The sequence below is a fragment of the Metabacillus arenae genome, from assembly GCF_014773385.1.
Lineage (GTDB): Bacteria > Bacillota > Bacilli > Bacillales > Bacillaceae > Metabacillus_D > Metabacillus_D arenae.
Genome location: NZ_JACXAI010000012.1, coordinates 1 through 57,671, shown reverse-complemented (window position 1 = coordinate 57,671; position 57,671 = coordinate 1). Strand labels below are relative to the sequence as shown.

At 36.9% G+C, this 57,671-nt stretch carries 57 protein-coding genes, 1 pseudogene and 2 riboswitches (1 of these 60 running past the window's edge); of the genes and pseudogenes, 18 read left to right on the top strand and 40 right to left on the bottom strand.

The features are described 5' to 3' along the window. The 4 genes in view from IC621_RS11130 to IC621_RS11115 are tightly spaced (at most 14 nt apart) and all read right to left on the bottom strand, a layout consistent with a single transcriptional unit that may run on beyond the window. Positions 1 to 153, bottom strand: the 5' portion of a protein-coding gene (locus IC621_RS11130; RefSeq protein WP_191158426.1) for a (2Fe-2S)-binding protein. 579 nt of this gene lie to the left of the window's left edge; the window shows 153 of its 732 coding nt (coding positions 1–153); the start codon lies at positions 151 to 153; the stop codon falls past the left edge of the window. Then, positions 146 to 964 carry an ABC transporter ATP-binding protein gene (locus IC621_RS11125; RefSeq protein ID WP_191158379.1) on the bottom strand — a complete coding sequence of 273 codons (819 nt, stop codon included), beginning with the start codon at positions 962 to 964 and terminating at the stop codon, positions 146 to 148. The genes IC621_RS11130 and IC621_RS11125 overlap by 8 nt, the downstream gene beginning before the upstream one ends. Positions 965 to 978: 14 nt before the next feature. Beyond that, on the bottom strand, positions 979 to 2,034 hold the full coding sequence (locus IC621_RS11120) for a FecCD family ABC transporter permease (RefSeq protein ID WP_191158378.1): 1,056 nt from the start codon (positions 2,032 to 2,034) through the stop codon (positions 979 to 981). Next, on the bottom strand, positions 2,031 to 3,035 hold the full coding sequence (locus IC621_RS11115; protein WP_191158377.1) for a FecCD family ABC transporter permease: 1,005 nt from the start codon (positions 3,033 to 3,035) through the stop codon (positions 2,031 to 2,033). The genes IC621_RS11120 and IC621_RS11115 overlap by 4 nt, the downstream gene beginning before the upstream one ends. A gap of 145 nt (positions 3,036 to 3,180) precedes the next feature. Here IC621_RS11115 and IC621_RS11110 point away from each other — a divergent pair, with 145 nt between their 5' ends. Beyond that, positions 3,181 to 4,197 (top strand): ABC transporter substrate-binding protein, encoded by a 1,017-nt coding sequence (locus IC621_RS11110; protein ID WP_191158376.1) that lies wholly within the window; start codon positions 3,181 to 3,183, stop codon positions 4,195 to 4,197. Between the two features lie 807 nt (positions 4,198 to 5,004). Here the strand turns inward: IC621_RS11110 and IC621_RS11105 are convergent. The 5 genes from IC621_RS11105 to phaR all read right to left on the bottom strand — a co-directional run bounded on the left by IC621_RS11105 (position 5,005) and on the right by phaR (position 9,100). After that, positions 5,005 to 6,192, bottom strand: coding sequence for an acetyl-CoA C-acetyltransferase (locus tag IC621_RS11105; RefSeq protein WP_191158375.1), 1,188 nt, complete (start codon positions 6,190 to 6,192; stop codon positions 5,005 to 5,007). Between the two features lie 226 nt (positions 6,193 to 6,418). Beyond that, positions 6,419 to 6,673 (bottom strand): hypothetical protein, encoded by a 255-nt coding sequence (locus tag IC621_RS11100; RefSeq protein ID WP_191158374.1) that lies wholly within the window; start codon positions 6,671 to 6,673, stop codon positions 6,419 to 6,421. 47 nt (positions 6,674 to 6,720) lie between these two features. Beyond that, complete coding sequence (gene phaC / locus IC621_RS11095) at positions 6,721 to 7,773, bottom strand: class III poly(R)-hydroxyalkanoic acid synthase subunit PhaC (protein ID WP_396653004.1); 1,053 nt, start codon at positions 7,771 to 7,773, stop codon at positions 6,721 to 6,723. A 75-nt stretch (positions 7,774 to 7,848) separates the two neighbouring features. Next, positions 7,849 to 8,592 (bottom strand): acetoacetyl-CoA reductase, encoded by a 744-nt coding sequence (gene phbB, locus IC621_RS11090; protein ID WP_191158372.1) that lies wholly within the window; start codon positions 8,590 to 8,592, stop codon positions 7,849 to 7,851. Positions 8,593 to 8,650: 58 nt separating this feature from the next. Continuing rightward, a complete protein-coding gene (gene phaR, locus IC621_RS11085; RefSeq protein WP_191158371.1) occupies positions 8,651 to 9,100 on the bottom strand; it encodes a polyhydroxyalkanoic acid synthase subunit PhaR in 450 nt (149 codons plus the stop codon). 327 nt (positions 9,101 to 9,427) lie between these two features. On the opposite strand from phaR, the gene phaQ reads away from it, so the two are divergent. The 3 genes from phaQ to fabG all read left to right on the top strand — a co-directional run bounded on the left by phaQ (position 9,428) and on the right by fabG (position 11,354). Next, positions 9,428 to 9,844, top strand: coding sequence for a poly-beta-hydroxybutyrate-responsive repressor (gene phaQ / locus IC621_RS11080; RefSeq protein WP_396653003.1), 417 nt, complete (start codon positions 9,428 to 9,430; stop codon positions 9,842 to 9,844). Positions 9,845 to 9,906: 62 nt separating this feature from the next. Then, the gene (locus IC621_RS11075) at positions 9,907 to 10,458 is read left to right on the top strand and encodes a hypothetical protein (protein WP_191158369.1); all 552 of its coding nucleotides are present in this window, start codon (positions 9,907 to 9,909) and stop codon (positions 10,456 to 10,458) included. A gap of 158 nt (positions 10,459 to 10,616) precedes the next feature. Further along, a complete protein-coding gene (gene fabG / locus IC621_RS11070; protein ID WP_191158368.1) occupies positions 10,617 to 11,354 on the top strand; it encodes a 3-oxoacyl-[acyl-carrier-protein] reductase in 738 nt (245 codons plus the stop codon). A gap of 50 nt (positions 11,355 to 11,404) precedes the next feature. Here fabG and IC621_RS11065 read toward each other — a convergent pair whose 3' ends face one another. Continuing rightward, complete coding sequence (locus IC621_RS11065) at positions 11,405 to 12,337, bottom strand: extracellular catalytic domain type 1 short-chain-length polyhydroxyalkanoate depolymerase (RefSeq protein ID WP_191158367.1); 933 nt, start codon at positions 12,335 to 12,337, stop codon at positions 11,405 to 11,407. Between the two features lie 523 nt (positions 12,338 to 12,860). On the opposite strand from IC621_RS11065, the gene IC621_RS11060 reads away from it, so the two are divergent. Further along, positions 12,861 to 13,586, top strand: coding sequence for a ZIP family metal transporter (locus IC621_RS11060; RefSeq protein WP_191158366.1), 726 nt, complete (start codon positions 12,861 to 12,863; stop codon positions 13,584 to 13,586). Between the two features lie 359 nt (positions 13,587 to 13,945). Here IC621_RS11060 and IC621_RS11055 read toward each other — a convergent pair whose 3' ends face one another. The 12 genes from IC621_RS11055 to IC621_RS11000 form a co-directional block, all read right to left on the bottom strand. Beyond that, complete coding sequence (locus IC621_RS11055) at positions 13,946 to 14,356, bottom strand: GTP-binding protein (protein WP_318153031.1); 411 nt, start codon at positions 14,354 to 14,356, stop codon at positions 13,946 to 13,948. A gap of 174 nt (positions 14,357 to 14,530) precedes the next feature. Beyond that, positions 14,531 to 15,436, bottom strand: a complete 906-nt coding sequence (folE2, locus tag IC621_RS11050) for a GTP cyclohydrolase FolE2 (RefSeq protein WP_191158364.1) — start codon at positions 15,434 to 15,436, stop codon at positions 14,531 to 14,533. 276 nt (positions 15,437 to 15,712) lie between these two features. Beyond that, positions 15,713 to 16,069 carry a hypothetical protein gene (locus IC621_RS11045; RefSeq protein ID WP_191158363.1) on the bottom strand — a complete coding sequence of 119 codons (357 nt, stop codon included), beginning with the start codon at positions 16,067 to 16,069 and terminating at the stop codon, positions 15,713 to 15,715. Between the two features lie 151 nt (positions 16,070 to 16,220). Then, the gene (gene rpsN, locus IC621_RS11040; RefSeq protein WP_191158362.1) at positions 16,221 to 16,490 is read right to left on the bottom strand and encodes a 30S ribosomal protein S14; all 270 of its coding nucleotides are present in this window, start codon (positions 16,488 to 16,490) and stop codon (positions 16,221 to 16,223) included. A 120-nt stretch (positions 16,491 to 16,610) separates the two neighbouring features. Next, the gene (locus IC621_RS11035) at positions 16,611 to 16,865 is read right to left on the bottom strand and encodes a type B 50S ribosomal protein L31 (protein ID WP_191158361.1); all 255 of its coding nucleotides are present in this window, start codon (positions 16,863 to 16,865) and stop codon (positions 16,611 to 16,613) included. Positions 16,866 to 17,103: 238 nt separating this feature from the next. Beyond that, the gene (locus IC621_RS11030; protein ID WP_191158360.1) at positions 17,104 to 18,273 is read right to left on the bottom strand and encodes an NAD(P)-binding domain-containing protein; all 1,170 of its coding nucleotides are present in this window, start codon (positions 18,271 to 18,273) and stop codon (positions 17,104 to 17,106) included. Positions 18,274 to 18,344: 71 nt separating this feature from the next. Further along, complete coding sequence (gene rpmG, locus IC621_RS11025; protein WP_191158359.1) at positions 18,345 to 18,494, bottom strand: 50S ribosomal protein L33; 150 nt, start codon at positions 18,492 to 18,494, stop codon at positions 18,345 to 18,347. A 456-nt stretch (positions 18,495 to 18,950) separates the two neighbouring features. Then, the gene (locus tag IC621_RS11020; protein WP_191158358.1) at positions 18,951 to 20,276 is read right to left on the bottom strand and encodes a TrkH family potassium uptake protein; all 1,326 of its coding nucleotides are present in this window, start codon (positions 20,274 to 20,276) and stop codon (positions 18,951 to 18,953) included. A gap of 6 nt (positions 20,277 to 20,282) precedes the next feature. Continuing rightward, positions 20,283 to 20,942, bottom strand: a complete 660-nt coding sequence (locus IC621_RS11015) for a potassium channel family protein (protein WP_224752463.1) — start codon at positions 20,940 to 20,942, stop codon at positions 20,283 to 20,285. Between the two features lie 103 nt (positions 20,943 to 21,045). Continuing rightward, a riboswitch (cyclic di-AMP (ydaO/yuaA leader) is annotated at positions 21,046 to 21,223 on the bottom strand. A 472-nt stretch (positions 21,224 to 21,695) separates the two neighbouring features. After that, on the bottom strand, positions 21,696 to 22,940 hold the full coding sequence (locus IC621_RS11010) for a dicarboxylate/amino acid:cation symporter (protein WP_191158356.1): 1,245 nt from the start codon (positions 22,938 to 22,940) through the stop codon (positions 21,696 to 21,698). A gap of 159 nt (positions 22,941 to 23,099) precedes the next feature. Next, positions 23,100 to 23,246: riboswitch (cyclic di-AMP (ydaO/yuaA leader) on the bottom strand. A gap of 221 nt (positions 23,247 to 23,467) precedes the next feature. Next, the gene (locus tag IC621_RS11005) at positions 23,468 to 25,267 is read right to left on the bottom strand and encodes a M3 family oligoendopeptidase (RefSeq protein ID WP_191158355.1); all 1,800 of its coding nucleotides are present in this window, start codon (positions 25,265 to 25,267) and stop codon (positions 23,468 to 23,470) included. Positions 25,268 to 25,575: 308 nt separating this feature from the next. Then, entirely contained in the window at positions 25,576 to 26,742 is a 1,167-nt protein-coding gene (locus tag IC621_RS11000) for a D-alanyl-D-alanine carboxypeptidase family protein (protein WP_318153030.1), read from the bottom strand. Between the two features lie 282 nt (positions 26,743 to 27,024). On the opposite strand from IC621_RS11000, the gene IC621_RS10995 reads away from it, so the two are divergent. The 3 genes from IC621_RS10995 to IC621_RS10985 are packed head-to-tail and all read left to right on the top strand — an operon-like array spanning position 27,025 to position 28,250. After that, positions 27,025 to 27,588, top strand: a complete 564-nt coding sequence (locus IC621_RS10995) for a TetR/AcrR family transcriptional regulator (RefSeq protein ID WP_191158353.1) — start codon at positions 27,025 to 27,027, stop codon at positions 27,586 to 27,588. Between the two features lie 12 nt (positions 27,589 to 27,600). After that, positions 27,601 to 27,939, top strand: a complete 339-nt coding sequence (locus IC621_RS10990; RefSeq protein WP_191158352.1) for a DMT family transporter — start codon at positions 27,601 to 27,603, stop codon at positions 27,937 to 27,939. Beyond that, complete coding sequence (locus IC621_RS10985; RefSeq protein ID WP_191158351.1) at positions 27,936 to 28,250, top strand: DMT family transporter; 315 nt, start codon at positions 27,936 to 27,938, stop codon at positions 28,248 to 28,250. Before IC621_RS10990 ends, IC621_RS10985 begins: the two co-directional genes overlap by 4 nt. Positions 28,251 to 28,341: 91 nt before the next feature. Here the strand turns inward: IC621_RS10985 and IC621_RS10980 are convergent. From IC621_RS10980 to IC621_RS10965, 4 genes and pseudogenes are all read right to left on the bottom strand, one after another. Further along, a pseudogene (locus IC621_RS10980) lies at positions 28,342 to 28,482 on the bottom strand (four-helix bundle copper-binding protein); the annotation flags it as partial. A 17-nt stretch (positions 28,483 to 28,499) separates the two neighbouring features. Further along, positions 28,500 to 28,988, bottom strand: a complete 489-nt coding sequence (locus IC621_RS10975; protein ID WP_191158349.1) for a hypothetical protein — start codon at positions 28,986 to 28,988, stop codon at positions 28,500 to 28,502. Continuing rightward, complete coding sequence (locus IC621_RS10970) at positions 28,981 to 29,493, bottom strand: RNA polymerase sigma factor (protein ID WP_191158348.1); 513 nt, start codon at positions 29,491 to 29,493, stop codon at positions 28,981 to 28,983. The genes IC621_RS10975 and IC621_RS10970 overlap by 8 nt, the downstream gene beginning before the upstream one ends. A gap of 374 nt (positions 29,494 to 29,867) precedes the next feature. After that, positions 29,868 to 30,368, bottom strand: coding sequence for a DUF3995 domain-containing protein (locus IC621_RS10965; RefSeq protein ID WP_191158347.1), 501 nt, complete (start codon positions 30,366 to 30,368; stop codon positions 29,868 to 29,870). A gap of 471 nt (positions 30,369 to 30,839) precedes the next feature. On the opposite strand from IC621_RS10965, the gene IC621_RS10960 reads away from it, so the two are divergent. Beyond that, entirely contained in the window at positions 30,840 to 31,685 is an 846-nt protein-coding gene (locus IC621_RS10960) for an SDR family oxidoreductase (RefSeq protein ID WP_191158346.1), read from the top strand. Between the two features lie 157 nt (positions 31,686 to 31,842). Here the strand turns inward: IC621_RS10960 and IC621_RS10955 are convergent, their stop codons facing one another. Further along, positions 31,843 to 32,091 carry a TetR-like C-terminal domain-containing protein gene (locus IC621_RS10955; RefSeq protein ID WP_191158345.1) on the bottom strand — a complete coding sequence of 83 codons (249 nt, stop codon included), beginning with the start codon at positions 32,089 to 32,091 and terminating at the stop codon, positions 31,843 to 31,845. Positions 32,092 to 32,131: 40 nt separating this feature from the next. Further along, a complete protein-coding gene (locus IC621_RS10950; protein ID WP_191158344.1) occupies positions 32,132 to 33,577 on the bottom strand; it encodes a UDP-N-acetylmuramoyl-L-alanyl-D-glutamate--2,6-diaminopimelate ligase in 1,446 nt (481 codons plus the stop codon). 253 nt (positions 33,578 to 33,830) lie between these two features. Between IC621_RS10950 and IC621_RS10945 the strand changes: the two genes are divergently transcribed. Then, positions 33,831 to 34,580, top strand: a complete 750-nt coding sequence (locus IC621_RS10945; RefSeq protein WP_191158343.1) for a MerR family transcriptional regulator — start codon at positions 33,831 to 33,833, stop codon at positions 34,578 to 34,580. A gap of 332 nt (positions 34,581 to 34,912) precedes the next feature. Next, positions 34,913 to 35,791 (top strand): AraC family transcriptional regulator, encoded by an 879-nt coding sequence (locus IC621_RS10940; protein WP_191158342.1) that lies wholly within the window; start codon positions 34,913 to 34,915, stop codon positions 35,789 to 35,791. Positions 35,792 to 36,009: 218 nt separating this feature from the next. Here the strand turns inward: IC621_RS10940 and fumC are convergent, their stop codons facing one another. Beyond that, positions 36,010 to 37,398 (bottom strand): class II fumarate hydratase, encoded by a 1,389-nt coding sequence (gene fumC / locus IC621_RS10935; RefSeq protein ID WP_191158341.1) that lies wholly within the window; start codon positions 37,396 to 37,398, stop codon positions 36,010 to 36,012. Between the two features lie 422 nt (positions 37,399 to 37,820). On the opposite strand from fumC, the gene IC621_RS10930 reads away from it, so the two are divergent. From IC621_RS10930 to IC621_RS10915, 4 genes are all read left to right on the top strand, one after another. Next, on the top strand, positions 37,821 to 38,816 hold the full coding sequence (locus IC621_RS10930; protein ID WP_191158340.1) for a DUF4003 family protein: 996 nt from the start codon (positions 37,821 to 37,823) through the stop codon (positions 38,814 to 38,816). Positions 38,817 to 38,959: 143 nt separating this feature from the next. After that, positions 38,960 to 39,235 (top strand): hypothetical protein, encoded by a 276-nt coding sequence (locus IC621_RS10925; protein WP_191158339.1) that lies wholly within the window; start codon positions 38,960 to 38,962, stop codon positions 39,233 to 39,235. 73 nt (positions 39,236 to 39,308) lie between these two features. Beyond that, positions 39,309 to 39,827, top strand: coding sequence for an RNA polymerase sigma factor (locus tag IC621_RS10920; RefSeq protein WP_191158338.1), 519 nt, complete (start codon positions 39,309 to 39,311; stop codon positions 39,825 to 39,827). Beyond that, a complete protein-coding gene (locus IC621_RS10915; protein WP_191158337.1) occupies positions 39,827 to 40,708 on the top strand; it encodes a hypothetical protein in 882 nt (293 codons plus the stop codon). Before IC621_RS10920 ends, IC621_RS10915 begins: the two co-directional genes overlap by 1 nt. A 155-nt stretch (positions 40,709 to 40,863) precedes the next feature. Here the strand turns inward: IC621_RS10915 and IC621_RS10910 are convergent, their stop codons facing one another. From IC621_RS10910 to IC621_RS10885, 6 genes are all read right to left on the bottom strand, one after another. After that, positions 40,864 to 41,418 (bottom strand): peptidoglycan-binding domain-containing protein, encoded by a 555-nt coding sequence (locus IC621_RS10910; protein ID WP_224752461.1) that lies wholly within the window; start codon positions 41,416 to 41,418, stop codon positions 40,864 to 40,866. Positions 41,419 to 41,548: 130 nt separating this feature from the next. Then, complete coding sequence (locus tag IC621_RS10905; protein WP_224752460.1) at positions 41,549 to 42,019, bottom strand: GNAT family N-acetyltransferase; 471 nt, start codon at positions 42,017 to 42,019, stop codon at positions 41,549 to 41,551. Positions 42,020 to 42,465: 446 nt separating this feature from the next. Beyond that, the gene (locus tag IC621_RS10900; protein WP_191158336.1) at positions 42,466 to 43,434 is read right to left on the bottom strand and encodes a sugar phosphate isomerase/epimerase family protein; all 969 of its coding nucleotides are present in this window, start codon (positions 43,432 to 43,434) and stop codon (positions 42,466 to 42,468) included. Positions 43,435 to 43,450: 16 nt separating this feature from the next. Beyond that, positions 43,451 to 44,473 carry a Gfo/Idh/MocA family protein gene (locus IC621_RS10895; RefSeq protein ID WP_191158335.1) on the bottom strand — a complete coding sequence of 341 codons (1,023 nt, stop codon included), beginning with the start codon at positions 44,471 to 44,473 and terminating at the stop codon, positions 43,451 to 43,453. A gap of 18 nt (positions 44,474 to 44,491) precedes the next feature. Continuing rightward, the gene (locus tag IC621_RS10890; protein ID WP_191158334.1) at positions 44,492 to 45,517 is read right to left on the bottom strand and encodes a Gfo/Idh/MocA family protein; all 1,026 of its coding nucleotides are present in this window, start codon (positions 45,515 to 45,517) and stop codon (positions 44,492 to 44,494) included. Between the two features lie 22 nt (positions 45,518 to 45,539). Next, positions 45,540 to 46,262, bottom strand: coding sequence for a ThuA domain-containing protein (locus IC621_RS10885; RefSeq protein WP_191158333.1), 723 nt, complete (start codon positions 46,260 to 46,262; stop codon positions 45,540 to 45,542). A gap of 326 nt (positions 46,263 to 46,588) precedes the next feature. On the opposite strand from IC621_RS10885, the gene IC621_RS10880 reads away from it, so the two are divergent. Further along, the gene (locus IC621_RS10880; RefSeq protein ID WP_224752459.1) at positions 46,589 to 47,041 is read left to right on the top strand and encodes a divergent PAP2 family protein; all 453 of its coding nucleotides are present in this window, start codon (positions 46,589 to 46,591) and stop codon (positions 47,039 to 47,041) included. A gap of 122 nt (positions 47,042 to 47,163) precedes the next feature. Here IC621_RS10880 and IC621_RS10875 read toward each other — a convergent pair whose 3' ends face one another. Continuing rightward, entirely contained in the window at positions 47,164 to 48,252 is a 1,089-nt protein-coding gene (locus IC621_RS10875) for a hypothetical protein (protein ID WP_191158332.1), read from the bottom strand. 85 nt (positions 48,253 to 48,337) lie between these two features. On the opposite strand from IC621_RS10875, the gene cls reads away from it, so the two are divergent. Beyond that, positions 48,338 to 49,837, top strand: coding sequence for a cardiolipin synthase (cls, locus tag IC621_RS10870; RefSeq protein ID WP_191158331.1), 1,500 nt, complete (start codon positions 48,338 to 48,340; stop codon positions 49,835 to 49,837). 396 nt (positions 49,838 to 50,233) lie between these two features. On the opposite strand, the gene comJ is transcribed toward cls, so the two are convergent. The 4 genes from comJ to IC621_RS10850 form a co-directional block, all read right to left on the bottom strand. Continuing rightward, positions 50,234 to 50,641, bottom strand: coding sequence for a competence protein ComJ (gene comJ / locus IC621_RS10865; protein ID WP_191158330.1), 408 nt, complete (start codon positions 50,639 to 50,641; stop codon positions 50,234 to 50,236). 299 nt (positions 50,642 to 50,940) lie between these two features. Continuing rightward, a complete protein-coding gene (locus IC621_RS10860; protein WP_191158329.1) occupies positions 50,941 to 51,372 on the bottom strand; it encodes a NucA/NucB deoxyribonuclease domain-containing protein in 432 nt (143 codons plus the stop codon). A 506-nt stretch (positions 51,373 to 51,878) separates the two neighbouring features. Continuing rightward, positions 51,879 to 53,189 carry an O-antigen ligase family protein gene (locus IC621_RS10855; RefSeq protein WP_191158328.1) on the bottom strand — a complete coding sequence of 437 codons (1,311 nt, stop codon included), beginning with the start codon at positions 53,187 to 53,189 and terminating at the stop codon, positions 51,879 to 51,881. 715 nt (positions 53,190 to 53,904) lie between these two features. Then, entirely contained in the window at positions 53,905 to 55,455 is a 1,551-nt protein-coding gene (locus IC621_RS10850) for a bifunctional metallophosphatase/5'-nucleotidase (RefSeq protein WP_191158327.1), read from the bottom strand. Positions 55,456 to 55,823: 368 nt separating this feature from the next. Here IC621_RS10850 and IC621_RS10845 point away from each other — a divergent pair, with 368 nt between their 5' ends. After that, complete coding sequence (locus IC621_RS10845; RefSeq protein WP_191158326.1) at positions 55,824 to 56,756, top strand: LCP family protein; 933 nt, start codon at positions 55,824 to 55,826, stop codon at positions 56,754 to 56,756. Positions 56,757 to 57,671: the final 915 nt, after the last annotated feature.

The following is a 57,671-nucleotide window of genomic DNA, read 5'->3' as shown; positions in this document are numbered from 1 at the left end:
ATTCATTCTTGATCCTGCTTTTTGCAGGTACTCAATCAGTTGTTGTTTATCATAGAGCTGATCCAGCTGTATGGACAAGGAAGAAGAAGTTTGACTGGTTGTAAGTCGAAACTTTTCTAAATCTGCCAATTCTCCGTTTGAAAGTTCATGCATGTTGCAGCCCTGCTTCTTTTATAATACATCTCCCTTTACCATGCGGAATACATAGCGGTGTTCCGAACAATGGGTCTGTCGTGACTTCACAATTCATTTGGAAAACATTTTGCACCAATGAACAGCTGATTACTTCTTCTGGACGGCCTTGAGCAAAGATTTTCTTATCTTTTATAGCAACTAAATGGTGAGCGTAACGGCACGCTAGATTTAGATCGTGGAGAACCATGACAATTGTTCGGTTTTCTTTTTCATTCAATTCAAATAGGAGATCTAGAATTTCAATCTGATGAGTCATATCAAGGTAAGTCGTTGGTTCATCAAGCAAAATTATCTCTGTATCCTGTGCTAACGTCATGGCTATCCAAGCCCTTTGGCGCTGACCACCGGAAAGAGAGTCGACAGGTCTTTCCTTGAATTCACTCATACCAGTGGCATCAAGAGCATCGATTACCGCTTTTTCATCAGCAGAAGACCATTGTTTCAACCAGTTTTGATGAGGATATCTTCCTTGCTTTACAAGTTGTAAAACAGTCAACCCTTCTGGTGCTGCAGGCCCTTGAGGCAAGATTGCCAGCTGTTTTGCCACATCTTTCGTCGATTGCTTAGCAATCGATTTCCCTTCAAGTAAAACTGATCCCTCTTCCGGCTTTAATAATCTGGCCAATGATCTGAGGAGTGTAGACTTACCACAGCCATTACTGCCGATAAAAACGCTTATTTCCCCTTTTGGAATCTCTAAATCTAGCTCATCAATGATAATTGTTTCACCATATGACAATGTTAATGCCTGAGTCTCAATTGCGCTCATGATTGTCGCCCCTTTTAAGAATTTCTAGTTTTATATAATAAATATATAAAGTATGGTGCTCCGATCGCTGCAGTAAATACACCGGCCGGAATCTCCAATGGTGCAAATAATGTTCTGCCAATCAAATCTGCCAGCATGATTAGCAGCCCGCCAATTAAGGCTGATACAGGAAGCAAGGCTCCGAAAGAAGAACCGACCAGCCTTCTGGCAATGTGAGGTGCGATTAACCCCACAAACCCTATGCCTCCTGCAAAAGCAACGGCACTACCTGTTAAAGCGGTACTGAGAAGCAGCAATAAAAAACGGTTTCTTTGTACAGAACTTCCAACACCTTTTGCAATTTCATCTCCGAGTTCCTGAATGTTAATGCCGCGTGCTGATACAAAACTGATTAATACCAAAACCATTGTTACTGGTGCTAAAATACGAACCTGTTCCCAATTTGCTCCATATACTGATCCAGTAATCCATACATTTGCTTCAGAGGCACGATAAATTGGTCCTTGGATCATGAGAAAGGTTGTAACAGATTGAGCAAGCATGCTCATTCCGATTCCTATTAAAACAAGGCGAAATGATGATGCTCCTTTTTTCCAAGAGAGAAAGTAAACAATAAATCCAATCAAAGTAGCTCCTGCAAATGCGGCGACAGGAAGAAAATGGATACTAATTGTTAATGAATGATTTTGATCGCTGAATAAAGCAAAGAACCCGACAACTGCAATAGATGCTCCCCCTGTAATTCCGATAATATCAGGGGAAGCAAGCGGATTTCTAATTAAACCTTGGAGAATACCTCCGGAAATGGCTAAACAAATACCTGCTAATAAAGCAATTAGTATTCTAGGCATTCTGAAAGATTGAACGACAAGCAAATCCATCTCTTCCCCATACCCTAACAGGGTCATGAACACTTGAAGGGGATTTAACATGACATCTCCAATACCAGCACTTGTTAGTAAAAGTAGTAATGTCAATAAGGCAAGGGCGGTTATAACGGTTGCTGCCTTTTTATCGAGCAGTATCGAAAAAAAGTTTTTTCCAAGTCTAAGCGGCTGATATTTTTTCATGACGTTCCGAACCCCCTGCGTGCGATGTAGATGAAGAATGGCGTTCCAATAAACGCTGTCATCACTCCCACTGGGACTTCTTTAGGCATGATAATATAACGGGCTCCAATGTCTGCAGCAATCAATAATATACCACCAAGAAGTGCACTATAAGGCAAGATCCATCTATGATCTGTTCCTACCAAATATCTTGCAAAGTGCGGAATTACAATTCCTATAAAACCAATTGGCCCAGCAATAGAAACTGCGCTGCCGGCGAGAAGAATAATAACAAGCGCAGTTACCAGTTTAACAGTTCCTGTTTTTTGTCCAAGACCCTTGGCAATATCCTCTCCCATTGTTAAAACATTAATTTTCGGGGCCAAAATTAAACTCCCAATTATTCCAACAGTAACGTAGGGTAAAACGGCATATAACATTTCCATCTTTCTGCCTTGAACTGAGCCTGAAAGCCAAAATAATACTTGTTCCAGTGCCGCTTCATTAACTGCTAGAAAACCTTGAGTAAGCGAGGAAAACAAAGCTGCCATTGCGGCGCCAGCCAAAGTCAGCTTTACCGGAGTCAGCCCTTCCCTGCCGATTGAACCAACAAAATACACAGTAAAAGCTGCCGTAGCAGCTCCAAAGAACGCAATCCATGTAAAAGCATGTAATGAACTAATTTGAAAGGCTGCAACCGCAACAACAACGAAAAAGCCTGATCCTGCATTAATACCAAAAACACTTGGTGATGCCAGCGGATTTTTCGTTAAAGCTTGCATTAGGGCTCCTGCAATGGCTAGGCACGCACCTACAACAGCCGCAATGACAGCTCTTGGTAAACGGACAGTTTGTAAGATAAGATGTTCATTCGATCCATTAAAAGCAGTAAATGCTTCATAAGCCATCTGCCAGGATGTATTTGTATATCCATAAACAATACTTGCACAAATTCCAAATAATAATAGTAAGACACTTATAAATAGAACGAGTATTTTCGCAACGCCTGATTTTAACAACATGTTTCCTGCTCCCTAATGACTGCTTTTCAAGTAAACTATCATCATTGTATCAAAATACATTGAGTTTGAAAATCATTTTCAATTAATTGTTGACAATTCTCCAGTAACATTCTATTATCAATTTGTAATTGAAAATCATTATCAAATGGGGGTAACAGAATTGAAAACTACATACAAGAAGAATTGGATTGTTTATATCACCTTATTGATAGTATTTGCGGTTTTAACTGCATGCGGTAACAATGAGGCGCAAAAAAATTCTGAATCTTCAAAGGATAACAATAAAGCTTCCGAAGCATATACTGTTGAACATGCAATGGGTAAAACGGAAATTCCAGGAAAACCTGAAAAAGTCGTCATTTTAACAAATGAAGGAACAGAAGCACTCTTAGCTATGGATGTAAAACCTGTCGGAGCCGTTCAATCATGGCTTGGAGACCCATGGTATGAACATATTGCCCAAGACATGGAGGGTGTTGAAAACGTCGGGCTAGAGTCTGAACCAAGCTTAGAAAAAATCGCGGCATTAAAACCTGATTTAATTATTGGAACGAAAATTCGCCATGAAAAAATCTACGAAAAATTAAGTACAATTGCTCCAACAGTATACTCCGAAACACTTCGCGGAGACTGGAAAGAAAACTTTAAATTATATGCTGAAGCGATAGACAAAGAAGAAAAAGGGAAAGAAGTTTTAGATCAATTTGATGGACGAATAGCAGAGCTTAAAGAAAAACTAGGTGAAAAAACAAATCAAGAAGTTTCTGTTGTTCGATTCATGGCCGGAACAACTAGAATTTATTACACAGACTCTTTTTCCGGTGTTATTTTTGAGGAGTTAGGATTTAAACGTCCTGAGCACCAAGAAAAGTTCTTCACTGCTGATAACAACCTTGGAAAGCTTGCTGCAGAGGTTGGAAAAGAAGCAATCCCTGAGATGGATGGAGATGTTCTTTTCTATTTTACTTACGCACCAAATGGGGATAAAGAAGCCATCTCCACACTAGAATCGTGGACTAGTGATCCTCTCTGGAATAACCTAAGTGCAGTTAAAGAAGGCAATGCACATGAAGTAAGCGATGCGACCTGGAATACTGCCGGCGGTGTTAAAGCTGCTAACATAATGCTAGATGACATTGAGAAAATCTTTTTAGGACAATAATACACATCAATCTTATAGTAAAGAAGCCGGTCGAAATAGTTCTCGACTGGCTTCTTTATTTAGGCTTTTTTCCTATTATTTGTTGCTTTATGCGTATGAAAGAGGTGTATAACAAGCAATCAGTATTTCGCCGATTGCTTCAAGCCCCGCCTCTTACTTTTCACTTCAAAAGACCCAACTTTTATTGATACTATCGTTCTTTTTTCAAAAGCAACAAAGTTTCCGAATACAGTCTTTATTTATATATGTATTTCATGCAAACAATGCTTGGATTATTGCTCCCTTATTTCTTCTTTGCTGATTTACATTGATAAATAGTTGTGAGATCCTATTCTATTTCCTTTTATTCCACCCGAAAAGGTGGTTACTGAAACTTATACCAGTAAACAAGTTTGTGAATGATATATTTAGGATATGGAAAAATAGGAAGTGGAAACTGATTGGAGGAGTTGGAACGGGATGCTTCAGGCAACATGATAGGGAGCTTTTTCACATTACTCCCCTTCAAGGTTAATTTCCAGACATGGAGTGCGTATAGTTTAAAAAGACTTAATTAAAGTGAGCCTTTCATTATACCAAGAAGCGCAAGGCACTAGTCCTTAGGTGGGAATGCACTCGGTCCTCCCCCGGCATGAAGCCGGATATTGGGATTGTGACCCGTAATGTTACGGCTAGACGCTCCAATATGACTACGAGACACGTGCTTTGATAGATTTATTGAACTTGAATATAAAATAGCTTAGACTCCCGTGTTACATATGATACACGTCAGAGCCTAAGCAAATTTATTTTTCTATGAAACTTTGTTTATGAGCGCTCAATCACTGTTGCCACACCTTGGCCGCCGCCAATGCACAATGTCGCTAACCCGTAACGTTCATCTCTTCGCTTTAATTCATGCAGAAGTGTAACCAAAATTCGCGCACCGCTTGCACCGATCGGGTGTCCTAATGCAATTGCTCCACCATTCACATTTAAAATCTCATCATCAAAATTCAACTCTTTACCAACTGATACCGACTGTGCTGCAAAAGCTTCGTTTGCTTCGATAAGGTTTATATCTTCAATAGATAGCCCAGCTTTTTCCAATGCTTTTTTCGTAGCTGGAACCGGTCCAATTCCCATTATGCTTGGATCAACACCTGCACTTGCATTCGCACGAATTGTTGCAATCGGTTCAAGGCCCAATTCATCCGCTTTTTGCTTGCTCATAACAACAACTGCTGCAGCTCCATCATTAATACCTGAAGCATTACCTGCCGTTACAATTCCGTCTTTCTTGAAGGCTGGTCGTAATCCTGCAAGTTTTTCAGCAGTTGTCCCCGCTCTAGGAAACTCATCCTTCGCAAAAACAATTGGTTCTCCTTTTCGCTGCGGAATTTCAACCGGAACAATTTCATCTTCAAACCGGCCGGCTTCAATTGCTGCAACCGCATTTTGTTGGCTTCGGGCTGCAAATTGGTCAAGCTCTTCCCTTGTCAGCTCATATTGTTCACAAAGATTTTCTGCTGTAATTCCCATATGATAATCGTTAAATGCACACCATAAGCCATCGTGAACCATGCTATCGACTGCTTTCTGATCTCCCATGCGGAATCCAGAACGAGCTTCTTTTAATAAGTATGGCGCCTGACTCATATTCTCCATACCGCCTGCGACAATAATGTCAGCATCACCAACTAAAATTGACTGTACTGCAAGGTGAACCGCTTTCAAACCAGACCCGCAGACTTTATTAATGGTCAACGCTGGTACTTCTTTTGGTATATTTGCTTGAATCGAGGCTTGTCGAGCAGGGTTTTGGCCTAATCCAGCTTGAAGGACATTTCCCATAATAACCTCACTTACTTGCTCTGGGCTAATTCCAGCCTTTTCTAAAGCCGATTTTATTACTAGAGCACCTAGCTTTGTTGCTGAAATATCTTTTAAACTTCCACTAAAATTTCCAATTGGTGTCCGAACTGCACTTACAATGACTACTTCTTGTTGTAACAATTCTTTCCTCTCCTTTAGCTAAACTCATTTTAATATCAGCACATAATGTAAGACTTTTTGAGGTTAATCATATAGAAATCGAAATAAAAGGATTACATTTTCACAGGCTAGAGCGGGAAGCTTAATAAACTTAGCTGCCAGTTACGAAGGAATATTGTCTCTTTGATCTTGATGCTCCTATTCCCGCCCCATAGAATATCTCTAATATCAACTAAAAATAATCCGTTTAATCTGAACCGGTAATAAATAGATCTTCCTTTATTTTAAATAAAACCGTATTTGGTGTTACATTTTGATTTTCATTAACTTCCAGAGACGCAATTAAACCACTTATCCCTACGGTAATTTCATTTACAGTACCATTCTTTTCTCTTATTAAAAACAGCTTTTCCCATTCATATATACGGGACGTTTCATTTACTAAAATATTTTCAACTTTCCCAAAGCAAGGACTGTAAATTGGTAGTATTGACTCTCTCATCTTACCCTCCTGGAAAATTAATGAACTTTCAGAATGTCATCCAACAACTACATAGATCGTTTTTCCAGCCAGTCTCCAACAGTTGGATAGGTTAGTTTTACGGCTTTAGATCCGAATGTAACGGACACATGACCAGTAGGCAATGAAACATACTCTTTATCTTTACTTGAGATGACGTCCATGAGTGCTTCTACTTGATGCGGTTGGGCAATATGATCTCTTTCAGCTGATAAGTTAAGTACATTTGCCGTAATGTTTTCTAAGTTGACTTTGCGGCCGCGTATGACAAGCTCTCCTTTAATAAGCTTATTATTTTGGTAGAAATCTCTGATCCACTGACGATACGCTTCACCTGGGAATGGAACTCCGTCAGATACCCATTTTTGCATCAACTTCCAGTTTCTCACAAACTTCTCGTTGTCGGCTCGATCAACAAGACTAACATAAGGCCCATAAAAATTTGTTGTCGGCTTTAACATTTTGTTTCCGAAATCAATCATTTCAGGCGGGATGAGACCAAGTGTTTCGACAACATTGTCAATATCAAAGTATCGCTCATCAAGAAATGAGCCATATAAGCCTGTTTCTTCAAAATCAAATGGACTTGTCATAAAAATTAAGTTGCGAACTGGTAATTCCGAGTGAAGAGCAGCAAAAATCGATGTCAACGTACCGCCCATGCAATAGCCAAGGATTGACACATTGTCTGAATTGGATGTCCGCAATACTTTACGAACCGCACGTGGTATATAGTCCAAAATATAGTCATCCAGCTTCATCTTTTTGTCTTCATAACCTGGTGTGCCCCAATCTAGGAGATATACGTCAAATCCACGGTTAACCAAGTATTCTACTAAACTATCTCCTTTTGTTAAATCTAAAATATATGGTTTATTAATAAGCGCATAAACTAAAAGCAGAGGCACATTGAATTTTTTTGGCTGATCGGATACATACCGGTATAGCTTCGCCTTGTTTTTTGTCCAAATGACTTCTTTTGGTGTAAGACCAACTTCCGGATCTGGATCGGATGTCACCACTTCCATTGCCCTTGTTAAACGGGAATATGATTGCTGGAACTCATTAGGAACCGTTTCCATAAGCTGTTTCCATTCTCTTGAATCTGTTATACTCATGACGTTCACACCTTCCTACTTTCGATTGAAAATAAGGTATTACATATAAAGTCCGCCGTTTATATTTAACTGCTGACCTGTGATATATTCACCATCTTTGCATAGGAAAACAACTCCACGGGCAATTTCATCCGGGTTGCCTAAACGGCGTGCTGGGATTTTGGCAATAATTTTTTCACGGACATTTTCTGGAATTTCTCTGACCATCTCTGTGTCAATAAACCCTGGGCAAATCGCGTTAACGGTTACATTGCTTTTAGCAAGTTCCAGTGCAAGTGACTTTGTGTAACCAATCATTCCTGCTTTTGCTGCAGCATAGTTTGTCTGTCCAAAGCCTCCAGCCTGTCCGATAATAGAAGAAATGTTGATGATACGGCCTGCATCTGATTCAAGAAGGTGAGGCAATGCAGCGGAAATAGTATTGTAAACGCTGTTTAAATTGACATCAATTACTTTTCTCCAGTCCTCTTCATTGAGCTTTTTGAAAGTTGAGTCCCGTGTAATTCCTGCATTATTGACAACGATATCTATTCTGCCGAATTGTTGAACAGCTTCTTCTACTAATTTCTGAGAGTCTTCTATTTTTGAAACGTCTGCCTGCACCGCATATACTTCGCGTCCCTCAGCTTTAAGATCTGTCGTAAGCTTTTCAGCTGTTCCTTTGCTGGAGTTATAGTTTATTACGACTTTCACACCGTTTTTTGCCAATTCCTTTGTAATTGCTTGCCCAATTCCTTTTGCCCCGCCTGTTACAATTGCTACTTTGTTGTTTAATTCTGCCATCAAGATGCACTCCTTATATGTATTTTTATTGTTGAAACCAAGTTGAAAAAATATTTATTTATTGTTTCGCAGCTGGTTCTTTGGCATTAACTGCATTTTTTTGTTCATTTAATAAGGTAAGGATTTCATTAAGTTTACTGTCTAAATTTTTTATATCATTTTTTACTCGCGTCATTTCCCGTTTCAGTTCTGCCTGGTTTACTTGATTTACGCTCTTTTCTTCAATCAATTCTTCTAAATCATCAACTTTTGAGTCGACATTTACGACAAGAGACGCGATGTTTGAAAGGTCATTTCGAGTGGGTAAATTCATCTGTGTCAAATAACTTTCTGCTGTTTCATTCAACATTTTCTTGGTCAGGAGATTAATTTCCAAAACTTTCCCCATCCACTCAGAAAAATATTCTTCCTTCATGTTTTCATCCAATATGTTACTCCAATAGGATTCGGATTGGTTATAAATGTCTTTCCACATTTCCATAGGGTTAAAGCTTTTTTGCTGATTCATTATTTCCTCTCCTTCCAATAATTATATTTATTACATAAATCTATGTTAGTTGATAAAAGCAGAGTAAACAAGTTCATATTTCTGAATTTTATGTGAACTTTGAAAATTTTGTGTAAATTTTTAAATACAAGATTGTAAAGATCATTTCCAAAAACACAACATCCCTTGTGATAACCCGATGTTGCTGCAATAATAAGGTGAATCTTCACAGAGAAATTTGAAATAAATTTGTTTAATTCAATAGATGTTTCAGTTTGACAAATAAAACATATAGGTGTAAATTACACTTATAGATATTTAACAAATTTGTGGGTGGTTCATATGTCTATGAAAAAGAGTACTAATGACTCAAAGTCAGATGAAATGGTAAAGAACAATACTCCGAAAAACTTAATGATACCTGTGCTCCTGTTGAGTCTCCGCGGCTGGAACTTGCATGGTTATAAACTTATTCAACAGTTGACCCAATTTGGCTTTTCTTCAATTGACCAAGGAAATGTTTATCGAACACTGAGACAATTGGAAAAAGATAAAATGGTAAAGTCGGAATGGGATACATCAACAGGAGGACCGGCAAAAAGGATCTACTCTTTAACCGATGCCGGCGAGGCTTATTTAAATGCATGGGCGGGTTCACTTGAGCAATACCAATCGATTCTAAATCGTTTCTTTACTATGTATACGGATATGTTCATGCCTGGTTCATTAACAACTGGAGATAAAGAAGAAGAAAAAGAGGAATAGTGACTCTGCAGGATTCCTGCAATCACAATAAATTATTAAAAGAATTCAAGGAGGTTTTTTAAATGGCTACAAAAAAAATAATCCCAACTGACGATCAGAATGCATATCAATTTATTGATTCTTTTTGGGACAGTTGGAAAAGCGGATTGAATTTCGTTTATGATACTCAAAAAGAAGTGGAAAATCTTACTCTCCAAGTATTCGACCAACAAAAAGAAGCATGGGAAAAAGCAGTTGGCAATATGGACAGAATCGAGGAAGAACAAAAGAAATTAATAAAAGAAATTCGCCAAAATGTTTCACAGAACATTCAAAATGTTCACGGTGAAGAGTCCAGCAAATCATTTGAACAGTCAAATGAGCGTCTTGAAGAGGTAATCAGCCGTGTTCAACAATTAACAGCAACACCTTATAAAGCAAGCTTTAATGTACTAAGTCAGTCACAACAGCACTATCAAGAATCTATTAAAACGTTTATCAACCAGCAACAAAAAAATCGTGAAGAACTAAAACCTTTGCTGGAAGACTTTTTAAACCAAGTTAAAACAACACAAAAAGGTGTTTTCAATGCCTTTGAAAATAATACAAAATCTGGATTAAGCATTTTTAATTAAGAGCAGCGAGAATTCGCTGTTCTTTTTTTGAAATCTCTTAAATATTAGATAATAAAAGGCTGTATAGAATGGTTGGAAATAAAAATTAAAACATAGCTTCCTCTAGAATCCTATTTATCTATTGATAGCCTTTAAATCGATAAAAAGAGGTGGAAATTTTGAAATTAGCCGATAAAGTTGCTTTAATAACTGGTGGAGCAAAAGGAATTGGAAAAGAAACAGCTCGAAGATTTTTGCAGGAAGGTGCCAAAGTCGTCATATGTGATCGTGATAAGGATGCTGGTATGACTGTTTTAAAAGAGCTAGGTGAAAAAGATCGGGTTGAATTTTTTGAAGTAGATGTTACAAATACTTTTCAGATAGAAGATGTCATTCAATCATCGATAAATACTCATAATAGAATAGATATATTAATTAACAATGCAGGAATAACAATTGATGGTTTCCTTACAAAGATGAATGAAACTGATTGGGAAAAGGTCATTGCCGTCAACTTATCAGGTGTCTTTAAATTCACGAAGGCTGTTATACCAATTATGATGGAAAAGGGCTCAGGAGTCATTATCAATGCTTCTTCTGTAGTAGGATTATACGGGAATATTGGCCAAACCAATTATGCTGCAACAAAAGCTGGAGTAATTGGTCTTACCAAAAGTTGGGCAAAAGAATTTGGACCAAAAGGCATTCGGGTAAATGCAATAGCTCCGGGCTTCATCGAAACAGATATGACATCATCAGTACCTAAAAAGATCCTGGATATAATGAAAGAAAAGACCCCTCTCAAAAAACTGGGTAAACCTGAAGATATTGCCTCTGCGTACTTATTTTTAGCCTCAGAAGATGCGAATTATATAAATGGAGCAATTTTAAGCGTCGATGGCGGATTAGTTGTTTAAAACAGCCTTTTTCATTTTTAGGAAGTTGTAAATATAAAAATAACTTCATTCTAATGATGTTTTGTTAAGAATCCCCATAATATAGATGAGGCATCTGGGCCAAGAGGATCCGTATAAGAACCATTTGAACTGCCACCAGACCATGTATGGCCCATTCGGTCAATCATCCAAAGTTCCATTAAAGAAATTTCATCTTTCCCATTGTAAATATGTTGCGTATAACTTCGTCCATTCATAATACCCGTTTGCTGCAAAGCAGGTGTAACATCTGCTTTGCCTTGGCCTCCTTCTACAAGAAAATTGGTTTGAGTCCATTGTATAATAACGTGCTGTCCGTTTATTGGGTGTACAGTGGTATCACTGGTACCGTGAAAAACAATAACAGGCATTTTTCTTTTAAATCTCCCCATTTCATTAAAAGCCTTCACCCCACACATATATGGATCAGCAGTACCTTGAATCATGACTTCCTTTGCAGTTTGTGCCGTTGGATCAGCTAGGATAAATACATCTGCAGCTTCATAAGGTAATCCTGAACATATTCCAATTCCATTAAATACATCAGGATAGGTTACTCCAAGAATGGAAGCCATAGCTCCTCCCGCAGATAAACCAGCTGCATACACCATATTTGGAGTAATATTATAATTTTTTTTGACATCATCAATCATCCCTTTAATGACCTGGGGCTGGCCTCCCAAACGATGATGATTATAATCTAAAAACCAGTTCCAGCATCCATCTAGATTATATTGAGCAGGATTAAAAGGGTTAAACAAGCGGTTCATCTCCGGGTAAAGGACGATAAAGTTTTCTTGTTCAGCAAGTTGATTCATTTTTGTTCCTTCCGCAAAATCAACCGGGTTTTGCTTGCAGCCATGCAGCATGACCAGCAAAGGGACATCATTTCCCACCTTATACTGGCTCGGTACATAAAGTTTATACTTATAGCCCCCGTAAGTATTTACCGAGAAGCTACCCATAACATCACATCCTTTTAAAGCTAAGAGCGCTCCAGCAAAAGTGATCTCGTAATTTTAATAAAAGTGTAAACTCCTATAAATAAGCGGCCGATGGAGTTGAGAATACGACAGTAATTTTAGCGGGGCTTTGCTTCATGTTTGGCTTACTAATATGATCTTTTATACCCCTAAAAAAACCTTTTAAGCATAATAGAGCGCTTTCAATTTAATGTATGCGTAAAAGGTATAATGAGAACATATCCAAGCTGCTATTGCTGGCCTAATAATTTCTAAAAAATGGATGATGCGGAAAAGATTATTTTGGGATTTCGTAATTATGTTATTCAAATTCCGATTTAAAGTGATACTTCCTTTAATAGGAGTTTCGACAAATAAGTGATGACTTAAAACATCGTTCTCACTTTTCTCGCAATTTTTCCTGCTTTCTTTATGAGCAAAGCGCAGTGTTAAATAAGTTTGTGAATGATATTTTTAGGATATGGAAAAATAGGAAGTGGAAACTGATTGGAGGAGTTGGAACAGGATGCTTCAGGCAACATTGTGGGGAGCTTTTGCCGGCTCATCCATTTTGCTGGGTGCCTTATTAGGTATTTTTAAGGATATCCCCAGAAAAATAACAGCAGCAATTATGTCCTTTGGAACAGGTATATTGCTTGGTGCTGCTGCGTTTGAGCTTTTGGATGAGGCCTTACATAATGGCGGAATGACCGCTACTTCATTCGGATTTATATGTGGTGCTCTTTTATTTACAATTTCAGAATTGATTATTACTAAAGGCGGGGGCCATCATCGAAAACGATCAACAATGAATCCTGATAATCACTCAGGCCTTTCTATCTTTATCGGAACTGTGATTGATGCGATTCCTGAATCGATTATTATCGGAGTCAGTCTGCTTGACCAAGGTTCTGTAAGTTACTTAATGGTAATCGCAGTCTTTATTAGCAATTTTCCTGAAGGGTTATCCAGCTCTGTTGGTTTGATCAAAGATGGCTATTCTAAAAAGAAAATAATCATCATGTGGTTCATCGTTGTTCTCCTGGCATCACTCAGTTCATTACTTGGTTTCTCATTATTAAGTAACGCCTCTTCGATGGTCATTTCTTTTATTGGAGCTTTTGCAGCAGGAGGAATTGTCGCAATGGTTTCAAGCACGATGATGCCGGAAGCATTTGAAGAAGGAGGAGCGATTGTCGGGTTTACAGCTTCAATCGGATTGTTATGTTCTCTTATTCTTTCTTCTCTATAATCGGCTGACAATAGCAATTTGTCAGCCTTTTTTTAGTTATATAAAAGACATTTCGTGTCCAGAGTAGTCGGTCGGACAGGAACTCCTTTCCGGACAGGCGCAACCGTTTTATTAAAAGCCAATATATTTTATTAATGAGTTGATAAAAGAGAAGAATTATATAATGTTACACATTATATAAGGAAAAAAAGAAGGATAGATAAAACTTGCTTTATCTATCCTTCTTTTTTCTACATATGACCCCATTTACTACAACAACATTAAGGTTTACTACGATAAAACAAGAAAAATTTGTTCCTTTAAATTTACCGAAATCTTCGGATCAACAAAAACAGCGCCCTTATGTTGACACAACGAATTTACTCCTCCAAGAGGCGACGTGTTTTGCTTTTTTCACGATGTGTTAGTGCAAAAAAGTGTGGTGCTGAGATAACTGTTGTCACAAGCCTTAACTCAATGCCTGCAATTATAGAAGCGTTTGTTATGCCTTCGATGAACTCAAGTGGATTGGCAATCCCTATTGACTCAATGACAATTACATCTGGTTGAACTTGGCGGTAAATATTTAACAAAGTAGAACTTAAATCCTCTCGTATGGTAGAACAGAAACACCTGTTTAACATTTCTATCACCGGCACATCATCATCCACAAGAAGACCATCCAGATTTACATCTCCTATCTCATTCATGATGACAGCTGGTCGTTTCCCATGCATCTTAAGGTCTTTCAACATACGTGTTAATAAAGTCGTTTTTCCACTGCCAAAAATCCCGAAAGGACATATACAGGTATCATTTTCAATTTATTTTCCCCCTATTTTCATGCAGTAGTACTAGGGTAACTGACCTCCCTGGAAATGATGTACAAGTGACGATAACTTTTCATTGATCACTCAATTCTCTCAATAGATTTTCCTTCACTCTAAAAAATAATAGTAAAAACTTTATTTATTGGTTTTATCGAATGTTACAGAGGCATAGGCATCATGAAGATGGATAGATTCTTCATTACGACATTCCACAGTAAATGATTGAATAAATGGTGCTTCATAAAGATCTGAAGCCACAAGTCGAACCATGTCCTCGACAAAGCGAGGATTTTCATAAGCTTTTTCAGTCACTATTTTTTCATCGGGACGTTTTAAAATTGGGTGAATTACGGCACTGGCGTTTGATTGAGCCGCCTGTAAAAGTACAGCTTTCCAGTCAACAGATTCATCATAATCCTCAGTTAACAACGCAGTCATTTTAATGTAAGCCCGTTGATTATGAGCGCTATACTCACTAATTTCCTTCGAACAAGGACATAAGGTGGTTACAGTACAGGTTAATTCAACCGTTCTTTCTACGGTCTTTCCATGTTGATAAGATAACAAAATTCTTGCATCAGCATTGTTCAATCCTACAAGAGAAGACACAGGTGCTGACTGTTCGTAAAACCAGGGAAAACTCACTTCAAGCTTTGCATCTTTTTGACCTAAACGTTCTGATAATTCTTTAACAAAATCGTATAGTTGCGAAAAGGTTAAGGTAAATCCTTGCTTGCGATACAACTCCAATTGTTCGGTAAAACGACTCATATTTGTCCCCTTTACATCGTGAGGTATAGTAGAAGTTAAGGTAAAGGTAGCGATGGTAGATTGAGTTATTGGCTCTAATGTTGAGATAACGGAAACAGGAGTTTTGACGTTTGTAATACCAACGGCATCGAGTTCAAACAAAAAATCTTCTTTCATATTTTGTAAATCGGACATGTTTTCTTTTTCGCTCGGCTTCGTTTTTAATCCAGGTTCTATGGAACCAAACAACTTTAATCGTTCATTCTTTGGGGGAAGTTTAAAATTCTTCATGCAGTATACTCCTTTACAGTCAGTAACGTAACTAGTAAATTATAAAATGGAATCATTACGATTTATTCATTTTACTCTAACCTAAATAAATAAACAAATAAACTTAACTAACTAAATTAATCCTTTTCTACTCGTTCACACAATGGCTGTTATATCACCCGAATTTCTAATATTACTTCTCTTATTTAAGAATACGACCCTTATACGTAAAAGCGCGCTACCCTTTTTCAAGGATAGCGCCCGATTCTTGAATAAAGTTACTACATAATTCAAAATCTATGTTAAAACAAGGAAATACTGTTTGTTCATAATTGTCTCAAATTGATTACCATGTACTTGTTCTGTGTAATCAATCCACTTATAATTCTTTATTCTACTTTCTAGTTTTTCGTTTATTTCATCTTCAATTTCGTGCATCAATTTAACTATTTCATCTAACGACATATTAAAGCGATTGGCTGCCTGAAGGTGGGGTAATTGCTCTTTAAGAAGGGCTAAAAATTGCTCCTTCGTTTCGGATTGCTGTGCTAAACTATCTTCAATACCTTCAATAAATTGATAAAGCTTTCTTTTATTCCTTGGTAGAGAAGCCACAATATTCCTCACAAAAACCTCCATCATTTTATCATTCATTACAAACGACCATCTCTCCCTTATTGTTCAAAATCATTTATACACATGTTTGGGCTGGCCTTTCTAAATTTTCTTTCAAATGGCATTCTTAACATAAATTAAGCAGGAACTTGTAAGCACTACACTCACGATGTTCCTGTCGTTCCACTCCTTACCAGCTGGCTTTTTTAACTCCAGGGATCTGCCCCTTATGTGCTAATTCACGAAAAGTGATACGAGACATCTTAAACTTTCTTAAGTATCCTCTAGGTCTCCCAGTAACTTGGCAACGGTTATGAAGTCTAGAAGGTGCTGAGTCACGAGGAAGCTTACTTAATGCAGCATAATCCCCTTTTTCTTTTAGTTCTCTTCTTAAATCCGCATATTTTTCTACCATTTTTTGTCTCTTGAGCTCTTTTACAACTTTGGATTTCTTTGCCACTAATGTTTGCCTCCTAAATGTTCTTAAATAATCAAACGAATACACTTTAAAGATCCGACTCTTTAAAGTTACAAGACCATGTTAACTGTCTTTTTCTACTATCCCGATTACAAGAATGGATTATTTCTTTTCTCTCATATTATATTTTTGAAGGAAGCGATCCACTCTACCACCTTTATCTGCAAATTTCTGCTTTCCTGTGTAAAATGGGTGTGTATCAGAGCTGATCTCTACCTTAATTAGTTGATAAGTATTTCCGTCTTCCCAAATGATGGTTTCATTAGATTTTTTGGTAGAACCCGTTAAGAACTTATAGCCACTGTTTATGTCCATAAATACTACTTTCTCATAGTTTGGATGTATGTTTGGTTTCATGCTATCACCTCAGGATAAAATTTTTCTTATTTAATGATAATCAAAATCATTACGTTTTGCAAATAAAATTTCAACTTAAAAGAGATAGCATGGAATTAGTTATGGTGCATAATATTCCCTAATTCGGATTCTGAGTCAATTTTAGGATGCATGAATTTTTGCAGGCTCTTTTTAGGTATATTTAATGAACCTTTTAAACAACATCTTTAGTAAAACAGCTTGATACTTAGGATACTAATTATAAGGAGCTGACAATCTTATGGGCGGCTGTTCTTGCTCCCGATATATTTCGAGCTGTAGGTCCTACTTCTAATTCTGCAAGGGCTCCTACTACATAAAGATTCCCCCCCCATTTTAGGTTTTTCGAGACAATTGGGAAACCACATTTAGAACATAAAAGCATTTCATTTTTGATAACTGACTGAAGCCAGGTTAGAAATTCCATATTCGATTCAAACCCAGTAGCGAGAAGAATTTGTGAAGTCTCTATTTTTTCTTTAGAATTTTTAAGGTTTAATTGGAGTGTTGATTCGCCGAATTTTGAACAACTTTCAATTTCTCCTTTTATTACTTTTAGTTTATTTTTCTGGATTAATCGAGATAACTCAAGTGAAAGCTCTTTGGGAAAAGACCCACGATACCTTGCATTAGTAATCGTACTTCTTCTTATGTTATAATTTTTGATTTTAGAAAAAGAGTTCATATTTTTAGGTCCAAGCCAGCCTGGATCACTGTCAAAATCGTGGATACGAAAAGGGTGTCTTGTTACTAATACCACCTGATCGTGTTTTTTGCTAAGTTTTATGGAAAGATGGGCGGCTGTAATACCAGCTCCTACAATAACTAAAGGTTGATTTTCAACAAATGTTTCAGGCACTTCCTTTTCGAAAATATGGTAGATGAGGTGAGGATGCATTTTCTTTACTTCCTTCGACCAAGTTGGGTAGTTTAATGCCTCTGTGAATCCAGATGCAATTGCAACGTATTTAGTATGAAACCAAGAGTTTTCTTCGGTTTTAATCCACCACCCGTTAGCTTTTCTTTCTAAATGAGAAACTCTCCCCCTATGCCACGATCGTTTCAGGTCAATTTCACGAAAGATAGAATCACAATGTTCATGAAAGAGTGAAAGTGAAGGTCTTTTATAGTAACCGTAAAAAGGCTGAGAGAAATCTGCTTCTCTGGCAAATTTTTGCAGGCTAAACGGCGCTAAATCAAGATGGTGAACAGAGGGAGAACGTAAAAATTTCATTTCAATCCTTTCTGTATTTCGTTTCCACTGTGATATTGGTTCCTCATGTGGATCTATGATCATAAGATTATCAGCCGAAACATTTCCACTTTTAATCAATGAAACAGCAAGAGTACATCCTTGAATGCCTCCGCCAATGATAATCCATTCGTACACGTCTTTATCAGCTCTTTTCTTTAATGGAGTAAAAAAAGCACTCACGTTAGTTATGAATGCTTCACGATTACTTATTTTGTTTCCCTATGAAGGGTTTTTCTTTTTAAACGAGGTGAATATTTCATTATTTCTAAACGATCTGGGTTATTTCGTTTGTTTTTTGTTGTGATATAATTACGATCTCCAGTTTCAGTACAAGCTAGCGTAATTTTTACACGCATTTATAATCACTCCCTAAATTTAAATCGTAACAATTACTATTAATACTTAAATATTAGTTGTTTTTATTAGAATTGTCAACTCAAAGCGTAAAGATTACGATTTAAACATTATATTAGTCCATGTGTATGTTTAAAAAATATTTTACCGCGACTTTTCATTCATAGAAAATAATTACACTAAAGGATTTTTGTGGTAGTTAATGATGTTTTTAAAGGTCTTATAAAATAAAAAAGTACACCACTATATATAAGTGATGAACTTAATTTCATTATAATGTGTGACATTAAAGACAACTCTGTACTACCACATTATGAATATACATCCACTTGACATTAATTTTACAGAGTAGTTCGCAGTTCATATGTTAAGCCGTCAAAAAGGTTTGTAAACAACCTTTTTGACGGCTCTCCCGGATCCTTGTCTTCGAAAAGCCAGCTCCCTACGCTTTTCAGAGATCAACCAGTTAATAAATCTTCTTGCGGATAACGTATTTTTTCTTTCTTTGGTTTGGAGAGTGAGAACATAAGTGTCAGGGGACCAAGTTTCCCCACAAACATCATAAATATAATCAGTTGTTTTCCTAAATCGGTTAGGTCTGCCGTTATTCCCATGGATAATCCAACTGTGCCAAATGCACTGATGACTTCAAATAGAACTTTAGTAAAGGAATGCTTCTCTACAATATTTAGTATAAAAACGATCAAGACGATGAAGACAATCGAAACAGTAGTGATTGCCAGAGATTTTATTATGGAGACATGGCTAATGGACCTTTTAGCTATTGTAATCTCACTCTTTCCTCTAATGAATGCAATGGCTGCCAGCACAATCACTAAAGCAGTCGTTAATTTAATACCGCCTCCAGTTGAAGCACTACCTGCTCCAATGAACATTAATATCATTATTAAAAAGAGACTCGATTCATACATACTGCCGATATCAACAGAATTGAAGCCTGCCGTTCTAGGGGTAACAGCCTGAAAATAGGATGCCCAAAGCTTACTCGGCAGATCAAGCGGTCCAATTGTATTTGGATTTGAATATTCCAATACAAAAATAACGAGCATAGCAAAAATATTTATTGCAAGTGTACCTACAAGCATCATTTTTGAGTGAAGGGAAAGCTTTTTAAATTTCCGCTTTGCTATGATATCAGCTAAAACCGTAAAACCTATTCCTCCAATAATAAATAAAAAAGTAATCGCTATATTTATAACGGGATTTCCTACGTAGCCCATAATATAGTCAGAAAACAATGAAAAGCCTGCATTATTAAAGGCGGAAACAGCATGAAACATGCTAATGTACATCCCTTTTCCCCATCCAAATTCAGGCACCCATTGAGTAGCTAAAAAAAGCATTCCAATAAACTCAATCGTAAATGAAAAAATAAATAAATTTTTGACAAGTTTAATTACGCCCCCTAAGGAGGTCTGATTAAGTGCGTGCTGCATGATTAATCGTTCTTTTATGCCAATTTTTCTTCCAAGCATGATATATATCAGAACTGCAAAAGACATAATACCAAGCCCGCCCAATTGAATTAGGATAATGATCGTAACCTGACCAAACACGGTAAATGCAGTTCCAGTATCCACAACTGAAAGGCCTGTTACAGTCATGGCGGATGTTGATGTAAATAAGGCATCAACCCAACTAATCGGTTCCGTCGTTGCAATTGGAAGTTTTAAAGCTATTGTTCCTAAACTAATAAAAAAAGCAAAAACTAATATAAGCAATTGAGAAGGGTTAAGAGAAATAAACCTTTTGTTTACCTTCAAGGATAATTAGACCCCCTCTTCCTCAAAACGTTCGATATCCCGATTCTCACCAATTACAATAAGAATGTCACCTTTTTGAACTAAATCGGCTGCCGCTGGTGACACAATAATATTTCCGTTTCTTTCAAGCCCGACAATGTTACACCCGTATTTTGCACGGATATCTAAATCAGCTAATGTGGAATTAGCAATTTTATTTGTAGCCACAATTTCTACTATACTGTGTCTGTTTGACAGTTCTATATAGTCAATCATCTTATCAGAAACAATATGGTGGGCAATTCTTTTGGCCATGTCTCTTTCTGGATGAATGACCCTGTCCACATCGATTCGATCTAATACCTTTTGATGATGATCATTCTGAGCCTTTGCCCAAACCTTCGGAACTCCAATTTCTTTTAACAATAATGATGTTAGAATGCTTGCCTCAATATCATCTCCAAAGGAGACAAACGCATGGTCCACATTCCGGACACCTAGCTGCTTCAATGTATTCTCATCAATGGCATTAGCTTTTACCGCATGTGTCGCATACTTTGCGAATTCGTTTACCTTTTCCTCATTTTTATCAACCGCAAGAACCTCAATACCCATTTCGTGAAACTCTTTTACAAGACTTCCGCCAAATCGTCCTAAACCAAATACTGCGAATAGTTTTTTTCTCATGATTAGTCCTTCTTTCTCTTCCATCCAATAGTAGTTAGCTTATACAAAAACGCACAAAAAAACACAAAGGCACAAAGACCCTTGTGTGTACTGACACAAGTGTTTCGCCTCCCTTACCGCTTACGAGGTTAGCTGTCGGATTCGGGTTAGAGAGTACCCTACATTCTAGAGAAGAGAGGCCGTATGTTCTGCCTCTGCTTGTTTCTAGAACGATTAACCCCAAGTGGCAAATGCCACAAAATTGGTTCCCCCGCTCTTAAAAGATTAAGCGTGTTCGTAGTTATTATGAGAGTATCTTACTCCCGCAGAAGATAAAGAGTAAAGGATTAATTTTTATCAAATTCGGCTTAAAATGACTAAAAACAGCCATGAAAGCGATATCAATTAAATTATTCTTACTCTATCTTTTATTTTTGTTATATTTCATCTAATAATTATTTCTTTCATTAAGAAAAACACAACATAAATCATCTACACCTTTTTCGTCTTTTCATCTGCCACAATTTGAATATCTGAGTTACAGATAAAATAGGAAGGAAAATTAATATCGATTCGCTGAATCTCTATAAAAGTATCTTTAAAACTAATTGCAACGGATTGAAAATAGGAAAACCGTTTAAGAAAGATGAACTAGACCTCGAATCGATGGCGCTCGAAGCTTAAAGGAAAAAAAGGTTCACAATGCTTATCAATTAATCCTTTATTATATAAAAAAACACTGCCCCTAATTGAGACAGTGTTCATTCCATTTACTTATAGAGATTGGCTGACATTTGTTGAAGCGGGAGGCGAATACTTTCTTTCTGACTCTCCAACAAATACTGCACAAGCTGCATCCCCTGTAATATTTACTGCTGTACGCGTCATATCAAGTAAACGGTCAATTCCGATAATTAAGGCAATACCTTCTACAGGTAACCCAACTGAGTTTAATACCATTGCCAGCATAATTAACCCTACGCCTGGTACACCAGCTGTTCCTACACTTGCTAAAACAGCAGTCACAACAACTGTTATCATTTCAGGGAGGGATAAGCCTTGATTGTATACTTGGGCAATAAAGATTGTTGCGACACCTTGCATTATGGCGGTTCCGTCCATGTTAATAGTGGCGCCTAAAGGCTGAACGAAACTACTTACCTGTTTAGGTACATTTAATTCCTTTTGTGCTGTCTCCATTGAAACTGGTAAAACAGCACTGCTGCTTGATGTACTAAATGCCACACTCATGGCAGGGAAGAACTTCTTAAAGAAAAAGATTGGATTCATTTTACCTAAGAAATAGACTGCTGAACCATATACAACAGAGGCATGGATTAACAAGGCAAGTACTATAACAATCATATAAAGTCCCATGGCCATAATGGCATCTATACCTTGGCTCCCAACAGCAGTAGCAATTAATCCAAATGCGCCATACGGTGCAAATCTCATAATAAGTCTCACTAAATACATCATAAGTTCATTTCCCTGCTCCATTACCTTTAATAAAGTTGACGCTTTTTCACCAAGCATAGAAATTCCGAATCCTACAAAAATAGAAAATGCAATAATTTGCAGCATATTTCCCTCTACCATTGCTTGAATCGGATTAGCAGGAATAATATTTATAAAGGTTTCAACGACAGAAGGTGCTTTTTCTGCTTCATATTCTGCTCCTGATAAATCAAATGTACCAATATTACCTGGTTGAATAGCTAATGATAAAACTAGACCAATGATAATGGCAATTGTTGTTGTTACAATAAAGAAAGATATTGTCTTAATCCCCATTCTCCCAAGCTTCTTCGGATCACCTAGACCAGCAACCCCCAAGGCTATTGAAAAGAAAACAATTGGTACAACCAACATTTTGATTAAATTAAGAAATATCGTTCCTAACGGGCCAAATAAAAAAGTATCTAATGTTTTGAATAAATCAGGCGATGTCATGTTTAAAACTAAACCTACTACAGCACCCGCTATTAAGCCGATAACAATCTTTGTTGTAAGTTTCATATAAAACCTCCTCATTTCTTGTTGAAGATTAATAAATGACTTTTGAAGCTTATTTCTTCCCTATACCCCGAACAAGCTGGTAAACAAACCTTTTCAAGACAAAAAAACCCCCGAGAGAACTCGCGGTCTAGTGGTCATTTTATAAATATGACATCCACTGATGACTCTCTCCTATGCTTACGAGGTTAGCTGTCGGGTTCGGAAGAAGAGATCTCCTACCTAATAAAAGGATACACCCCTAGTACACCATGTGTACGGGTTGGGTCCCCCGCTCCCAGGACTTCTGGGATTATGCGTATATTATTTTTAAAAACTTATATTACTATATTATATTGTTATACAGCTTGTTTCAATCCTCAAAATTTGGCTTTTCTTTATCCTTTGGGTGAAAAACGGACATAAAACCTATTATAATAGGATTTTACCAAATTCAAAGATTATTTTTTTGATGCCCCCTCAGATAGAAGGTTCACTTTATCTATCTTTTATCCTTCAAAAACAACATTCAATTTAAAATGAACCTTTCCTTATGATTCTTCGGTCAATGTAAGAAACTCATCTACATCTGAAACAGCCAGTTTTACTGCATTATCCCAGAAGTCACGTTCTGTCAGGTCAACACCAAGGTGTTTCATTGCTAACTCTTCCACTTTCATTGAACCGGTGTCTTTTAAGAGGGCAATATACTTGGTTTCAAATTCTCCGCCTTCTTCTAGTGCTTTAGCATAGATACCGAGCGAGAACAGGTATCCGAAGGTGTAAGGGAAATTATAAAATGGCACGCCTGTAATATAAAAATGAAGCTTAGACCCCCAAAATTCTGGGTGATAATCTGATAACGCGTCACAATAGGCTTCTTTTTGGGCATTTTCCATTAATTCATTTAATCGTTCAGTACTGACCAAGCCATTCTTTCGTTCTTCGTAAAATGCCGTTTCAAAAAGGAAACGCGCATGAATGTTCATTAATAAGGCGACACTGCGCTGTAATTTGTCTTCAATTAACGCGAGCCGTTCTTCTTTGTTATTTGCAAATTTTACTGATGCATCCGCAACAATCATTTCTGCAAAGGTTGAAGCTGTCTCTGCAACATTCATTGCATACCTTTGGTTCATTGGGTGAACATCTCTCATTGCATGCTGATGAAAAGCATGGCCAAGCTCATGAGCTAATGTTGAAACGTTTGATGGAGTCCCAGAGAATGTCATAAAAATACGGGATTGTTCACTTTCAGGAAAGCTTGTGCAGAATCCTCCTGGACGCTTATTCGGTCGATCTTCAGCTTCAATCCATCGTTCTTTAAACGCTCTTTCCGTAAAAGAAGGTAATTCTTTTCCAAATCGACCGAACTGTTCTAAAATGAACTCTGCTCCTTCTTGATACGTAACAGTACTCTCTGTTTTCCCCAGTGGAGCATCAAGATCATACCAGCTCAGCTGATCAAGCCCAAGAAGATCAGCTTTTCGATTTAGATAGTCGACAAACGGTTGTTTATTCTCACTAATGACCTGCCACATCGTCTCAAGAGTCTTTTTATCCATTCGATTATATGTCAGCGGTTCAAATAAAATATCATCCCATCCTCTTGCTTTATACACATTTAACCGATAGCCGCTTAAATGATTTAATGTATGAGTAAGCAAGTCAGACTCGTTCCTCCAAGCGGTTTCCCAACTTTCAAAAACTTGTTTTCGAATACTGCGGTCAGCACTTGAAAATTTGTTAAACGCCTGACCAACTGATAATTCTTTTGTTTCTCCATTTTCTGCAAGCGGTATTTTTATTTTGGCAACGATCTTATCATAAAGGTGACTCCAGCCGTGATAACCATCCACTGATAACGATTGAATTAAGACTTCTTGTTGTACTTCCAGCTTTGATTTTGATCGTTCTCTTATTTCGTTTAACACAAACGAAATATCACTTAGTCTCTCACTCTCTAATAGTAGTTTCCACACAATTTCACTAATGCTAGCAAAGAACTCTTCTAAAGTGGTTATTGCCATTTGAAATTGTGCAGATAGACTTGTCAATTTCCCTTGCAGCAGCCCTGCTTTTTTATCCGTTGTATCCTGAGCTTGCAGGCATGAAATAAAGGCGCCTGCTTGGCGAATCTTTTTTGCAAGCTTTGTAAATTGGTCGATTATAGAAGCGACCTCGCCTATTTCATTCGGTGATTGCGGAGTTCCAAGCAGATGAATACTTTTTTTAAATTGGTTTATTTCTGTTACTAATAAAATAAGATCCTGTTCAAGCTCTTTTGAGTCACTTCCATTACTATAAATTACCTCTAAATCCCAGACCGGTTCATATGTAGAAGCTTTCAATCAATAACCCCCTTGCGTCAAAAATGTACTTGCTTCTTAATTATAGTTCATTCAAGAAATTTTTTACAATTCCCATGATAAAAAACCCCTTTTACAAAAAGCCTTATAGGGGTTTTACTATTATTATTTAGTCTTATGCTCTCAATCTTTAGAGGGCATAAAAGAGGCTGCCTGCTCAGTCGTATTGGTTCAAAAACTATTATCATACTCCAAGATTTTCTAGGATGATAAAACACTTTATCAAAGTGAACTTTTCCACATTTAGGGATTTTTCAAGCCTTCAGCTTCTATAATGAAGGCTGTTTTCCTTACAACTTTCTAATTTGTAAAAAGAAATATCCAGCTACTATACTAAAAATTCCAAAGGAAAGTAAAATTAATAGTTTTAAATGACCCTCAAGTAAAGAAGGCTGCCTAGATTCCTCAGCAGATTTACTTAGCATTTTTTGCTGAGCTATTGCTTGCTGATTTGGCTCAAGATGTTTTGAAGCAATCAACTCTTCTTCGTCATTTCTCAAAGTTAATTCACCTGAGGGTGATACAGCAGGATTCACTTCCTCTCCGATCCGCTTCGTATAATAAAGGGGTTCATCTAGCGTATACTCATGATTTTGGGAATCTTCAAATATAGTACCCTCTTTTATTTTTCCTGTTTCAAAAGAAGCAAATCCATAATCCAGCAAACTAGTTGTATCACTATATGTTGCCTGATCTGTCGGGGCATTCATCGTGACGACTATTAAATTAAGGTTCTCCCTCGAAGCAGATGTTACTAGAGTGAAGCCAGCTTGGTCCACAAAACCGTTCTTACCGCCGGTAATTCCTTTATAAGAATGATTACGAACTAATTTATGATGATTAAAGATGGTGGTGTCCCAGCTTTCACCTTGCCATTTTAATTTCGTTGTTTTAAATATATCTCTGAATGTTTCATTTTCCATTGCATATCGAGTAATTTTTGCCATGTCTTTAGCAGTTGTCATATGCATTTCATTATAAAGCCCATGAGGATTTTGAAACGTTGTGTCCTGAATGCCAGTTTCTTCTGCCAGATAGGCATTTAAATCTTTGGAAAACTCTTTGATACTTCCACTCAGGTGCTCAGCTATCGCGACACCTGCATCATTCCCTGAATTAATCATTAAGCCTTGAACAAGCTTTTTTAAGGGGACCTGCTCTCCTTCTTCAAGATAGACCCGTGTCCCCTCAACATTTCTTGCCTTTTCACTAATCGTCACCATATCACTAAGATTTCCATTTTCAATCGCATAGATAGCTGTTGCAATCTTTGTAATGCTTGCTGGGTACATTTTTTGTTCACTGTTTTTTTCGTATAAAACCTGTCCAGATTGCGCATCTACTAAGACAGCTGCTTCACTTTGTATGGAAGGCTTGTTTCCTGCAGCCTTAATAGTATGTAGAGGAGCTGCAATAAGTAACAAAATTGTAAAGAATATAAATGGTGAATATTTCACGTTAACTCTCACCTGCTGTCAATTAATTTAATTGGTAATTTATATGAAAAATAAGCAAAAGGCTTTTTTATCCTTCATTAGAGTACCAATTGACTGTAGTTCTTTGCAATGTAATGAGTTTCCAGTTCTAAGTGATTGAAACAATATAATAGTTAGTTGAAGTAGTCATAACCCAAGTGATGTCCTTGCCTTTTAAGAAAAATCATTCCAGGTTTTTCACCCTTTTTTTTTTCGAAAAAAAGAGTTATACTTATAACTGACGAACGTAAGGAAGGTGGAAAAATGACAGCAAATTCAATAAAAGAAGCGGCGATTCGACATTTTGCTGACACCGGTTATGAGGGAACAGCTCTTTCTGCGATAGCCTTGGATGTGGGAATAAAAAAGCAATCAATCTATTCCCATTTTAAGAATAAGGATGAACTGTTTTTAGAATCTTATTTTGAAATATTAAATGATGAAAAAGATTTTATTCTTTCCTATTTTCAAAAACAAAAGGGCCATCCAATTGACGAAATGATGTTTTATTTTTTATTTGATATAAAGAACCGATTTTTTAACGATTCGAAAATTAAGTTTATTTTTCGAACAGGATTTCTCCCGCCAGCACATCTGCATGATAAGGTCATGAATGCCTTTTATTGTTATTTAGATGAATTAGAAAAGATATTTATCGATTTGTTCGCTGACTTATCTAATTTGAAAGTAGATAAAAATGAGGCTGCTATCGCGTTTTTAGGGTTGCTGGATTCTCTTCTAATAGAACTTGTCTACAGTGGAGAAGAACGATTTCAGCGCAGACTAAATTCCAGCTGGCCTATTTACTGGAGTGGAATTACAAGTTAGGAGTGAGAAAAGATGGATAAAAGCTGGAATATAGTGTTTATTGCAGCAATTTTTGAAGTTTTCTGGGTAACGGGTTTAAAATACGCTGGGGATTGGTTGACCTGGACAGGGACAATTATCGCCATTATTGTTAGTTTTTATCTTTTAATTAGAGCTACCAAAACATTACCTGTAAGTACAGTTTATGCAGTTTTCGCTGGACTCGGGGCAACAGGAACAGTTTTTACCGAAATCATCTTTTTCAATGAGCCGTTGAAATGGATGAAGATATTCTTAATTCTTATTTTGATAGGCGGCGTTATTGGCTTAAAAGCAGCTTCTAAAGGAAAAAAAGGGGAGGCAGCACCATGAACTGGATATTTTTAATAGCAGCTGGGTTGTTCGAGGTTGTCGGTGTGACAGCAATGAATCGCATTCACCGTGATAAATCTCTCTCTTCTTATCTCTTATTAGCAGGTGGATTTGGTCTTAGCTTTTTGTTTTTGTCCTTAGCAATGCTGGGGATTTCAATGGGGACTGCGTATTCGATTTGGACCGGAATAGGTACGGTCGGAAGCACCCTTCTCGGCATTTTTGTATATGGAGAAGCGAAAGATTGGCGCAGAATTCTTTTCATAAGTATGATCATTGCAGCTACTGTTGGGTTAAAATTAATATCCTAAATAGTATTCGTAATTGAAAAAAAGATAAGCCAGGGACCTTGAAATTTTTCGGTTCCTGACTCTTAGTGTTTCCTCCTTTTGGAAGATCTGTTTAGGCTGCCATTTCGCGGCACTTATTAGCACATTCAAAGCATGCCTCAGCACATTTTTGACAGTGTTCATGTGAATGTTTATTACATTCCTCTCCGCAAGCCTCACAAATATCCGCACATAATTCACAAATTTGCTTCATAATAAATTTTATTGATTTTAAACAAATAAGCGAATGATATTATCAAAAAAATAAAGAATTAAAACATCCAAAATTAGTGTGATCCAAAACGTTCGTTTATTTTTTATAAACCATGTAAACATCAATAATACAAAGGATAGTGGGATATAGAATAATACAAGGCTTGCCCGAAGACCTTCGAATTGGATTCCATGAGGAATGTTTTGCGAAAAACGTTGAAAGAAATCAAATGTAATTAAGCCAAGGACAATTACTCGTAATGTGAGCACGAGCAGCGTATTCACTTTTTTTAATAAAAAAAGCTTCTTAAATCGTTTTACAGGAGTATTGTCATCATTCATTTCTTTTGGAGTGATTTCAATATTTGCAGCTGTATTTAATTTTTTTTTGCAAAATTCGCATTCCTCTGCATGTCTTTCAATCACTTGCTTTGCCTCTTCATCGATTTCACTATAAATCGGAATTAACTCCTGACATAAAATATGGAGATCATCAAATTTAGTCACCGTTATTCACCTCTTGATAATATGTCAAAAAAAGCTTTCGCGCCCTAAATATTCGTGATTTTACGTTAACTAAGGAAATTTCTAAGAAATCAGATATTTCTTGATAGCTATAGCCATAGTAGTCCCTTGCAATAATGACAAAACTATATTTAGAAGGCAATTTTAAAAGGATTTCATTAATTTCATTGACCTCAAGAATTTTATTTGCTGAATAGTTATCAACTAACAGTCTCTCAATTGCTTGATCGTCTTTAAATAACGAAGGTTTTTTCTTCCTATAATGATCAATCAGCTGGTTCTTTGCGCATTTAATTAAAAAACTCTTAATATTATTGATCTCCAAAATTTTTTCAGGCTGCAATAAAATTTTTGAAAAAACCTCTTGAATGATATCTTCCGCCAATTGTTTATCCGTAGTTAAGCTTAAAAGAAAATGAAAAATATACTGATAATGTTTGTTATAAATATCCTCTATAACCTCAATTGGACTTTCTCTATTTTTCATCGTACGGATTCTCCCATCTAAATACGACTCATCATAAAGACGACTAAGTGTTTTAAAAGTTGCAATAAGTCTATTATGAAATTTTAAAAGATGGGAATTATAATGAAATGTATTAAATATGTATTAAATCTTGTACTCTCGCAAACCGCAGCGGCCTATGGGAGTAGATAACGTTCAAAAAATGCATTCAATAGAGTATCCTATACCTAATTATGCAATTTTAAAAAAGAGTAAGGTCAGACCCAAAAATTGCAGTGAATAATGAAGTAGTACTAAAAAAAGCGGTACTATTTAAACAATAGTACCGAAACATAAAACTAGTCTGATAAAACTATCAAATTGTCAATTGCTTATAATGAGGATGTTAGAAGGGATTAGCTATTCAATTTCGATTTGGAATTAGTTTGAATTCTGAAGGGGTGAGTAGTTGTTTTTCTAATGGAAAAAAAGTAAAAGATACCTCCGATCATCCAGAAAGGCTCCCAAAATACTAATCTCCAAAAAGTGGCATATTTACTTAATTCAAAATCTATAACACCGATTGAACTTAAGAATATTGTGATGAAATTGAGCAACCCATACAAAAATAAAAATAGTCCAGCAATCTTTGTTATGAAGTAGACCAACTTTTGAATTCGCGAATTTCCCCATTTCATTAACAACATCAAGAGCCATACTGCCCCAAGCAGCTTAATGAATCCAGTAATCCAAACAATTGCTATAAACGATGGGGGAGGATTTAATGACATTTCATATATTGCACCGCCTACGGACCTAACACCAAGCATGCCGCCCATTGCCCAATAAAAACTCATGACAGCAAATAGAATGGACCAAGTCACTCCTGCATACAAGAACCCTTTATTAGTTTTCATATAAATAGCTTCTCCAATTTTATAGTTCAATTTTCACAAAATCCTTTCAACTTTAATGACGGATCAACTTTTTATAGTGTTTTTCTCTTTTCATTTGAGCTTCTTTTTTTAGATAACTACTTAGAACCGTATTATACATGACCCGGCATATTTTTAATTCATCTGAAGCTAGAGAATGATCGAAGGATTTTCAGCTAATTCCAAAGACAAGACAAAACTTGGTGATGTCGTTTTTGCCATCGCAGTCTCCCCTTAATTCGAACGTATGTTTCTTTTATTATACTATCCTTAGAAGGAAGAGACAAGAATGGACTCTCTATTTCATTTTTTAATGATCGAATTCTGTAAACTGCATTGTTTAATTTCCAATATTTATTATAAGTATAATCTATATTATCATTTAAAACATAGTATCATTACTTACAGCATAATTGATTTTTTGCAAATGATGAATGAGAGTGAGGTTTGATGATGAGCAGAAGGATAGCTTTAGTGACAGGCGCTTCGAGCGGAATTGGAATGCTTACCGCTACCTGTCTTGCCAAAGAGGGGTTCTTTGTTCTAGCAACAATGCGCAAGATTTCGCGAGCAAAGAATTTACTCGATTGTTCCAAAAAATATAAGGTTGAAAACGATATTCGCTGTCCTGAGCTTGATGTAACAAAGGAAGCATCTATTGAGTCGTTAAAAAGGGAACTATCTTCTTACAATCAGCTTGACATTTTAGTTAACAACGCCGGCATTGCAGTTGGCGGGTTTTCAGAGGAACTAACGATTAACGATTACAAAAAGCAGTTTGATACGAACTTTTTTGGAGTCATTGCCGTTACAAATACTGTTTTGCCTTTAATGAGAGAAAGAGGGCAGGGAAAAATTATTAACATAAGCAGTATCAGCGGAAAATTCGGCTTTCCGGCTTTATCACCCTATACAGCTTCTAAGCATGCTCTTGAAGGTTATTCGGAAAGTCTCCGTCTAGAACTAAAGCCATTCGGAATCGATGTCGTCCTCATTGAACCAGGATCATTCAGTACTAATATTTGGACAACAGGTAATCATACTGTTTCTTCACCAAAGGGCTCTCCATATTTTTTCTATATGAAAAAAATTGAAGAAGAATTAAGGAAAGGAATGGCAAGCCATGAAGACCCATTAAAGGTTGCTCAGCTAATCGCTAAAATTTCCCTTACTAAAAATCCTAAACTTAGATATAAAATCGGTAAAGGAGTGAAGACAGCTATTTTTCTTAAAAAAGTACTTCCATGGACATATTTTGAAAAAATGGTCATAAAAAAATTATTTCGGATAATTTCCTAAATTAGATTAATGTGTATTTTAAAAAAGTTTGATCATTTGTAAAAAGGTGAGCAAATTTCCCAATTCCTTTCTTTAAGTGGCCAGCTTGTGTAAGAACGCTATCACAAGATAATGAGGAATATATATTCATTAAACTATTTTACGAAAATAACCTTTGCTAGCAGCAAATATTATTCCTTTCAAACAATTTCCATGCTTGTTCTGCCATTAATTGAGGTGAGTGTAGCATATTGTTCAGAATCCACCACTCCACGATTCCAACGAAGGCTGAGGCCGTATATTGTGTAATCAATTCCTTATCCATGCCCTGATTGATTCCCTGCATATCGAGCTTCTTCTGTATGGTACTAGTAAGGATTTGCAGCATTCGTTTCCGGAACAAGGACGTTTTTTGACTCGATAGCATGGGTGAATCTTACGATTTTAAGTACTATGAAAGCACTTCATTAATTGTTTATGAGAAGCTCCACGGTTTGACGGTCATTTTCTGTTTTTAGAGTATATAATTCTTCATATTTTTCCAAGCCTTTACCAGTTATGAAAATCCAGTCTCCTTCTTTCGCTTCATTCCATGCTTTTTTAATAGCGAGAGTCCGGTCAGAAACGATCTCCCCTTTCTGGTTTCCGTTTTCTGCTTGCAGAATATTTAATTCTTGGACCATTTTCTCCAAATTTGTTTCATTTAGATTATCAGTTGTTAAAAAGTACCGATCGCTGATTTCTGCAGAAATTCGGATCATTTCTGGACGTTTAGTCTGGTCCCTGTCTCCACGAAATCCAAAAACATGAAAAATTTTTCGAGCGCCGCAATCCTTACCAGTTGTTAAACAATGAAATATGGCGTCAGGAGTGTGTCCATAATCAATAATAACCGTTGGATTGCCTTTCGATTCTACAAATTCAAATCGGCCAGGGACACCAGAGAAATTTTTAAGACTTTGCAGAAGCTTGTCCTTTCTAACACCAATTTTTCTAGCGGTCAAATAAGCGAGCGCCGCATTATACACATTATGCTCTCCTGGCAGTGTCGGCATTAATGTAACAATGTCATCCCCATGCCTAAGAAGGGCAGTTGTCCTGCAGTCTGTAAAGGCATCCACAAGCTGCAGATCATCGGTTTTCAAATCTCCAAATGTTAAAATGTTAACCGATCCGTCCAGCATGGATTTTAATTTGTCTCCCCATTCATCCTGGGTGTTAATAACAGCTGTTCCTGACTTTTTAAGCTGCTTAAACAATACAGCTTTCGTTAAGAAATAATCCTCCATGCTTTTGTGGTAATCAAGATGATCATGAGTAAGGTTAGTAAATAAACAATAATCAAAATAAATTCCTTCCACCCTGTCCTGAGATATCCCATGAGAGGAAACCTCCATAATCACATATTCATCCTTACTCTCTGCAAGCATTTGATTTAAATGAATAGGACTGGGAGTAGTATTTAATGCAGTCCGCTTATGCCCGTTTACATAGTTTTGTACAGAACCGAATAGAGCACAAGAATAGCCTGCCTTTTCCAAAAAATGCTTTAACATAAATGATGTTGTGGTTTTACCATTTGTTCCAGTAATTCCAATTATTTTATGCTTTCTATAGGGGAATTCATAAAAAGCACCAGTGAGCTTCGCTAGAAATTTTCTGCTGTTTTCTACACGAATGTAAGGGACTTTTAAGGGAGTGAGGTCCCTCTCTCCAAAAATGACAGAAGCGCCTTTTTCAATTGCATCCTCTATAAATTGATGGCCATCCATTTTATAGCCTTTGATTGCCACAAAAGCATATCCTTCCTTCACCTTTAACGAATTGTCCTCTATTCCTCGAACATCTATATCACTATGCAGCTCGTATTTTGACCTATCTAGTAACTCAGAAAGCAACAGCGCTAATTTCATGAAATTAATCTCCTTATGATGTCATTTCCTTCGTCGCCTAAATTTCTATAGTTTAAATATTCCTCAAATACACATTCGTAAACCATTCTCTTTTTTTGAACGAGGAATTACTGGATTGAAAGGAAGCCAATTTCTCCCGACCCTCCATTGTATTCAACAAATTTATAAAATTTTAGGCATTTTTTCTGTGAATATCGATTGACCCTCACGTTACGTGATACCGTATTGTAAATATTGGAGGGAGATAAATGGTATGAATATGAGAGTTAAAGAAGTCGCTGATTTAGTTGGTATTAGTGTGCGCACACTTCATCATTATGATGAAATTGAATTATTAACCCCAAAGACTACTGAAGCGGGTTATCGTCTTTACACAAAAGAGGACCTTGAAAAGCTGCAGCAAATTTTATTTTTTAAAGAACTTGACTTCCCTTTAAAAAAAATTAAAGAAATTATTGAAAGTCCTTCATTTGATCGCCAAGATGCTTTAGAGACACAGCGAAAAATGCTGGTAGAGAAACGGCGCAGGCTGGAGCAAATGATTAGGACGCTCGAAAAAACCATTCAATATTCGAAAGGAGAAATTGAAATGACGAACAAAGAAAAGTTTGAGGGATTCGACTTTAGTCATAACCCACATGAACAAGAAGCGCGTAAACGCTGGGGGGACAAAGCTGTTGACAAATCCAAAGAACAAATTGTCGGCATGACAAATGACGAACAAAAAGCAATGGGAGAAAAAATGAATGAAATTTATCGCAACCTAGCAGCCATTCGTACCAGCTCTCCTGAATCACATGAGGCCCAAGCAGCCATTAAAGTATGGTATGAGTTTTTGAACAGCAATCCCAGCTATCATTACACCCTAGAGGCATTCAAAGGCTTGGGACAAATGTATGTTGACGATAAACGCTTCACTAACAGCATTGACCGATTTGGTGAAGGATTAGCGAAATTCATGTGCATGGCAATGACAGCTTTTGCGGATAACAACAAAAAATGAGGTGACAAAAGCAAAGGCCGATTCTATAGGGAATAAGGGGTTTACCCGTTAAATTATCAATTCAATGTTTATGTGAGAGCTGGGTAATTTTGACCTTCAAAAAGTAAAAGGAGGAAATCTATTAGTGTTGATAATAGGTTTCCTCCTTTATTTATTTTGGCTCTGTTGGTGATATGTGTTGGATATTCGAAAAATACAAACTTACGTTCTGTTATAATTGTTTAAGTAACAATAATAATAATGGACTACAAGTTCCGATAAATTCCGTATAAAAAATATCGAGTCAATAATAAATTTTAACGATAATATGTATTTGTAAAGGAGGGAAATGAATGTTACAAGAATTCAATAATTTAATGGATTACATCGAAACACATTTAACGGAAAAAATCTCTGGAAAAGATATATCAAAAATTGTAGGACTATCTGATTATCATTTTAAAAGAATGTTTTCGTATATGGCTGGAATGTCATTGAATGAGTATATCAAAAATAGGAGATTATCAGTTGCGAATGTTGAATTAATAAACGGAGCAAAAGTGACAGATATTGCCTATAAATATGGCTATCAATCTATAGAAGGATTTTCAAGAGCCTTTCGTGAATGGAGTGGTTTTTTACCTTCAGAAGTAACTAAAAACAAAATTCAAAAATCATTTCCAAAATTTTCATTCTTTATAGATATAAGAGGAGGAGTATCCATGGAATTCAAAATTGAAAAAAAAGAGAAGTTTAATATAGCAGGTGTATCGAAAAGAGTGCCCATTCAATTCGAAGGTGAAAATAATGCTATCTTACAACTAGCCCAGTCAATTACCGAACAACAAAGAAAGGAAATGCATCAATTAGCTGATTTATATCCTCATCAAGTCTTGAATGTATCTTATGATTTTGATGATGGTTTCTTGGAAGAAAAAGGATTCTTAACTCATATGATTGGTTTTGCAACTACAAAAGAAAATCCATTCGATGATTTAGAGCAAATTTCTATTGAAGAAAGTTTATGGGCAATTTTCCCTAATCAAGGACCATTTCCTGCTACGCTTCAAGAAACTACAGCAAAAATTTATTCTGAATGGCTGCCTTCTTCAGATTATGAAGTAGCAGATATACCTGGAATTTCTTTTACAAATCACAATGATACATCGGAAAATGTATATAGCGAAATTTGGATGCCAGTAAAGAAAAAAGTTAGCGATAAACTGGGATGATGATTCCAGAAGGGTTATTCCGATAGACCAGTCAGTAGATATTGACTGGTCTTTTTGAATTTGATGAAAAATCAACACTTATCGCTAACAGAGCTTTTATTTTTAATGGTTTCTTACTATTTACGTCTTAATAAAGTAATTCATGCTTTTGTGTTATATATAATTTTCACTTACTTAAAATCATCTAAATCATTCACCAAATTATCTAGAATGTTTTTCTATTCTCTTGGTTCTACCATTTCTTCAGGTCTAACAAATTGGTCGAATTGATCTTCTGTTAATAAATTTAAAGCTAATGCAGCCTCTTTCAAAGTTTTTCCTTCTTTATGGGCTAGTTTTGCAATTTTGGCTGCATTTTCATAGCCAATGTGAGGATTTAAGGCAGTCACTAGCATTAAGGATTTACCAAGATGTTCCTTAATCACTTCTTCATTTGGCTCAATTCCGATCGCACATTTATCATGAAAGGAAACCATCCCTTCTGAAAGCAGCTGGACGGATTGAAGGAAATTGTACATAATGACTGGCTTAAACACATTTAATTCAAAGTTACCTTGACTTGCTGCAAACCCAATTGTGGCATCATTCCCCATCACTTGAGCGGCAATCATCGTGAGGGCTTCGCTTTGTGTTGGATTCACTTTTCCCGGCATAATCGAGCTTCCAGGTTCATTTTCAGGTATAGTGATCTCCCCAATCCCGCTTCTTGGTCCACTCGCAAGCCACCTGACATCATTGGCAATTTTCATTAAATCAGCGGCAAGCGCCTTTAATGCGCCATGCGCGACAACAACTTCATCATGACTTGTAAGAGCATGGAATTTATTTTCAGATGATCGAAAGGATTGGTTTGTGTATTTCGAAATTTCTTCTGCAGTCAGCTCACCAAATTTGGGATGAGCGTTTATTCCAGTTCCAACCGCCGTCCCGCCAATTGCTAAATTTCTAAGATTATCGGTAGATTGAACAATCATGTCTCTTGATTTTTTCAGCATATGTACCCAACCGCTAATTTCTTGTCCAAGTGTTAATGGTGTTGCATCCTGAAGATGCGTTCTGCCGATTTTCACAACTTCCTTATATTGATCTGACTGCTTTTTGAACGTGTTATGCAGCTTTTCTATGCTTGGAAGTAAAAATTGATAAACAGCTTCAACTCCTGCTATGTGCATCGCTGTTGGAAAGGTATCATTCGAGCTTTGGCTCATATTGACATCATCATTTGGATGAATCTTCTTAGCGGAATTTTTCTCCTTCAGCAATTCATTGCCTCGATTTGCGACAACTTCATTCACATTCATATTGCTTTGTGTTCCGCTCCCGGTTTGCCAAACAACCAAAGGAAAATGTTCGTTTAATTTACCTGCTATGATCTCATCACAAACCTCTGCAATGACATCTGCTTTTTCTTGATCAAGTTTTCCGAGAGATGCATTTACGAGTGCTGCACTTCTTTTTAAAATAGCAAAGCTATGAACGATCGCAAGCGGCATTTTTTCTTGCCCAATTTGAAAATTCTCTTTGCTCCTTTGAGTTTGAGCTCCCCAATACTTATCAGCAGGAACCTTTAATTCTCCCATCGTATCTCTTTCCACTCTGTATTTCACCTTATTACTCCTTTCCTTTTCTTTATTTTAGGCTGTTTTCGCAAACTCTGTCGCTATTGAAACAAAGTCTACCTGAGGTCAATCAGCAACTCACCGATTGTCATTATTCAAATGTCTCTTATAAGTTAATAGCAACAATCACTTTGAAAAAAGCCTTATATGATTGTTTTACCCTTCAGCTCACTTACCTTATCCATCTGCACGGTTTGAAAAAGAGGATTTTTGGGGTAAAGAAACTAAATATGTATATTAAGTACCCGCTGCATCTGTTTATGAAACAAATTGGTAACTCCTCCCAACAATAAATGGAATATAACCATAATTTGATATACTAAACATACAATGGAAAAATAACCTCCTTGAAACTTATTTCTTATTATTACGTATAAACTTTTAATAGATGAATAAAGGATGTGCAGGTTATGATGACTGAAACGATTCATCAGAAAGCGGAGCAGTACAAGGATATTTATACTCAGTTAAAAAATGATTTAAAATGGAAAGTATCAGACCAGCGGATTTTAATGATGATAGCTTCATTATATGTGGTGAAGGGGAAAACTTTCGAAAGAAACCGTTTCCTTGATTTGTGTGATTATATTAAAAATAATGTGGGTGCGTTCTCTACACTTAGATCATATCAGCGTTTTACGACCGCAGCCATGCTGGATATTCGTTTCGAACATCCAAAGGAGAAATTTCAAGAATTTATTAACCTTTATGAACAACTTGTAAAAGGCGAGTTCAGAAGAGGTACTTTTACTTATATCGCTGCACTGGTAATGCTGACCGAAGATGATGATGACAGCAATCATCAAGAAAGTATTAAACGTGCTCATTCTGTCTATAACGGGATGAAAGAAAAGCACTTCTTTCTTACTAATGCCTCGGACTACCCATTAGCTGTATTGTTAGCGGAATTAGATGGTGATGTAGATCAAGTAATGAACCATGTAGAAGCCTTTTATGACAAGCTTGCTTCAGCTGGTTTCCGAAAAGGAAATGACCTGCAGTTTCTTAGCCATATTTTATCAATGGACAAGAAAACAAATGCAGATTTTCTAATAGAAAAGTGTATTCAGGTTTTTGAAGAGTTCCGTCAAGGAGGTAAGAAAATAAAGAATGCAAACTATCCAGAGATAGGAATGTTATCCCTTCTTGAGGATGGAAAAAATGACATAGCACCCATCAGGCAACTAGCAGACTACTTAGATTCTGAAAAGTTATTCAAATGGTACAAGGATATGAACTTCACAGTGGCTGTAAATCTTGTCATTAGCGATCGAATAAAAAATACTGATTTGCTCGAAACAGGCATATTTACAACAATGGAAACACTCATCCAAGCACAACAAGCGGCAATGGTTGCGATAATAGCAAGTACATCTGCTGCAGCGGCTTCAAGCGGAGGAGAATAACCTAAAATTAAAAGGTTCAGCGAAAATCACTTTGCATGACTCTCAAAGTCTGTTTTGACCTCTTAGCTTGGATACCGTTTTGAAATAAAAAGACTAAGAAACTCCTATGGCGGCGAGAGCCTGCTCATAGGAGTTTCTTATTATTGTCCTACGCTTATGATGCCCGTTTTGCGATTTTGAATCGAATTAGGGAATCATACTTCGCTTATGATGCCCGTTTTTGGATTTTGAACCGAATTAGGGAATCATACTCAGCTTATGATGCCCGTTTTGCGATTTTGAATCGAATTAGGGAATCATACTCAGCTTATGATGCCCGTTTTGCGATTTTGAATCGAATTAGGGAATCATACTCAGCTTATGATGCCCGTTTTTGGATTTTAAACAAATTAGGGAATCATACTCAACTTTTCCCTTAATATTTCGAATCCATGAAACAATTGGACATTTCATGCCGTCGTACCATATAGAAGGATGAGAGGAGTACTGCAGGTGGAAAGCCCGGGCATAAAAGAAATATTAGAAATCCATCAAAAGACGATATTAGATACAGTTAAAAGGATTATAAAAAATCAATCTCTTGTAGATGATATCGTTCAAGACGCTAATATTAAAATTTATAACTATTTAAATGAGAAAGAATCGCCTCAAAGCTTAAAAGCTTGGATAAAGACGATTTCCAAAAATACAGCTTACGATCACCTAAGAAAAGTAAAACGAGATCAAACCCTTCTCGAAAAGGCTAATACTTCCTTCAAGCATTCCAATTCGGTAAATAGTGCACAAACTCCTGAAAAGGAGCTGCTGACACAAGAAATGATTACAGATTTCAAAGCCGAATTTGACACGCTGGATGCAGAAACAAAGAAGATTTTTGTACTTAGACACCAAGGCTATTCTTACCAAGAAATAGCTGAAAAAACGTCTATTTCATTAGGGAAAGTGAAAACAAAAATTTTCAGGGGTCGAAAGAAGCTAATGGAAAACCTCTCAGAAAAGGGGGTTTTATAATGAATTGCCATCATGTGAAGGACCTCATCTTACAATTCGACTTTTTGGAGGAAGATAAGCAAGCAGAAGTATTTGAACATATAGAAGCATGCGAAGAATGCCAGGCTTATTTTGACAAAGCACAAAACCTTGATACTGCCTTGGATATCATTCTTAGGGACTATCAAAACGAAGAGCCAGCTTTGCTGGAAAAGAAGAAACGGTTTAACCGCTGGCAAACGGTGTTAATTGCATGCGCTGCTACCCTTTTGCTTGCATTTGCAGCATGGTCTACTCCACCCGTCAAAGCCGCGATTGAAAAAGCATTGAACTATATTATTGCCGATAAATTTAAAGATATGGAAACTGGTGAAAAGATTCCTAAAGAAAAAATTATTGTAGCAAAAGGAAAAGAAGTGGACGGCAGGAAATACACTATTTACGTAATTGGGGATAAACAGCGTATAAACTATGAGAATGGAGACTATTCAATTTTCACTAGTAACATTACTTTTCAATACAATAAAGAAAGAAACGATTACATTATATTTGAAGGATCAGACTTAACAGATTCTGATATTCTTTCTACGTATAATCCTGATCAAATCAAACCACTTGGGCCTAAGCAATATGTTGGACGAGAAGTTGAAGCGTATCTTATTACCGATCCAGCTGGATATACTTTTGAGCTCTGGTTTGATAAAAAAACGAGCTTGCTTTTAAAAGAAATTCAATATGTAGACGGTAAAAAAGCAAGTGAAACAGAGCTTTCAGAATTCAAAATAAAAGAAATTCCAAAAGACCATAAATTGTTTGATCTTACCCCGCCCGAAGGAGCAAAAAAGCGGGAAAACCTAGATATTCCAAGCAAGGAATATAAGGATGAAGAGCTTGGTTCTTAATTTACTCAAATGACCGCTCTATCTTGGTAGGAAGAATATTTAAAAGGTATATAAAAAGCTGGTAGAAGAACTATTCTCTCTACTAGCTTTTTATTACATATCCAGGGAAATACCCAAAATTTTAATGTGTTTGATAGGATTGTTTATAAGTTCTTTTAATATGTAGCATGTGACAAGTGGTGATATGTTTGTTTCCCCACAATACCATCAGCAGTTAACCCTCTTGATTGTTGAAATTCTTTTACAGCAGCTTCTGTTTGTGCTCCGAATATTCCATCAACTGAGCCGACTGAATAACCGAGACAGCTTAAGGTGGATTGAATTCCCCTTACTTGTGAAGCATTATTGGCTGAACCGCGTTTTGCAAGATAGGAATGACTAAAGTCGATTATGGTGTTATTTAATACAACTCCCAGCGTATTCCCTCCCGAACCTCCAGATTGAATGTAACCTTTTGTTCCCTTTGAAACAATCCAATTATATCCGCTTGTTTCAGACCGTGAACTTGAAGTTAATGTTGAGCCGCCTTGACAGTTAAAAGCACGTACATAGTAGCTTGAAGTTAAACTTTGCATCATTTTTTCTGACCCCACTTCCTCGTAACTTTGTGAAGGCACATCTTCGAAGCCATCCGCATGAATCGAAGACATACCTAAAGAACTAAACAGAATCATGAAGAAACCTACTAAACTTACGGTCATTTTCCTCATCTTTTACCATCCTCTCGAGTAAAAATAGATAAGGACGCCCTAGTATATTGCTTCTATACGTTTAGTTATATATTACTACGAGGAAACTAGCGAAAAGTTCCAAAATATTTCAAAAAATTCTAGAAAATTGTTAGTTTAGCAGTTTTTTAAACATAATCATATCCTGGGCTTGAATACCGTTTTCGTAGATTATTTCTGGATAGTCGAGGAAAAAATCTTTTCTTATGTCATACATCCTAAAGCCAAGCTTTTGATAGAAAGCGATATTACCTATACTAGAGTTGGCTGTTCCAACAATTAACCTTTCAACCCCCTGCAGTTTTACCCGTTCTTCTGTATGCTTAATTAGAAGTCTTCCAAGACCCTTCCCTTGAAATTGTTCAAGGATTGAGATATTTTTGATCTCTATTGTTTTGTCGTCCTCATGCAGTAAAAGGATTACCCCAACAGCTTGTTGGTTATTCTCTTCTAAAATCAGGAATGACCCTTTATGGATATAACTGTTAATCATTTCTTCACTTTCATCAGCTAAAAGAAGCAGATCCATATATTGCAATCTTTGTTTAGTCGGTATTTCTCTTAATACATATTTATTATTCAAGGGTATCCTCAACCTTCTTTCTTATCTCATAACAAGGAATAATCTATTACTTGGTTTTATGAATAATTGCAGCGGATCACGTAATTAATTTCACAGTTTCTTTTTTCAATTCAAATTGTCGCTTATTAATATTTTTGTTACCAATTACAATTATGACGAAGCAGTGAAATCACTATACAAAGAACGAAAAGCGCATAGCGCTAGTCCTTCGGCGACAATCACAAGGCGAGCCGCATGAAGGTTGTTCTTTAACCTTCTCGGGCGGATTGACCCTGAGACCTAAGGGGCGATGGCGCTCGGAGCTGGACAATGATACTACTCGTTATCACTTAATACTTTAATTAACTTAAACTGTTTTCTTAACTGATAAAAAAAAGGCTGACCTGAAAAGCTTCCTATACACCGCTAATTTAGGTGCATAATGCTTCCGGTCAGCCCCTGGTATCCTACGCCCACCACATATCAGATGGCTGCTGTTCAATTAATACTGATTTTAAATTTGAAACCGCCCTGTTGAACCCTTCGTCAATCGACATAATTGGGTCTTCGTGCTCAATGCTAACCACATAATCATAACCGTATGTCCGAAGGGCACTCATCATATCAGACCATTCCTTTAGACCATGTCCGCAGCCTACTGAGCGGAATGTCCATGCTCTTGATCTGACTTCCCCGTATGGCTGCATATCTGTTAAACCATACATGTTGACATTCTCTTGGTCAATATACGTGTCCTTTGCATGGAAGTGATGGATGGCATTAGCTTTTCCTAATATTTTAATCGCTGCGACAGGATCGATCCCCTGCCACCATAAATGGCTTGGATCCAAATTAGCACCAATTGCTTCACTTGTTTCTTCCCGAAGCTTAAGCAGCGTATATGGAGTATGGACTAAAAACCCGCCGTGCAGCTCAAGACCAATTTTAACCCCATGCTCTTCCGCATAGCGGCCGGCCCCTTTCCAATAAGGGATTAATTTTTCCTCCCACTGCCATTTTAGGACATCTCCGTATTCGTTTGGCCAAGGAGTAACCGGCCAATTCGGGAATTTCGCCCCATCATGATCTCCAGCTGTACCAGAAAAGCAATTAACAACTGGTACATTTAGCAATGACGCCAGTTTGATTGTTTTCTTAAGCGTTTCTTTTGATTCATTTGCAAATCCTTCTTCTGGAGAAATCGGGTTTCCATGGCAGCTAAACGCGCTAATCACTAAATCACGATCATGAATTTTTTGAAGATATTCATTTCTTAGCTGTTCACTTTCAAGAAGGCTGTCCAAATCACAATGTTTATTTCCAGGGTAACAGCCTGTACCAATTTCAACTGCATTCAGCCCTGAAGCTTTTACTTTGTCCAGCATGTCTTCAAAAGATAAATTAGCAAATAAAACTGTAAAAACACCTAATTTCATTTTTCTTTCCCCTCTCTTAGACGATTATTTCATTACTGGTGGTATATATTTGGTCGATAATCGCAGACACCTGAAGTGCTTCTTCAGGCTTGACGATAAGTTCACTTAGACCTAAGCAAGCTTCTATGAAATTTTTGGCTTGCGGTAAACTAGGATCTGCTTCCCCTGGCATGTAAGCTGCTTCACTATTTAACAGCATTCCGTTTTTCGTAGAATACAATTCAAAAGGGAAGACGCTTATACCGCCCTCAACTCCTGAAATACTTACGTGCTCTTTATCATCTTTTACATTGGCTGCCCATGAAGTTTCTAACAGCAAAGAAGCTCCGTTTTCAAATCTTACATAGGCTGAAACATGATCATCTACATTAAAGGTTGAAGCATCAAATGCTCCCCAAAGGTTGACTTGGTTCGGGGATTTACTTATTTCGTTATATACACTGCCGTTTACAGATACATGTTTTGGATTTCCCATCAACCAGACAACAAGATCAAGAAGGTGACAGCCGTAATCAATTAGACTTCCTCCGCCTTGCAGCTCTTTATTAGTAAAGACTCCCCAGCCAGGTACCTTTCGGCGTCTCATGGCTTCTACTCTTGCAACGAGCGGCGTACCAATCTCCTGCATCATCATTTTTGCTGCCTGCGCTTCTTTCATAAATCGATAGTGATAGGCAATAGCGAGCACCTTGTTTGCTCTTTTGGAAGCTTGCAGCATGGCATCACATTCCTCTGTTTTTAAGGCCATTGGCTTTTCACATAGGACATGGAGGCCGGCGTTTAAAGCAGCAATGGTGATCTCAGCATGAAATTTATTCGGGGTACAAATACAAACGGCATCCACATGTTCAAAGATCTCTTCATAATTCTTACTCACATGAGGAATGTCGTACGTTGCCGCTACTTCCTTTGCCCGTACTTCATTCACATCGCTTACTGCCGTGATCGTACATGCTTCAATCAATTGAAGGAAAGCAGGAATATGACGATTTGTTGCAATACCGCCTGCACCTATAATTCCAATCCGAAGTTTACTCATGTCGAAAACCTCACTTTATTAGACTCTGGTAATTTTTTTGGTCTCGTTGGATTCCAAAGCTGCCAAAATGACAGATAACGATTTATATCCTTCTTCTCCACTTACTGGAGATGATTTGTCTTCAACAATACTTTGAACAAATTGGTCGACAACGTGAGAATTACTTTGCCCGCCTTCTTCATTTGATTGAATTTGTCCAAGTTCATAGCGTACAGTTTCTCCAGTTGTATACTGAACAATTAATGAAAATTCCGGATCTTCTTCCAGGCGAATAATCGCTTTTTCACCATAAATAATCGTGGAATTGTCTTCTTTTCCTGTATAAGACCAGCTGGCAGCAAGTGTTCCAATCACACCGCTTGCAGTTTTTAGCACACACACAGCATTATCGTCTACATCCCCAAATGTTTTTGCTTTCGTTTCAACAAAAGCGCCAACTTCTGTGATTTCTTCACCAAGAATATGGCGAATTAGATCGGTTTTATGGACTCCAAGGTCCCCCATTGCCCCGATAAATGCTTTGTCTTTATTAAAAAACCAGCTGTCTTTACCATCGACACTCCACCCTTCAGGACCCTTATGGCCAAATGATGTACGGAAACTATAAACTTTACCGATTGCACCTTCCTCTATCATTTGCTTAGCTTTCAAATGGGATTCTACAAACCTTTGGTTGTGGCCAATCATTAACGTTTTCCCGCTGTTTTGAGCAGCTTCAATCATCGCGTCTGCTTCTTCTTTTGAGGTGGCCATCGGCTTTTCACACAAAACATGGAGTCCTGCGTTTAATGCTGCAATTGAAATCGGTGCATGCAAGTAATTCGGTGTACATACACTTACAGCTTCTACTTCCCCGCTGCTTATTAATTTTTCAAAATTTGTATAAGCTTTTGCTTTAAATTCCTTTGCTACTTCTTTGGCACGCTCTTCATTAATATCGCAAACGGCCGTAATTTCTACACTTGGATTTGCTTTATATTCTGGAAGATGCCGATGCTGGGCAATACTTCCGCAGCCGATGACTCCGATTTTTAATTTTTTCATATGATTTTCTCCCCTAATCATTTTATTTCGCTGAAATAGTTTCTAATGGTTTAGCGTTTCCATAAACAGGACGTTTTCTGTCAACAGGCTTAGCCCATTTCACTGCGTTTTTAATTACCAGCTGAATGTCTTTATGATAGTATGTCGGATAGGTTTCATGACCTGGTCGGAAATAAAATATCTTTCCATTTCCCCTGCGGTATGTGCATCCGCTTCTAAAAACTTCTCCTCCTTCAAACCAGCTTGAAAACACTAATTCGTCCGGAGCTGGAATGTCAAAGTGTTCCCCATACATTTCTTCTTTTTCAAGTTCAATATACTCTCCAATACCTTCTGCAATTGGGTGGCTTGGCTCAAGCACCCAAATTCTTTCTTTTTCATCAGCTTCACGCCACTTTAAGTCACAGGTTGTTCCCATTAACGTTTTGAAAATTTTTGAGAAATGGGCTGAATGCAGGACTATTAAACCCATACCATCTAATACTCGATCCTTGACTCTATTTACAATCTCATCACTTACTTCTTCATGAGCAATATGCCCCCACCAAAGAAGCACGTCTGTGTTGTCTAGTACCTCATTTGAGAGTCCGTGTTCTACTTCATCTAAAGTTGCAGTACGAACCTGAAAACCTTCTTCACCTAAAAACTGGGCGATGGCACCATGAATTCCTTCCGGGTATACTTCACTTACCTTTGGATTTTTTTGTTCGTGGCGATTTTCATTCCAAACAGTTACTTTTATCATTTTTTTACCTCCTATATGATTTCCCTCATGAAGGTTAAAAAATCATGAGGTTAAACGTTTACTTAACTATCAAAAAAACAATGTGAAAACGATTCCAACAATAGTTTAACATAAGATCATTTATTTTGCTCTATAAATTCCCACTTTTTTTATTTTTTATTGTTGGTTAATTTAGACAGTTGCTTTTAAATCCCAGTTTGCAGCACTAGAGACAATAGTTCACAGCAAAATTTGCTTGTTTTCAATTAAAACAAAGTTTCAAAAACAGCTTTTATCTTTGCATAGTTGACTGAGATTATTTGAAAACTAACTATGAGGTGAAATATATGAACCGTGGAATGATTACATCCTTATCGGCAATTGGAATTGCCCAAGGATTAAAAATAGTGACTCATAAAAATTTAACTGGAAGATGGGATTGGCGATCAATGTTTAAAACCGGTGGAATGCCCTCATCCCATTCAGCAGGTGTCGCTTCTTTAGCTGCCTATATTGCTGCCAAAAAAGGGTGGGACTCTATAGAAGCTGCAATTGCCATTATCTTTGGAATCATTGTCATGTACGATGCTCAAGGAATTAGAAGACATACTGGTGAGATTGCTAAAATCGTCAATGATTTAGATGCAAATATTGAATTATTATCAGGACAGCACCCAGGTCTTTTTCATGTAAAACAAGAGAAAGAATTAAATGAGCTGCTTGGACACCAGCCTGTTGAAGTAGCGGGCGGCGCTTTACTCGGCTTCATTATTGGGAATATTAGTTCCAAATTTGATTAAACAATGCCACATTAATCAGTGATATTAAACGGTGCCAGGCACCAAAATGAAAATTTGGTGCCTGGCACCAAAATGAAAATTTGGTGCCTGGCACCTGATGACGTGGCACCTGATGACGAAATTTATTCCACGTAGGTTGACTCCTCTGCTGTAACGATTGAGGGAATTCTGTTGTACATTTTTTTCAGAATTTCTGATTCTAACTGATATAGCTGTCTTCGAATGGCGTTCCACTCTTCCTCTGATAAGCTTAGCGATTTAAGATTTTCATTTAGCTCTTTAATTGAAGTGAATGGAATTTCTTCTTCATCTGATAATGCTTGTTGATATTCCCTTATTTGATCTTCGATTTTATGTGCTTGAACGTCCCACGAAAAATACATATTTTGTTCGTCCAATTCTTCAGATAATATTGCCCTTATTTTTGTTGCAATTGACCTTTTTCCAATGATTGCAATATCAGACGCATATATATTTATTTGAAAGTCTTTGTGTGCGAATTCGCCTTTTAATACTTTCATTTCCTTAGACATATGCTGATGAAAAATTTCACCTTCGATCCATACCAATAGTTTAAACAACCATTGCATAATTGCTGGGGGAGTCTCGACTTTTGTTCTTATTTCCCGTTCTGTTAAAATCTGTTGTACTTGCAAAATAGCCTTTTCAAAGTTTCCTTTGTGAATCATGACCTTAATACTGTCTAAATAATTTTTATAGATGATATAAGGAGCCTTTAGAATCGGAACCGTTATAATTAAAGAAACAACTAAAAAGCCAAGTATCATCGTGTATGGATAACCCATTAACAGCTGATGAGGGAATGATCGGCTGCTTTTATCTTTATAATTTTCAATTCTAGTGGTCACCCATCCGACTATTAGCGGAATTAGAAGGACTAGCCCGGCAGTCATGAATCGGATTGTCGTTTTATCATCAGGTGCAAATGGGATGAAACTTTTAACTGCTGATGGTAGAATCAGGCCCACACATAAAATCAGCCAATAAAAAGAAAGCAGTGCTGAAAGGCTTACCTTCGAATCATCTTTGGAGGGCATTCTTCCCATAAAAGTAACCGTAGCTAAACTAAATAATTTACTTAATATTTTTGAAATAACAGTTGCAATAAATTGAATAATGACTGACATTGGTATCCCCAGCTCCCATAAGTATTTACGAATTATTTCCCGATTAAGCTGGTATCTAACCATTCAATTTTTCCCATGTTACTTATCCTCATATAGTGGGTAATAAAAATTAAGATTGAAAACATTTATTAAGAAACGAGGAAATGCCATGAAACAAATTAGGCAATTTATTCTATTCATCTTATTGGTTATTACATTAAGTATCTTCCTATTTTCCTCATTTCCTTCCATTATAAAAACTCTGTCAATTCTAATTTATTTACTTATCCTGTTCTCAGTGTCATTCGTACTTATGCTAGAAAACCGGTCCCCTTATAAGACTCTTCTTTGGATATATGCTTTATTTTTCTTTCCTATAATTGGATATATCTTTTTTATCTACTCTGGCCAGCTGGAGGTAAAAGGGCATCTTTTTAAACAAAAAAGAGAGCATGACAAAAAATTAATGCAAGATACTGAGCCTTACAAGCCATCACCTAAATGGGATCACCTCCGGGAAGCTGAACAATCTTTCTCTAAGCTTATTGAAACGCTTAGTCAAAATTCGATTAGCTTTTATTCGAAAACAAAGGTTTTAAAAAATGGAGACGAAACATTCCCTGCGATTATTGATGCGCTAAATAAGGCAAAGAAATACATTCATTTGGAGTATTATACGTTTAAATCAGATCAGATTGGGATGGAATTAATTAAGATTCTTTGTGAAAAAGCAAAGACGGGTGTCGAGATTCGATTTATTTATGATGCAATCGGAAGTGTAGGATTATCGAAAAGTGCAGTCGATAAAATGCGGGAAGCTGGTGTAAACGTGCATTGCTTTCTACCAGTAAAACATGGATTTTTTAATCAAAAGCTTAACTTTCGTAACCATAGAAAAATTGTTGTGATAGATGGAAAGATTGGATTTGTTGGCGGGCTGAATGTGGGTGATGAGTATTTAGGGAACAATCCGAAAATTGGCTTTTGGAGAGATACTCATTTATGTCTTGAGGGTGAGGCTTTAACCTCTTTACATGCTACGTTCTTGCTTGATTGGGCTTATGTTTCTGACGAGAATTTATTCACTTCGAAATACATGGCTGTCGAAAGAGCAGAAGGCGATGGAGGGATTCAAATCGTTTCAAGCGGTCCTGATTCAAGTCAAGGGGTTATGAGTAATTTATATTACAGTATGATCACAACAGCAAAAAAATCAATTTGGATCGCAACCCCTTATTTTGTTCCGAATAAGGCCCTCAGAACAGCATTAGAGATGGCTGCTGCCAGAGGAGTCGAAATAAAATTAATTGTACCCCAGATAAATGATGGGTTTTTAACACAATATGCGACCAGGTCTTATTTTCCTGAATTGCTTCGTAATGATATTGAAGTTTACATGTATTGTAAAGGTTTTTTGCACGGAAAAATTATGATCATTGACGGGCAAATGGCCTCAGTTGGTACAGCCAATATGGATTTAAGAAGCTTACACCTGAATTTTGAGATCAATGCATTCCTTTTTCATACAGAAAGTATTAAAGAATTGATTAACCACTATATGGAGGATCTTGGGGAATGTGAAAAAGTAGATAAAAAAAGGTACCATAATAGAGGATTACTAGTGAGAACAAAGGAATCATTTGCAAGGCTGTTTTCTCCTGTTTTATAGAGCAGAAAAAAGCTTCAATTGCCGTTAAGGGTGGAAGCACTCTTTTTTAACGTTATAGTTTTGGCTGAAGAGGTTTTCATTTCGGCTAAAATCGGTTGTTGTCACATTATTTCTAGTGATCAGCAGCTTGTTTTATTTTATCCCACGCTTAACGGAAAACCTTATGCCTCAACTTCAGTGGAGACAAAGAAAATAGGTGGGGATGACTGTCCGCAAGTGTCCTAGGAAAAAAGAACACAGAAAAGGCCACGCACATGGAAACGTCTGTGTGACCCACATCCTGTGGGCCTCATTTAACTACCAGTGGGGATAATGAAAACCCCAACTGGAGGAAGATTCATTAGCCTAGAGTATCTAAAGCCTTTGTCTGAACTAATCCGTAAAAGACGGTCACCCCTATTGAGAAGGAAGAAAATTTAATATATATTTTTCTGGATATTCATTGAGGGAATCATTTTTTTCAAAAGTTGATATGAAGCATGTAAGTGAATAATTTCCATTAGGAAGGTCAAAGGTTAGCTTATTGGATAGAATACTTTTGATCTCAACTCCATTATTCCTTACTTGAAAAGGCACAGTCAGCTTTCTTTTAGCATCTGCTACCTGCTCGGGAACGTTTAGCCATACTTCGATTAATGCTTTATGATTAGAGATAGCTTCAAAGGAAATTGATGTTTCATCTCCAATAAATCCTCTTTTTATTGCCTCGTCTGTCCAATCATGATGAGGTTTTTTTCTCCCTTTTTCATACACTGTAAATTGATGATAGGACATCATGAGTTCTTGTGGATCCCATTTTTTCATTTTATGACCACCTTACCAGTGAAATAAGAACGGAAAGCTCAGGGGCGCTAGTCCTTCGGCGACAAGCATTCGGGCGAGCCGGCAGAAAGGTTGTTCTTTTACCTTTTTGACGGATTGGCTTATGACCTAAGGGCCGATGGCGCCTGGCCGGCAAAAACGTCACATCCTGTGACATTGCCGGCACTAGGACGTCCTGTCCGTCGGAGCTGGACAATGACACCACTCTTTATCACGTTAATACTTTAATTAACTTAAACTTTTTTAACTGATTAAAAAGTGCCCCAGAAGAGCTCTCTCATTTATTCTACAATAAACAATACCCTTGTACCGTCTGGATAATCCTCCACCTGATTGCCAACCCATGCTCCTGCACCGCGATTGTCAGAAGGAGTTACATATCTTACGGATGCTCCTGCGCCTCCTTCTTCACACATCGCCATCGGCCATTCATCACGGTCATACCCCGGTTTCGTAGGGATGCCCTCTAATGATTCCTCTCTTCTCTGATCTGCCCCATCACGATCAATCGTACAAACTGATGAATGTCCTGCTGCAATGGCGTCACTAACATGATCGGCTGTTTCAGGATAACGGTCAGTAGGAAAATACAAAACTTCATCATAAGAAAAAGCTGTTGCTGTTTCCGTGGTAAAAGCTGACTGTCCTCCAAACCCTGTAAACAATGTTGCTACGACAAGAAAACTAGTAATAAAACCTTTTAGACGTTTCATTTTCACTTTCTCCCTCCACTGTTTATTATTGGTACACTTAGAAATATAGTGAAGGAGTAATAAGCTAGTATGTCGTAGTCTTAAACAAGCTGTAAATTTTAAAAGACAATCTTGTAAAGGATGGTAATAAGTCTTATCCCTTTATTCTTAAGTTTTATCAAATATTTCCTATTATTTTGTAATGAAACAAAAATTAGTAAAAAAGGATGGGTAAATCCATATTATTCTTACTGACAATTGACTCATAAAAAAAGGAACCTGAATTAACTCCAAGGTTAAGCAGCAAGGACATTGTTTTTTCTGCTTTTCAAATGATTTCACTTACAAAAAAATATCTATTCTCTAATACACCATCATAGAATAAATGAATAACGAAGCTGGACTTAAATAAGATACGTATGAATTAGCAGACTTCACTTTCTCTTGAAGCAGCATATAGTACTCCTGCCAGCGTTGAAAAAAATATAGATAGAAAACTAACAATCTATTCGAAATAGAATAGATTGTTAGATTTTATATTTTGACTTTTCTTTATCTGTTTTGGTTAAATGCTGCCCCTCGGTATTTCCTTCCAAAAAATAGCTCATTTTTACAATGAAGCGTTTGAGATAGAGAGCAGAATTGTGTACAAAAGGCAGGCTCCCAGTATAACGATCCCAACAAGCGACTAGGATCGTCGTTAATAAAGCCGTCTGCGGCGAGACAAGCGGATGATCAAATATTCCTGTCAGCAAAATAACCGGGAGCGACAAAATAAAGAAATCCAGCAAGCGTTTCTTTTTACCATTTAGAAAAAAGAGGCTGCAGAACTTAAAGGTTATTGTGATGGATAGTAATATGAAAGCCAGACCTCCAATTGTCCCATATTCTGCAAAGAACGCTAAAAGAATATTGTGTGCATGCGGGACGACCGGGCTGCCTAAGTGAGAATATGCCTCATAAAACCCGATAGAAGTCGTTCCAAAATAAGGGTGATCCTTCCAAATTTGAAAGCTGGTTTCCCAAATCTCTTTTCTCACAAAAGCAGATTCTAGAATAAATTTAGATCTCGGAATAATCTCAAGTATTTGATCTTTCGCAAGGAAACTAATGGCAAGAATTGCTAACCCTATTTTAGGTGCTGCTCTCAACACAAAAATGAAAAGGATGACAAGCATTGTAGCTACACCTGCTCGTGAGCCTGTTTGAAAAATCCCAATCACTATAAACAATGTAATGATATAAACCCATTTCGATATCTTTATGCTTTTATCCTGTAGTCGCTTTAATAGATCTGCAAGAATAAAGGTAAAAGTAACCAGCAACAAAAAACATGTAAAATTTGGGTTATAAGCACTCCCAAATATTCTTCCTCCTGCTTCTGTTGACGGTGCAAATAATTTTGTTCCCGTAAGCAGCCCAAACAGCACATTTGTCACAGGGAACTCTCTTACTATCATTCCCAATCCTATCAAATAAACTGCCCCAGCGATCATTATATGTTTAAAACGATGAAATAAAACGAATGTCGCTCGTTCTTTAATATACAAGTAAAGTCCTAAATAGCCTAAAATCATAGCAAATATCAGTATGAACTTTCCATTTTTCTCAGAAAAGCTTGCCCCTAAGGCTGCAATTGCTAAGCAGATATAAAAAAACGTTGTTGTATTGAAATAAAAAGGAACTTTTAAATCAATGGCCTTGTTCAGGTGATTCCAACCAATAAACATAAGCCACAAAATCCCTATTGGAGGCAGCACAAAACATAAAATAATGCCTATTTCCAGCGAATATTTTTTGATAAAGTCTTGGTTTAAAATCAATTGTAAGTTTATCATTATTCTTCCTTTTCCTTAGCGTTTTTTGGAGTTATGGGTAAAACGATTAAGAAAAGCGTAAGGCTCACCTATCAGCAGGCAGTATTAGGCTTTTAACCTTGTCGGGCGGATTGGCTTACGAACTACGGGCCGTTTCGTCTGAAGCTATCAACCACAATCAGACTACAACACAATTCCCCTTATTAATCTTTCAAATTTCTAATTTCATGAAAAAGATTTTTTGCTGCTTCTTCTAAAATATTTAATTTCTACTTAAATTTGTAGATGTTTACGTGAATCTTAATAATAAAAACACACAACCATTACATTGAATAACAATATTTACCTTGTCTTTACGAAAAATTTACATTTAATCATATGTTTCTTCCAATTCTTTGTTCTAAATCGGTTTGATTTTTAATATATACTCCCCATTATTTAATTGACAACGAAAAGCGCAAACCGCTGGTCCTTCAGCGACAAGCATTCTGGCGAGTCTGATGGAAGGTTTGTTCTATAACCTTCTCGGACGGATTGGCTCATGACCTAGTGGTCGATAGTGTCTTGCCGGCAAAGACGTTACGTTCTATGCCTGCCGTCACTAGGACGTTCTGTTCGCCTGTGCTGTCCATAATAACACTCTTTAACACATTTATACTTGAATTAACTTAAATAAAAAAGGAGTTTACAAGCCCTAATAAATATGGCTGACTCATAACATGAGTCAGCCATTTCTTTATTCTTGCTCCATAAATATTTTTAAAGCTTCAACAACCCCAGGCCCTTCTTGAACCAGTTTCCCTTTCTGAAAAGCAGTAAATCCATCTCCGCCTTTAGCAAGGTAGCTGCTTACAGCAATATTGTATCTTTTGCCCTCTTCTAATTCATTTCCTTCTTGATCTTTTAATAATAAAATTCTTTCCCCAAACGGTAAATTTTCATTGTAGGTAAACGAGATTCCGCTCGCTTGAAGAAGATTTTTCTTTCCTAATGCCCATTGTTGCTCTAATACCTCTTTTATCTGTTTGCCTGTTAATTCTAATTTGACAACCTGATGAGGGAAAGGCAAAACTGTATAAAGGTCCTTCATTGTAATCTGTCCTTTTTCCAAGTTAGCGCGAATTCCTCCATGGTGCATGAATGCCATGTCTGCTCCCACAGATGCTTTTTGCGATTCTGCTACAAGACTTGCAAGACTTGAATTTCCCTTATTGTCTTTTTTTCTAGAAACCGTTTTAGAAATTGTGCCGACTTCTTTACTTAGTGTTGTTCCAAGTCTTTGCGAATATTTATCTAGTAATTGACTCGTTTCTTGGTCTGGAGAAATGTTCTTATGTTCAGTAGGAATAATTTCAGCGTGCTTTTTAGCGATATCACCTGTAGAAGGATCAATTTTTAATTTTACATGGGAGAAGGCTTTACCATATGAATAAGCCTGCACAATTAATTTGTTTTCTATTGTAGTGTTGGCGTATTGATGATTATGCCCAGCAAAGAGGACATCGACTTCATCATCGATTTTAGGTGCCATTTCAATTAAAGCTTCTTTAGCATTTGAACCATTGAGTTTTGATTTAGCTGAAATATGGGCTAAAACAATAATTGAGCTAATTCCTTGTTCCTTAAGCCGAGAAACAGAATGATTGATAGCTGTTATTTCATCCGTGATTTCAATCTTTTTTTTGCTTTCAGGGAGTAAATAGGCGTTGGTTTCAGTTGTAACCGCTCCTATAAATCCAATTTTCATTCCATTCACTTCTTTTATTATATAAGGAGAAAATAATGGCTTTTTTGTTTTTTTATTAATGACATTAGCTGAAATATATGGGGTATTAGAGCCTTTAAAAAAGCCTGTTTTCTCATGGTACCCTCCATCTATCAGCCTTGTTAATTCATTTGTTCCCTGATCAAATTCATGGTTCCCTGGTGTTCCAATATCAAAATTTAAAAGATTCAGGAACTCCATAGTCGATTCCTCTTGAAAAAGAGAAGAGATGGGTGGACTTCCGCCTATCATATCGCCGGCATGAACAAGCAGCGAATGAGGGTTTTCTTGTTTGTATTTTTTTAGATAAGCAGCTAAGTATTCTGCTCCCCCGACTTTTTTACCTTTTAATGTTTGGTATGTGTCAAGCTGGCCGTGAAAATCATTGACCCCAAATAGAGAGACTTCTACAAACTCTTCCTGGCTGTTCGCACTTTTATAAGAGCTAGCCGCATAAACTGATGTTGCTAAAATAAAGAGCAAAATAAAGAGCAGCGGAAAAACTTTTTTTAACTTTTTCATATATAGAAGATCCCTCCCTTGATTACTTTAACCGTAGCATTTGACAGTTAATGCAATCTAAAGAGGGGGTAAAAGATTATTAATTTTTCATAAAGAAAAAACAGGTCTAAAAGAGCAGGAAAATTTACATTTCCCTATGAATAAAGTTGGATCTTAATTCAGCCTGGTTTAATAGCTGTTATAATTAAGATAAAATTGATTTTTCTATTGGATCAGCAAAACCCCTTTCCACACTCCTATAAATTGGAAGTTCAGCAAACATGAAATTAAAGTATACTGTATTACGTAACTTTCTTATCGTTTAGTCCGTCTATATTAAGTGTGGCTCAAAATCGGTAGATTAACGTGAAAGAAATGAGGTTATTTCGATGCGATCAGATAAATATTCGAGAAAAAAGAAAAAATTCAAACGGAAAATTTTACTCTTGATGTCCCTTATTATGTTATTTGTATTAGGGGGCTTTGGGTATGCTTTTATTCAATACAAATCAGGAGTGGCTCAAACAGCCGGAGAATCTTCCATTAAATCGGTAGAATACGAGTTTAATGGTAAAAAAGATGAGAATGGTAATACAAATATTTTAGTTTTAGGAAGTGATTCTAGAGGGGAAGATAGGGCCCGGACTGATACAATTATGATCGCCCAATACAATGAAGAGTCCAAACAGCCTAAATTGGTTTCCATCATGCGTGATTCTTTTGTTGATATTCCTGGTCACGGTAAAAATAAAATTAATGCAGCATTTGCAATCGGCGGTCCTGAGCTGCTAAGAAAAACAATTAAAGAGAATTTTGATATTGATATTCAACACTATGCAATTGTTGATTTCAAAGGATTTGAAAGTTTGGTTGATACTGCTTTTCCAGGCGGAGTAGAGATTGATGTAGAAAATAGAATGTCACAAAAAATTGGTGTCACAATTGAGCCTGGAAAACAAAAATTAGATGGAAAACACTTATTAGGGTATGTACGTTTCCGCCACGATGCCCAAAGTGATTTCGGCCGTGTCCAGCGTCAGCAAAAAGTCATGCAAGTATTAATAAATAAAATGATGACTGTGGAGGGTGTAGCGAAGCTTCCTAAGCTTGCAGGTGTTATTACACCTTTTATTAATACGAATTTAGATACTGCAACAGGAATTTTTATCGCAAAAGACGTGATCAGTAACAAGTCTAATCTCGAAACGATGCGGATTCCTGTGGATGGGAGTTATGTAAACGCCAGTTACTCTGGAGCTGGAGCAGTATTAGATCTTAATATTGAAGAAAACAGAGAAGCAATCAATAAGTTTTTAAATTAATTTATACGAATGATCGATGGAAGCGTCTTTACAAACCTGGTCGAGCATAAGACATACCTGTCAAGAAGGCTGCTCTCCTTTAACCTTTTTGGCGACTCGCCTGTGATCTTTAAGTTGGATTAGGTGCTTAAATAGAACAAAGACAGCAAAAAACAGAGCGATTCGTTTGATAACGGGTTTACTTTAGAGGTGCAAACATTGTAAAACACATAGGAAAACGCACTTGAATTCACAATATAATTCACAGTGCGTTTGGCGAATTTTCATCGCTTATGATTTCCTAATTCACATAGGAAATCACAGGGTATGAAATAATTATTGGAGGGTGTGTGAATTCTTTGTGATTTAGTACATGGATTATGTTGCGATGACAAAGATTGTTGAATTTAATTTTAATGGGTAACGTTCACGAGCACTTAGACTTCTTCAGGATTAGTGGGGCTGAGGAGACCCCACAGATGGAAGCCTCCCCCAACGCATCAAAATGAGGTTCACTTGGTTTTTTTGAAACATAAGAAGTCTTATCCTTAATAGAGGAACCAGTGATAGTTAAAATAAGCGGAGGTTTTCCGGTTAAACTGTAGAATAGAGCTCAGTTAGGTGTATATAAGCGGAAGTTTTCCGATTAAGCAAAGCAAATGTACCCATTTTCACGTTTTTCGAGTCAATAGTCGGAATCTTTCCGTCTATTTTGACTATTTTCAGTGCTATTTGATAAATAAGAGAAATTTCTCCGCTTATTTATCAAACTCGCTTTAGCGGTTAATTAACTTGTACAACTTAAAAAAGTGAAAATTTAAAAAAGGCTTAGAGATATTTGTAAAATGTACCCTATAGAGTAGACATTAAAAAAAAGTCTACCTATAGGGTACTTTTTTGTATAATTAAGAAAAACATGGGGAATGGAGAAAGTTA

Bases quoted from the DNA above. Each gene is read 5' to 3' on its own strand.
- IC621_RS10965 (WP_191158347.1), bottom strand. From the start codon at position 30,368: ATGAAAACTAATAAAGGGTTCTTGTATGCAGGAGTGACTTGGTCCATT.
- IC621_RS10880 (WP_224752459.1), top strand. From the start codon at position 46,589: ATGAACCGTGGAATGATTACATCCTTATCGGCAATTGGAATTGCCCAA.
- phaQ (WP_396653003.1), top strand. From the start codon at position 9,428: ATGAAAAAGAGTACTAATGACTCAAAGTCAGATGAAATGGTAAAGAAC.
- IC621_RS11035 (WP_191158361.1), bottom strand. From the start codon at position 16,865: ATGAAACCAAACATACATCCAAACTATGAGAAAGTAGTATTTATGGAC.
- IC621_RS10940 (WP_191158342.1), top strand. From the start codon at position 34,913: ATGTTACAAGAATTCAATAATTTAATGGATTACATCGAAACACATTTA.
- IC621_RS10955 (WP_191158345.1), bottom strand. From the start codon at position 32,091: ATGCTATCGAGTCAAAAAACGTCCTTGTTCCGGAAACGAATGCTGCAA.
- IC621_RS10930 (WP_191158340.1), top strand. From the start codon at position 37,821: ATGATGACTGAAACGATTCATCAGAAAGCGGAGCAGTACAAGGATATT.
- IC621_RS10995 (WP_191158353.1), top strand. From the start codon at position 27,025: ATGACAGCAAATTCAATAAAAGAAGCGGCGATTCGACATTTTGCTGAC.
- IC621_RS11100 (WP_191158374.1), bottom strand. From the start codon at position 6,673: ATGAGAGAGTCAATACTACCAATTTACAGTCCTTGCTTTGGGAAAGTT.
- IC621_RS10875 (WP_191158332.1), bottom strand. From the start codon at position 48,252: ATGGTTAGATACCAGCTTAATCGGGAAATAATTCGTAAATACTTATGG.
- IC621_RS11015 (WP_224752463.1), bottom strand. From the start codon at position 20,942: ATGAGAAAAAAACTATTCGCAGTATTTGGTTTAGGACGATTTGGCGGA.
- IC621_RS11060 (WP_191158366.1), top strand. From the start codon at position 12,861: ATGCTTCAGGCAACATTGTGGGGAGCTTTTGCCGGCTCATCCATTTTG.
- IC621_RS10855 (WP_191158328.1), bottom strand. From the start codon at position 53,189: ATGATAAACTTACAATTGATTTTAAACCAAGACTTTATCAAAAAATAT.
- IC621_RS11120 (WP_191158378.1), bottom strand. From the start codon at position 2,034: ATGAAAAAATATCAGCCGCTTAGACTTGGAAAAAACTTTTTTTCGATA.
- IC621_RS11125 (WP_191158379.1), bottom strand. From the start codon at position 964: ATGAGCGCAATTGAGACTCAGGCATTAACATTGTCATATGGTGAAACA.
- cls (WP_191158331.1), top strand. From the start codon at position 48,338: ATGAAACAAATTAGGCAATTTATTCTATTCATCTTATTGGTTATTACA.
- IC621_RS11045 (WP_191158363.1), bottom strand. From the start codon at position 16,069: ATGAATGATAAAATGATGGAGGTTTTTGTGAGGAATATTGTGGCTTCT.
- IC621_RS10890 (WP_191158334.1), bottom strand. From the start codon at position 45,517: ATGAAAAAATTAAAAATCGGAGTCATCGGCTGCGGAAGTATTGCCCAG.
- IC621_RS10910 (WP_224752461.1), bottom strand. From the start codon at position 41,418: ATGAGGAAAATGACCGTAAGTTTAGTAGGTTTCTTCATGATTCTGTTT.
- IC621_RS10850 (WP_191158327.1), bottom strand. From the start codon at position 55,455: ATGAAAAAGTTAAAAAAAGTTTTTCCGCTGCTCTTTATTTTGCTCTTT.
- IC621_RS10950 (WP_191158344.1), bottom strand. From the start codon at position 33,577: ATGAAATTAGCGCTGTTGCTTTCTGAGTTACTAGATAGGTCAAAATAC.
- IC621_RS11110 (WP_191158376.1), top strand. From the start codon at position 3,181: ATGGGGGTAACAGAATTGAAAACTACATACAAGAAGAATTGGATTGTT.
- IC621_RS10860 (WP_191158329.1), bottom strand. From the start codon at position 51,372: ATGAAACGTCTAAAAGGTTTTATTACTAGTTTTCTTGTCGTAGCAACA.
- folE2 (WP_191158364.1), bottom strand. From the start codon at position 15,436: ATGAAGAATTTTAAACTTCCCCCAAAGAATGAACGATTAAAGTTGTTT.
- IC621_RS10895 (WP_191158335.1), bottom strand. From the start codon at position 44,473: ATGAGTAAACTTCGGATTGGAATTATAGGTGCAGGCGGTATTGCAACA.
- IC621_RS10885 (WP_191158333.1), bottom strand. From the start codon at position 46,262: ATGATAAAAGTAACTGTTTGGAATGAAAATCGCCACGAACAAAAAAAT.
- IC621_RS10915 (WP_191158337.1), top strand. From the start codon at position 39,827: ATGAATTGCCATCATGTGAAGGACCTCATCTTACAATTCGACTTTTTG.
- IC621_RS10845 (WP_191158326.1), top strand. From the start codon at position 55,824: ATGCGATCAGATAAATATTCGAGAAAAAAGAAAAAATTCAAACGGAAA.
- comJ (WP_191158330.1), bottom strand. From the start codon at position 50,641: ATGAAAAAATGGGATCCACAAGAACTCATGATGTCCTATCATCAATTT.
- IC621_RS10960 (WP_191158346.1), top strand. From the start codon at position 30,840: ATGAGCAGAAGGATAGCTTTAGTGACAGGCGCTTCGAGCGGAATTGGA.
- IC621_RS10945 (WP_191158343.1), top strand. From the start codon at position 33,831: ATGAATATGAGAGTTAAAGAAGTCGCTGATTTAGTTGGTATTAGTGTG.
- IC621_RS11065 (WP_191158367.1), bottom strand. From the start codon at position 12,337: ATGGGTAGCTTCTCGGTAAATACTTACGGGGGCTATAAGTATAAACTT.
- IC621_RS10985 (WP_191158351.1), top strand. From the start codon at position 27,936: ATGAACTGGATATTTTTAATAGCAGCTGGGTTGTTCGAGGTTGTCGGT.
- rpmG (WP_191158359.1), bottom strand. From the start codon at position 18,494: ATGCGTGTAAAAATTACGCTAGCTTGTACTGAAACTGGAGATCGTAAT.
- phaC (WP_396653004.1), bottom strand. From the start codon at position 7,773: ATGGAAACGGTTCCTAATGAGTTCCAGCAATCATATTCCCGTTTAACA.
- IC621_RS11075 (WP_191158369.1), top strand. From the start codon at position 9,907: ATGGCTACAAAAAAAATAATCCCAACTGACGATCAGAATGCATATCAA.
- IC621_RS10900 (WP_191158336.1), bottom strand. From the start codon at position 43,434: ATGAAATTAGGTGTTTTTACAGTTTTATTTGCTAATTTATCTTTTGAA.
- phbB (WP_191158372.1), bottom strand. From the start codon at position 8,592: ATGGCAGAATTAAACAACAAAGTAGCAATTGTAACAGGCGGGGCAAAA.
- IC621_RS11115 (WP_191158377.1), bottom strand. From the start codon at position 3,035: ATGTTGTTAAAATCAGGCGTTGCGAAAATACTCGTTCTATTTATAAGT.
- phaR (WP_191158371.1), bottom strand. From the start codon at position 9,100: ATGAATCAGCAAAAAAGCTTTAACCCTATGGAAATGTGGAAAGACATT.
- IC621_RS11010 (WP_191158356.1), bottom strand. From the start codon at position 22,940: ATGAAACTTACAACAAAGATTGTTATCGGCTTAATAGCGGGTGCTGTA.
- IC621_RS10970 (WP_191158348.1), bottom strand. From the start codon at position 29,493: ATGAAAAATAGAGAAAGTCCAATTGAGGTTATAGAGGATATTTATAAC.
- IC621_RS10990 (WP_191158352.1), top strand. From the start codon at position 27,601: ATGGATAAAAGCTGGAATATAGTGTTTATTGCAGCAATTTTTGAAGTT.